Annotated in this window: 49 protein-coding genes (1 of these 49 only partly in view); 19 read left to right on the top strand and 30 right to left on the bottom strand. The window is 71.4% G+C overall.

Features of this window, described 5'->3' with window-relative positions:
- Positions 1-821, top strand: the 3' portion of a protein-coding gene (locus ACGF3C_RS24515) for an alpha/beta hydrolase (RefSeq protein ID WP_393225769.1). It extends 721 nt beyond the left edge of the window; 821 of the gene's 1,542 nt are visible here — the last part of the coding sequence; its start codon lies beyond the left edge, outside the window; its stop codon occupies positions 819-821.
- Here ACGF3C_RS24515 and ACGF3C_RS24510 read toward each other — a convergent pair.
- From ACGF3C_RS24510 to ACGF3C_RS24485, 6 genes are all read right to left on the bottom strand, one after another.
- Positions 748-1,260 carry a potassium channel family protein gene (locus ACGF3C_RS24510; RefSeq protein WP_393225477.1) on the bottom strand — a complete coding sequence of 171 codons (513 nt, stop codon included), beginning with the start codon at positions 1,258-1,260 and terminating at the stop codon, positions 748-750. The two genes, ACGF3C_RS24515 and ACGF3C_RS24510, sit on opposite strands and share 74 nt — an antisense overlap.
- A gap of 85 nt (positions 1,261-1,345) precedes the next feature.
- Positions 1,346-1,645 carry a hypothetical protein gene (locus ACGF3C_RS24505; RefSeq protein ID WP_357226781.1) on the bottom strand — a complete coding sequence of 100 codons (300 nt, stop codon included), beginning with the start codon at positions 1,643-1,645 and terminating at the stop codon, positions 1,346-1,348.
- A gap of 24 nt (positions 1,646-1,669) precedes the next feature.
- Positions 1,670-1,942, bottom strand: coding sequence for a hypothetical protein (locus ACGF3C_RS24500; RefSeq protein ID WP_357226784.1), 273 nt, complete (start codon positions 1,940-1,942; stop codon positions 1,670-1,672).
- Entirely contained in the window at positions 1,935-8,615 is a 6,681-nt protein-coding gene (locus ACGF3C_RS24495; protein WP_393225472.1) for a polymorphic toxin-type HINT domain-containing protein, read from the bottom strand. Before ACGF3C_RS24495 ends, ACGF3C_RS24500 begins: the two co-directional genes overlap by 8 nt.
- 89 nt (positions 8,616-8,704) lie before the next feature.
- Positions 8,705-10,522, bottom strand: a complete 1,818-nt coding sequence (locus ACGF3C_RS24490) for a LamG domain-containing protein (protein ID WP_393225469.1) — start codon at positions 10,520-10,522, stop codon at positions 8,705-8,707.
- Positions 10,519-12,813 carry a hypothetical protein gene (locus tag ACGF3C_RS24485; protein ID WP_393225466.1) on the bottom strand — a complete coding sequence of 765 codons (2,295 nt, stop codon included), beginning with the start codon at positions 12,811-12,813 and terminating at the stop codon, positions 10,519-10,521. Before ACGF3C_RS24485 ends, ACGF3C_RS24490 begins: the two co-directional genes overlap by 4 nt.
- Positions 12,814-12,983: 170 nt before the next feature.
- On the opposite strand from ACGF3C_RS24485, the gene ACGF3C_RS24480 reads away from it, so the two are divergent.
- Entirely contained in the window at positions 12,984-13,436 is a 453-nt protein-coding gene (locus ACGF3C_RS24480) for a GNAT family N-acetyltransferase (protein ID WP_393225463.1), read from the top strand.
- 192 nt (positions 13,437-13,628) lie between these two features.
- Here the strand turns inward: ACGF3C_RS24480 and ACGF3C_RS24475 are convergent, their stop codons facing one another.
- The 11 genes from ACGF3C_RS24475 to ligD all read right to left on the bottom strand — a co-directional run bounded on the left by ACGF3C_RS24475 (position 13,629) and on the right by ligD (position 25,999).
- Positions 13,629-14,354 carry an ABC transporter ATP-binding protein gene (locus ACGF3C_RS24475; protein ID WP_357221034.1) on the bottom strand — a complete coding sequence of 242 codons (726 nt, stop codon included), beginning with the start codon at positions 14,352-14,354 and terminating at the stop codon, positions 13,629-13,631.
- Between the two features lie 11 nt (positions 14,355-14,365).
- Positions 14,366-15,361, bottom strand: coding sequence for an ABC transporter ATP-binding protein (locus ACGF3C_RS24470; RefSeq protein ID WP_357221019.1), 996 nt, complete (start codon positions 15,359-15,361; stop codon positions 14,366-14,368).
- Position 15,362: 1 nt separating this feature from the next.
- Positions 15,363-18,071: an FtsX-like permease family protein gene (locus ACGF3C_RS24465; RefSeq protein WP_393225459.1), complete on the bottom strand. Its 2,709-nt coding sequence runs from the start codon at positions 18,069-18,071 to the stop codon at positions 15,363-15,365.
- The gene (locus tag ACGF3C_RS24460; protein WP_357221013.1) at positions 18,068-21,256 is read right to left on the bottom strand and encodes an ABC transporter permease; all 3,189 of its coding nucleotides are present in this window, start codon (positions 21,254-21,256) and stop codon (positions 18,068-18,070) included. Before ACGF3C_RS24460 ends, ACGF3C_RS24465 begins: the two co-directional genes overlap by 4 nt.
- Before the next feature lie 115 nt (positions 21,257-21,371).
- The gene (locus tag ACGF3C_RS24455) at positions 21,372-21,536 is read right to left on the bottom strand and encodes a hypothetical protein (protein ID WP_357221010.1); all 165 of its coding nucleotides are present in this window, start codon (positions 21,534-21,536) and stop codon (positions 21,372-21,374) included.
- The gene (locus ACGF3C_RS24450; protein ID WP_030336216.1) at positions 21,533-21,748 is read right to left on the bottom strand and encodes a helix-turn-helix transcriptional regulator; all 216 of its coding nucleotides are present in this window, start codon (positions 21,746-21,748) and stop codon (positions 21,533-21,535) included. Before ACGF3C_RS24450 ends, ACGF3C_RS24455 begins: the two co-directional genes overlap by 4 nt.
- On the bottom strand, positions 21,748-22,227 hold the full coding sequence (locus ACGF3C_RS24445) for a DUF2975 domain-containing protein (protein ID WP_355009378.1): 480 nt from the start codon (positions 22,225-22,227) through the stop codon (positions 21,748-21,750). The genes ACGF3C_RS24450 and ACGF3C_RS24445 overlap by 1 nt, the downstream gene beginning before the upstream one ends.
- 31 nt (positions 22,228-22,258) lie before the next feature.
- Positions 22,259-22,903 carry a YdeI/OmpD-associated family protein gene (locus tag ACGF3C_RS24440; RefSeq protein ID WP_357221006.1) on the bottom strand — a complete coding sequence of 215 codons (645 nt, stop codon included), beginning with the start codon at positions 22,901-22,903 and terminating at the stop codon, positions 22,259-22,261.
- Between the two features lie 163 nt (positions 22,904-23,066).
- Positions 23,067-24,320, bottom strand: coding sequence for a DUF222 domain-containing protein (locus tag ACGF3C_RS24435; protein ID WP_393225454.1), 1,254 nt, complete (start codon positions 24,318-24,320; stop codon positions 23,067-23,069).
- Positions 24,321-24,393: 73 nt separating this feature from the next.
- Positions 24,394-24,582 (bottom strand): hypothetical protein, encoded by a 189-nt coding sequence (locus tag ACGF3C_RS24430; protein ID WP_357221000.1) that lies wholly within the window; start codon positions 24,580-24,582, stop codon positions 24,394-24,396.
- A 385-nt stretch (positions 24,583-24,967) separates the two neighbouring features.
- On the bottom strand, positions 24,968-25,999 hold the full coding sequence (gene ligD / locus ACGF3C_RS24425; RefSeq protein ID WP_357220995.1) for a non-homologous end-joining DNA ligase: 1,032 nt from the start codon (positions 25,997-25,999) through the stop codon (positions 24,968-24,970).
- Positions 26,000-26,046: 47 nt separating this feature from the next.
- Between ligD and msrB the strand changes: the two genes are divergently transcribed.
- Positions 26,047-26,451, top strand: coding sequence for a peptide-methionine (R)-S-oxide reductase MsrB (gene msrB, locus ACGF3C_RS24420; RefSeq protein ID WP_030336225.1), 405 nt, complete (start codon positions 26,047-26,049; stop codon positions 26,449-26,451).
- Positions 26,452-26,463: 12 nt separating this feature from the next.
- On the opposite strand, the gene ACGF3C_RS24415 is transcribed toward msrB, so the two are convergent.
- The 3 genes from ACGF3C_RS24415 to ACGF3C_RS24405 form a co-directional block, all read right to left on the bottom strand.
- A complete protein-coding gene (locus ACGF3C_RS24415; RefSeq protein WP_393225449.1) occupies positions 26,464-27,072 on the bottom strand; it encodes a DUF305 domain-containing protein in 609 nt (202 codons plus the stop codon).
- Positions 27,073-27,136: 64 nt separating this feature from the next.
- Positions 27,137-27,877, bottom strand: coding sequence for a lytic polysaccharide monooxygenase (locus ACGF3C_RS24410; protein ID WP_393225447.1), 741 nt, complete (start codon positions 27,875-27,877; stop codon positions 27,137-27,139).
- Positions 27,878-27,986: 109 nt separating this feature from the next.
- Positions 27,987-28,262, bottom strand: coding sequence for an isoamylase early set domain-containing protein (locus tag ACGF3C_RS24405; RefSeq protein ID WP_357220986.1), 276 nt, complete (start codon positions 28,260-28,262; stop codon positions 27,987-27,989).
- Between the two features lie 156 nt (positions 28,263-28,418).
- Between ACGF3C_RS24405 and ACGF3C_RS24400 the strand changes: the two genes are divergently transcribed.
- The 5 genes from ACGF3C_RS24400 (at position 28,419) to ACGF3C_RS24380 (ending at position 32,137) form a co-directional block, all read left to right on the top strand.
- A complete protein-coding gene (locus ACGF3C_RS24400; protein WP_355009369.1) occupies positions 28,419-28,679 on the top strand; it encodes a Prokaryotic metallothionein in 261 nt (86 codons plus the stop codon).
- 210 nt (positions 28,680-28,889) lie between these two features.
- Positions 28,890-29,831 carry a DMT family transporter gene (locus tag ACGF3C_RS24395; protein WP_357220983.1) on the top strand — a complete coding sequence of 314 codons (942 nt, stop codon included), beginning with the start codon at positions 28,890-28,892 and terminating at the stop codon, positions 29,829-29,831.
- Between the two features lie 24 nt (positions 29,832-29,855).
- Positions 29,856-30,311: a GNAT family N-acetyltransferase gene (locus ACGF3C_RS24390; RefSeq protein WP_357220980.1), complete on the top strand. Its 456-nt coding sequence runs from the start codon at positions 29,856-29,858 to the stop codon at positions 30,309-30,311.
- 117 nt (positions 30,312-30,428) lie between these two features.
- Complete coding sequence (locus tag ACGF3C_RS24385) at positions 30,429-31,529, top strand: lytic polysaccharide monooxygenase (protein ID WP_393225442.1); 1,101 nt, start codon at positions 30,429-30,431, stop codon at positions 31,527-31,529.
- Positions 31,530-31,621: 92 nt separating this feature from the next.
- Entirely contained in the window at positions 31,622-32,137 is a 516-nt protein-coding gene (locus tag ACGF3C_RS24380; RefSeq protein WP_393225439.1) for a GNAT family N-acetyltransferase, read from the top strand.
- Positions 32,138-32,366: 229 nt separating this feature from the next.
- On the opposite strand, the gene hemQ is transcribed toward ACGF3C_RS24380, so the two are convergent.
- Genes hemQ through hemE form a run of 3 tightly spaced genes read right to left on the bottom strand, consistent with a single transcriptional unit; the run spans position 32,367 to position 35,631 of the window.
- Positions 32,367-33,068 (bottom strand): hydrogen peroxide-dependent heme synthase, encoded by a 702-nt coding sequence (gene hemQ, locus ACGF3C_RS24375; RefSeq protein ID WP_196921722.1) that lies wholly within the window; start codon positions 33,066-33,068, stop codon positions 32,367-32,369.
- Positions 33,065-34,474, bottom strand: a complete 1,410-nt coding sequence (gene hemG / locus ACGF3C_RS24370) for a protoporphyrinogen oxidase (RefSeq protein ID WP_393225435.1) — start codon at positions 34,472-34,474, stop codon at positions 33,065-33,067. The genes hemQ and hemG overlap by 4 nt, the downstream gene beginning before the upstream one ends.
- Positions 34,475-34,479: 5 nt before the next feature.
- Complete coding sequence (gene hemE / locus ACGF3C_RS24365) at positions 34,480-35,631, bottom strand: uroporphyrinogen decarboxylase (RefSeq protein WP_393225432.1); 1,152 nt, start codon at positions 35,629-35,631, stop codon at positions 34,480-34,482.
- 137 nt (positions 35,632-35,768) lie between these two features.
- Between hemE and ACGF3C_RS24360 the strand changes: the two genes are divergently transcribed.
- The 8 genes from ACGF3C_RS24360 to ACGF3C_RS24325 all read left to right on the top strand — a co-directional run bounded on the left by ACGF3C_RS24360 (position 35,769) and on the right by ACGF3C_RS24325 (position 43,835).
- Positions 35,769-36,341, top strand: a complete 573-nt coding sequence (locus ACGF3C_RS24360; protein ID WP_357207090.1) for a DUF3000 domain-containing protein — start codon at positions 35,769-35,771, stop codon at positions 36,339-36,341.
- Between the two features lie 95 nt (positions 36,342-36,436).
- Positions 36,437-37,765: a ribonuclease D gene (locus ACGF3C_RS24355; RefSeq protein WP_357220963.1), complete on the top strand. Its 1,329-nt coding sequence runs from the start codon at positions 36,437-36,439 to the stop codon at positions 37,763-37,765.
- Positions 37,766-37,954: 189 nt separating this feature from the next.
- Entirely contained in the window at positions 37,955-39,151 is a 1,197-nt protein-coding gene (locus ACGF3C_RS24350; RefSeq protein WP_091400648.1) for a thiolase family protein, read from the top strand.
- Entirely contained in the window at positions 39,148-41,208 is a 2,061-nt protein-coding gene (locus ACGF3C_RS24345; protein ID WP_393225428.1) for a 3-hydroxyacyl-CoA dehydrogenase NAD-binding domain-containing protein, read from the top strand. The genes ACGF3C_RS24350 and ACGF3C_RS24345 overlap by 4 nt, the downstream gene beginning before the upstream one ends.
- 170 nt (positions 41,209-41,378) lie before the next feature.
- A complete protein-coding gene (locus tag ACGF3C_RS24340) occupies positions 41,379-42,239 on the top strand; it encodes a hypothetical protein (RefSeq protein WP_357220957.1) in 861 nt (286 codons plus the stop codon).
- Between the two features lie 161 nt (positions 42,240-42,400).
- Positions 42,401-42,739, top strand: a complete 339-nt coding sequence (locus ACGF3C_RS24335; RefSeq protein ID WP_357220954.1) for a metalloregulator ArsR/SmtB family transcription factor — start codon at positions 42,401-42,403, stop codon at positions 42,737-42,739.
- Positions 42,736-43,212 (top strand): SRPBCC domain-containing protein, encoded by a 477-nt coding sequence (locus tag ACGF3C_RS24330; RefSeq protein WP_357220951.1) that lies wholly within the window; start codon positions 42,736-42,738, stop codon positions 43,210-43,212. Before ACGF3C_RS24335 ends, ACGF3C_RS24330 begins: the two co-directional genes overlap by 4 nt.
- Complete coding sequence (locus ACGF3C_RS24325; protein ID WP_393225423.1) at positions 43,209-43,835, top strand: dihydrofolate reductase family protein; 627 nt, start codon at positions 43,209-43,211, stop codon at positions 43,833-43,835. Before ACGF3C_RS24330 ends, ACGF3C_RS24325 begins: the two co-directional genes overlap by 4 nt.
- 119 nt (positions 43,836-43,954) lie before the next feature.
- Here the strand turns inward: ACGF3C_RS24325 and ACGF3C_RS24320 are convergent, their stop codons facing one another.
- The 3 genes from ACGF3C_RS24320 to ACGF3C_RS24310 form a co-directional block, all read right to left on the bottom strand.
- Complete coding sequence (locus ACGF3C_RS24320; RefSeq protein ID WP_357220945.1) at positions 43,955-44,392, bottom strand: VOC family protein; 438 nt, start codon at positions 44,390-44,392, stop codon at positions 43,955-43,957.
- Positions 44,393-44,631: 239 nt separating this feature from the next.
- Positions 44,632-45,807 carry a sensor histidine kinase gene (locus tag ACGF3C_RS24315; RefSeq protein ID WP_393225420.1) on the bottom strand — a complete coding sequence of 392 codons (1,176 nt, stop codon included), beginning with the start codon at positions 45,805-45,807 and terminating at the stop codon, positions 44,632-44,634.
- Positions 45,804-46,472: a response regulator transcription factor gene (locus tag ACGF3C_RS24310; RefSeq protein ID WP_357220939.1), complete on the bottom strand. Its 669-nt coding sequence runs from the start codon at positions 46,470-46,472 to the stop codon at positions 45,804-45,806. The genes ACGF3C_RS24315 and ACGF3C_RS24310 overlap by 4 nt, the downstream gene beginning before the upstream one ends.
- Before the next feature lie 141 nt (positions 46,473-46,613).
- Here ACGF3C_RS24310 and ACGF3C_RS24305 point away from each other — a divergent pair, with 141 nt between their 5' ends.
- Complete coding sequence (locus tag ACGF3C_RS24305; protein ID WP_393225416.1) at positions 46,614-47,765, top strand: peptidase C39 family protein; 1,152 nt, start codon at positions 46,614-46,616, stop codon at positions 47,763-47,765.
- Here ACGF3C_RS24305 and ACGF3C_RS24300 read toward each other — a convergent pair whose 3' ends face one another.
- Together ACGF3C_RS24300 and ACGF3C_RS24295 are read right to left on the bottom strand one after the other, a co-directional pair.
- On the bottom strand, positions 47,766-49,043 hold the full coding sequence (locus tag ACGF3C_RS24300; protein ID WP_393225413.1) for a PQQ-binding-like beta-propeller repeat protein: 1,278 nt from the start codon (positions 49,041-49,043) through the stop codon (positions 47,766-47,768). It lies immediately after the preceding gene.
- A complete protein-coding gene (locus ACGF3C_RS24295) occupies positions 49,040-50,338 on the bottom strand; it encodes a PQQ-binding-like beta-propeller repeat protein (protein ID WP_393225410.1) in 1,299 nt (432 codons plus the stop codon). The genes ACGF3C_RS24300 and ACGF3C_RS24295 overlap by 4 nt, the downstream gene beginning before the upstream one ends.
- 133 nt (positions 50,339-50,471) lie before the next feature.
- Here ACGF3C_RS24295 and ACGF3C_RS24290 point away from each other — a divergent pair, with 133 nt between their 5' ends.
- Complete coding sequence (locus ACGF3C_RS24290) at positions 50,472-52,343, top strand: hypothetical protein (protein WP_393225407.1); 1,872 nt, start codon at positions 50,472-50,474, stop codon at positions 52,341-52,343.
- On the opposite strand, the gene ACGF3C_RS24285 is transcribed toward ACGF3C_RS24290, so the two are convergent.
- On the bottom strand, positions 52,344-54,140 hold the full coding sequence (locus tag ACGF3C_RS24285) for a hypothetical protein (RefSeq protein ID WP_393225404.1): 1,797 nt from the start codon (positions 54,138-54,140) through the stop codon (positions 52,344-52,346).
- Positions 54,140-56,095 (bottom strand): hypothetical protein, encoded by a 1,956-nt coding sequence (locus tag ACGF3C_RS24280; RefSeq protein ID WP_393225766.1) that lies wholly within the window; start codon positions 56,093-56,095, stop codon positions 54,140-54,142. Before ACGF3C_RS24280 ends, ACGF3C_RS24285 begins: the two co-directional genes overlap by 1 nt.
- A gap of 224 nt (positions 56,096-56,319) precedes the next feature.
- On the opposite strand from ACGF3C_RS24280, the gene ACGF3C_RS24275 reads away from it, so the two are divergent.
- Entirely contained in the window at positions 56,320-57,513 is a 1,194-nt protein-coding gene (locus ACGF3C_RS24275) for a hypothetical protein (protein ID WP_393225401.1), read from the top strand.
- The last annotated feature ends 158 nt before the right edge of the window (positions 57,514-57,671 follow it).

Genomic DNA, 57,671 nt, shown 5'->3' with positions numbered 1-57,671 from the left:
CCCAGCTCTACCCCCAGCGGGTGCGGGCGCTGGTGCTCGACGGCGCTGTCGACCCGCAGCAGCGGCTGGTCGAGGGCTCGGAGAGCCAGGCCCGTGGCTTCGAACGGGCCTTCACCAACTTCACCCGCTGGTGCGCGGCGAACGCCGGCCGCTGCCCGATCGCCCCGGACGCCCGCGCCGCTGTCACCTCGGCCATCGACAAGGCCAAGGTCTCCCCGGTACGCGGCGACGACGGGCGGGAGGCCACCGCCGGCTGGGTGTTCTACGCCGTCATCTCCTCGCTCTACACCGAATCCGGCTGGCAGGAGCTGGCCCAGGCGATCGACAAGCTCGCCGAGGGCGACCCGAAGGACGTGTTCCGACTCGCCGACGCGTACGCCGGCCGGGAGGACAACGGGCACTACTCGAACCTGTTCGACGCCAACCTGGCCATCAACTGCGCCGACGAGACGGAAAAACCGAGCCGGCAGCAGATCCGGCAGTTGCAGTCCGAGTGGCGCGGAAAATACCCGCTGTTCGGGCCGGCGTTGGCGGTCGGCATGCTGAGCTGCGTCGAATGGCCGGGCGGGCGTGACCCCTACCCGACCGGGAAGGCGAACGGCGCACCGCCGATCGTGGTGGTCGGCACCACCGGCGACCCGGCGACGCCGTACGAGCAGACCCCACGGCTCGCGTCGATGCTGGGTGTCGGTCGGGTGCTGACCTGGGAGGGCGAGGGGCACACCGCCTACCCGCAGACCTCCTGCATCACCAACGCTGTCGACGCGTACCTGATCGACCTGACGGTCCCCCGCGAGGGGCTTCGCTGCCCGCCCCGTTGACCGGCTGGGTCGGCGGTAGCGGGGGCAGATTTATGCCCTGCCGGGCGGCCAGTTCCTCCAGCAGCGCCCGCATCCGGCGCACGTCGGCCTTGAGCTGTTCCTGCTCCTCATGCTCGAAGGCGTTGTCGTCGACGATGAGCCGGCTCGCGAAGTGCGCGGTGATCAGCGGGATGACCAGCAGCACCATGGTCGAGATGAGCAGCGCGGCCAGCGTCCGGCCCGCCCAGGTGGTCGGCGAGATGTCGCCGTACCCGACGGTGGAGGCGGTCACCACAGCCCACCAGACGGCGTCGGCCGGGCTGCGCTCCTCGACCTCGCCGTAGATGACACCGGCCACCACGATCATCAGCAGGTACGAGGTGATCAGCGTGCGGGGCGAGTTGGCGAACCACACCAAGGCCCGGTATATCCACCGGAACGGCAGCAGCAGGAGCTCCATGCCGCCCCATGCTGCCCGCCGCCCGCAACTTGCTCCGGCCCATCTGCCGCAAACTACCGGTACCTGACTTTTTCCAACCGCTTCATCATTTACTTTTTGCGATGCCGGCATAGAACGCCGCCGCCATTGCCGAAAATTCGTTCGAATAAGCCGCCATGCGTCGTCGGCCCTCCGTTGACCGCAACCAGGAAAGGATCCTGTCCAGGTATTCCTCGATCGACCCCTCCCAGTCCGTAAAGTAATCATCTCGCAGAAATGCCTCCATGAATGCGAGGAAATCAGCGTCGGACGTCACCGTCTCGCTTAGCCGATCGAACTCGTCAGCAGCTTGACCGGTCGACCCGAGGAAGTGGTCTATATCCGACTTTCGTGAATCAGCGCTCAAGGCCCTGATCATCTCCGTTCGGCTCTACTCGTAGTGCCGTCCGACCCACAGCCAGCCAGCCGTGTCGGCCCAACGATCGGGATCTTCATATTCATCTCCTACCATGTCTTGGAAGGCTCTCGCGATGGATCCGAGATAGTCCCCTACATTGCCGCTCTCCCACTCCTCCCGCCGTTCCACCAGATCGCTGCGCAACGCCACCACGAACTCAATAAGATCGTCGTGCGAGCGCACAGTCTCATCCAAGCCTACGTTCTCGCCCGATGCGTCCAAGAAAAAGCGGTCTACGTCATGCATCCCATCCCAATCTTTTGTGCCATGTTCGCTGCCACTGCGGATTTCTGCTCGAGGATTTGAGCGTGATCCGGTTACCACCATCGATCTCTGTGTTCTTCCTCTTCTTCTTGCTCGGATCGAATCGATCTTTGAAGACCTCACGCCCGGTCGCTTTTTTAGTCCTGATCGGCTTGTTGGCGATCTGATACGCCAGCAGGCGCCGGTTGTCGAGCGTGTACATCTTGCCATTCTCCTCGAACACGCGAATGGCCGGGATGTTGAGTTTTTTGCCGCGCTTGAGATCTTCGGCCATCTCGAGCAGTGTTCCTGGATGATCACTGAACTGGTTTGAGGCCGAGTCCTGGGTGAAATGGATATCCCTCGCGTCCAGCTCACAGATCTCATCCAGACCGCCCTGATTGTGAACGAGGACGTCGGTGTCGCCGACCAGGACGTGATAGGTGTGGATGTCGTCGACAGTGAGGTTGTGCACCGTCGCGACCGCGCCATAGGCGACGACCGCGATGACGCTGACCCGAGCACCGTCCGGGCTCAGTAGCAGGTCACCCTGCTTGAGGTGCTCGGCGCGCAGCCACTCGTGCTGGTTGCTAACCCAGAACGGGTGGCCGTCGGTGGCGGTCACCGTGCCGTCGGCCACGCCGTCACTGTCGGAGTCGATGCTGATGTCGACCAGCGTCTTCTGCCCGCTGCCGGTGATCAGCGCGGTGACCGGTCGGGCACCGTCCTTGCCTGACTCCGGGTCGGCCGCCCACACGACATCGTCGAGCTGGATCTCCTCGATTGCCTTGTAGCTGCCATCGGCCATCAGGACCGGCGTGCCGGGCAGGAAGCTGTTACAACCGCTCGGCCGTTTCCCCTTCACAGCCTTCTTGACCGCGCCGGCGCCACGAGCCGCCGTCTTCGCCTGCCGGACTCCCGGGACCATCGACGCGATACCCATGGCGCAGCCCGCAGTGTCGCCACCCTTGCAGGTCTTCGCGGTGTCAATGGCGCCTGCCACCGCCGACACGGCGGCGGCAGCCGCCGCCACCACCTGGGCTGGTGGTGGCAATACAGCCGCCACCATGGCTATCCCGCCCGCGACCGCGGAGATGGTGCCCGCGTTGTCGACCACGGCCTTGACCGCCGACTTGGCGGTGTTGGCCACCGCGTTGGCGGCCCGGCTGGCCGCATTCTTGATCTTTCCGAAGAAGAGGCCGTCCGGGTCGGCGAAGGTGACCGGGTTGTTGTTCGCGTAGGCGAACGGGTGCATCCGCTGCGGGTCGTACTCGTCAGTCTCCGGGTCGACGGAGATGAACGCGCCGAGCGCCGCGTCGTAGAAGCGGGCACCCAGCAGCGACAGGCCGGTCGGATCGCTGATGCCGCCGACGAAGCCGCGCTGGCCGGAGGGCCAGGTGCCGCCGGTGCCGCCCGAGCGTGCGTTTCCGAACGGGTCGGAGTATCGGACCGTGTCCACCCGGGTGACCGAGTTGACCGCCCAGTGCGCCGAGTCGTGCTGGTCGGCGGCGAGCCAGGTCAGGTCCTTGGGACCCGTCGCGGTGGACGCGGCCCGAGAGGCGACCGTGTCGCCGGCGTGCTGGTAGTACCGGGTCGCCGTGGTGTCCTGACCCTGAACGACCAGTTCCTGCCCGGCGACGAAGACGGTGGCCTGACCGTTCGGGTCGATCCGGGCGATCCGGTTGCCATCGGCGTCGTAGACCATCCGGGTCGCGCCACCCGGTCCGGTGATCTTCTGGAGTTTGCCCTGGGGGTTCCACTCCAGGTTCTCGGTGACCCCGTCGACCTTGCGGTAGGTGAGGTTGCCCGTGGCATCCCAGTCGTAGTGGTCCACCCGGCTGCCGGTGGTCACGGTCCGGACCGCGTGTGGCTGGGCGGCGTTGGCTGCGGCGTACCCGTAGTCGGAGGCGACACCGGTACGACGGTCGGTGACCGACTTGCGGGAACCGTCCGCGTGGTAGGCGTACGCCTTCCAGTACGGCGACTTACCGCTGATGGCGCCCGCGGTCGGCTCCGCGGCACAGGTCGTGGTCGCCTGTGTCCACGCCTGGGTGAGACGCCTCAGCTGGTCGTACTGGAAGCACTGGACGTCACTGTCGCCAGGTCGAGGTTTGTCGTCGTTGTCGAGCGGCGTGTTCGCCATCGACAGGACGTTGCCCTCGTGGTCGTAGTCGTAGGAGAGGGCGGCGACGTTGTTGACCGTCGCGTCCCGGTCGAAATAGAACTCCTTGAGCCGGCGGGTCGGGTCGTCGTAGACGTAGGTCTGGTACGCCTGCGGCTTGTTGTTGACGCCGAGGGTGCGCTTCAGGACCTCGCCGTATGGCGAGTAGGTTGCGGCGTCGACGTAGACGGTGTTCGTTCCCGACGGGTACGACGTGCCCACCAGGCGCGTGACGTTGCCCAGGTCGTCGTAGGTGTGGCCGATCGTCTCCCGCTCCAGGGCACCGGTCTTGGGAACGTTCATCCGGTCCGGCGACCCGTCGGCCTTGAAGGTGTACGTCGAGACGTACGTCCCGGCCGCCGTCCCCAGGCCCGGCATCGCCGGGATGCGCGCCTCCTCGTCGGCGACCTGGTAGGCGTCGCTGTACGCGAAGATCTCCCGGACGAACTGGTGTCCGTCGACGGTCGACACCTGCTTGGACAGGTGCCCCTTCGCCACAGTGTCGTACGCCCACTCGGCGGCGAGCTGACCGTTGACCAGGCGCTTCTTCTGCCGTCCCAGCGCGTCGTACTCGGTGGAGACCACGTCGTCGAGCGCGTTCTTCGACGACGTCACGTCGTCGTCGTTGTCGTAGGTGAGGTTCGTCTCGCCCTTGTCCGGGTCGACCGTGCGCACCTCCCGGCCGCGCAGGTCGTACCCGTACTCCCAGACCTTCCCGGTCGGGCCGGTCACGGTCGCCAGGTCACCGCGCGGGGTGTACGTGTACTTCGTGGCGTCGTACCCGCCGCTCGGGGTGATCCCATGGAACTGCCGGAGTTCGGTGGTCTGAGCCTGAGCGTCGCTGATGGTCGCGGTCGCCGTGCCGCCCCGCGGCGGGGTGACCGATACCTGCCAGCCGTCCGGGTTGCCACCGTAGCTGGTGACCGTCGCCCACAACTGGCTGTGGCCCGACCAGGTGCCCTCGTTGACGACCCGTCCGACGGCGTCATGACTCAGGACCGTGCGGACGCGGTCCTCGCCCGGGTTGAGTTGCAGCAGCTCGATGGCGGGGACGCCGGTGACGTACGCCGGACCTGCCCGGTACGCCTCCAGGCCCCGGTCGTTGTAGCCGGTCGACTCGACCAGGCGCTTCCCACCGAGCGAGTCCTCCTGCGTCTGGACAGGCCGGTACAGCGAATCGAAGAGCCCGATCTCGGATATGTAGGTCTCGTTGGGTCCGAGTCGCTTGGTGGTGACGGCGAGCGGCCCGTCGGCACGTACCCGGTAGCCGAACTCCAGGTTCGGTGTCTTGGTCGCCTTGGCCCGGCCCGGCAGCCACACCTTGGTGAGCCGCCCCAACGGGTCGTGTGCCAGGTCGGTGCGCTTGTCGTTGGCGTCCACCACCGCCGTCGGCTCGGCCCAGGCCGGCTGTTGGGTGGTGGTCGTCTTGTGTTGGAGCGGGTTGAGGGTGACCGTCTGGGTGACCGGCCCCGGGCCTGCGGGTGTGTACGTGGTGGTGGTGACCCCGCCCCGGGCGTCCGTCGCGCTGCCGATCCGCCCGAGCGCGTCGTAGCTGCTCCGGGAGGTGGTGGCGTAGACGGGTCCGCCGTTCCAGGTGTCGAGGGTGTCCTCGCGGGTCACCAGGCCCTTGGTGGGAGCGGAGCCGTGCGTGTCCGATCCGTCGTGGTAGGTCTTCACGTCGGAGATGACGTCCGCCGGGCGGTTCACCGTCGCCCCGCACGACTTGGCGACCGTCTCCACCCGGGACACCGCCGCGCGGATCCACGCGGTGCCGTTCTTGACGTACGTGGTGGTGCTGCAGGTCTCGTCGCCGGTACGGGCGGTGTCCCCCAGCTCGGACACCGTCTCCGGTTGGCCGTCCTCCAGGTCATAGGTCGTGCGGGTCTCGGTCCGCGCCCACTTGTTCGGCGCCAGCAACTTGCGGGTCTTCACCACCGACGGGCCGGTGAAGTAAGCCCGGTCGGTGCCCCCGGTGTGGGTCCGCGCGGCGGTCTGGCGGGTCCAGTACTGCGTGGTGGACGCCTCGACGACGTCTGACCCGTCGAGGGTCGCCTCTTCGAGTGGGGAACCGGCCAGCGCCGGATGGTCCGAGAACGTGGTGGACTCCGAGTCGGACACCAGCACGTTGCGCCGGCCACCGCCCGGCAACGGCTGGTCGTCCAGGCCCCGGTAGAACCGCTTGCGAGTCGTCAGCGGTACGCCCCGACCCGGCTCGCCGACCTTGGTGACCACCTGGGAGTAGCCGCGCCACTGCCCGTACGTGCGGTGCTTCTTCTTGGTGAACTCACCATCGTCGTAGCCCCACAGGACGCTCGTGCCACCCCCGTCGGTGCTGTACTCGTACCGGGTCGTGATCGCCGGCTGATCAGCCGTGCGGTCGATCTCGGAGATCTCGGTGACGACGTACTTGTGGAACCAGTCCCGCTTCGGGTCGGTGTACCCGTCCGGAGTCCAGTACACGGGGTAACACAGCCGCGAGTTGGTCTCCGGTGAGCCCGGCAGGTCGTTCAGGTCACAGTCAGCATCGGAGTAGGTGACGTGAATGTCGGCGCCCGACTCGGTACGGATGTTCTGGATCCGCCACCGAGAGAACAGCGGCGCACCCGCCAGGACATTGGCCCGGTTCACCAACTCCACGCCGGTGAACTGCACCGGCGGGTCCGTGACGAGGCCACCGACGTGCCCGGCGTGCACGATCTCCTTGAGCCACAGCGACGCCGAGCCGGCCACCTTCGGCGCCTTGAACTCGTGGCTCAGGCTCCACGACTCGACGTCGGGGAACGCGCTGCCGTCACGTACCTGGGTGGTGATCTTCGTGAGTCGCTTGGTGCTGAAGAAGACCGGTGCCAGCTTGTCGGTGCAGGGCACCGCGTCGCATTCCTTGTCCCATGGCACGTCCGGCCAGTTCGCCTTGACCGGCTTGCCATCCTTGTGGCACTCGGTCGCCAGGCACCGGTCGGCGACGCTGAACACCACCCGCCCGGTGGCAGCGACGCTCGAATAATTGGCGTGCAGCCCGTAGTCGATCCGCGTCAGGTAACCGCCCCGGGTGAACGACTGCCGGTTGTCCTTGTCGTCAGCCGCGCCGTAGTGACCGGTCTCGCCCTGGTAGTAGTAGCGGACCGTGTTGCCGTGGACGTCCACGGTCTTGTCGAGCATCCAGCGCCAGGCCTGCTTGCAGGACGAGTCCTTGAAGGCGGTCGCGTGGCAGTCCTCGCCGGAGTGGTTGCCGAAGACCGGGATCGTCCAGCGTGAGTCGGTCGCGGCGGCCTCGCCCGCGAAGAAGTAGCGGGTGCCGTCGGGCGTGGTGACCGTCCACCGTTCGGTAGTGGCGCTCCCCGACGTCGCCGGACTGCCGTCCAACTGGATCCGCCAGTTGCTGTCGCTCTGCGCGCGCCAGACACCCGAGACGTCATCCTTGATCAGGGACGCGTTGGTGCCGTTGAGCGAGACCGTGACGTTCGGCGAGTCACCCTTCCAGCACTGGTCGTAGGTCTTCTTGTCCTTGTTGTTCGGATCCTTGCCGGCGACAGCGTCGCGGTCGTCCGTGCAGGTGGCGTACGTACGCTCGATGAAGCCCGGCGCGTAATCCCACCCGTCGCCGACCCACGACGCCTGATTGTTGGCGCCGGCCATCCGCCCGTCGACCACCTGTGACGAGTAGTCCAACGACATCTCCGGCAGCGGACCCTCTGCCGGCGGCAGGCGCAGCGGGTTCGAGTAGGAGAACCCTCCTGAGCTGTCTCCCGCAGTCCAGGATCCCGACGCCTTCAGGTCGGTGGCCTTGTAGTCGCCCTCCTCCGAGGACTCCTCGGCGGTGATGGCGAAGACCATCGGCGCCGCACCGGAGAGGTCGACCCTGGTCGACAACGTGCTGGTGGCCGGGTCGTTGGTCGCGTCAACCCGACCTGTCTCCTGGCACTCCGACCGCTGCGGGGTCGTCGCCGCGCAGGCCGGCAGCCGTTTGAGGGTCAACCGCTCACCCCAGCCCGCGCCGTAGAGCTGCCGGATCTCTGCGTAGTCGAAGGCCGCGTCGACCGTCCCGGCGTCGCCGTTCACCACGACCACCGGGCCGCTGACCCCGAGTCGGCGGGAGTGCTGCTCGTCCAGGAGTTCCACGCGCGCCTGGGTGGGGACACGCTTGCCGGTGACGGCCGAGGCCTTCACCGGCAAGCCACCGGCGAGGCCCCGCACCGCCGACGCCGACTGCCGATCGCCATCGAGTTGCCGCTCGCGCCGCGTCTCGGCGACCGCCAGCGTGGCCGCACCCGCCTTCGGCCAGGTCGCGTGCTTCGGCCCCGCCCACCTGCCGCCGTCGTCCGGAAGCGGGGTCCGATCCACCGGCACCCGGCGGACGGTCTCCGCCTTGGTCGCCTTGACGGGGCGGTCCCCGGAAGGCACCTGGGATGCCTGCGCGGCTTGAGGAACCGTGAGAGTCGACGCCACCAGCACCGCGATGCTGCTCAGGGCGATCAACCGTCGGGGACGGGAAAGGAGGGCGGGAGAATTCGGCATGGCCTCTTCCTGACGGGCGAGGGGTGCAAGGGAGGTCGGCAGGTACGGCGAGGCCCGCGGCGTCCAGCCGCACCCTCACCCCGAGATGGTCAGCCAGCTGCGAGATCAGCGATCCGGTCCGGATCGACTGTGGAGGTCCAGAGCCGGACATCGTCGACGACGCCGCCCAGCCGGGAGAATCGCGTACCGCTCACGTGTCCGTTACATCCGACGAGGGTGGGGCCGCTCGCCATCCAGGGCGAGGAGGGGCCGTCCTGTTCGTCCTGCAGGACGCCGTCGACGTACAGACGGACCTTGCCCTTACCCAGGTCGTAGACGCCGGCCAGGTGGGTCCACTTACCGAGCTCCGGGGCCTGCTGCGATTCGGCGATGTGCCAGGTGGGAGTCCCATCGGACGCGGAGGGCATCCCGAAGTGCCAGCGGTCGGGCCCCGGGTTGTATCCGAAGAAGAAGCCGGGAGCGGCGGTAGCGATCTGCGTGACGACCGAGTGATGGCCGGTCGTCTGGTCCAGCACAACCCATGCCGAAACCGTGAACGAGGCGTCGGTGCGAACCGTCGGTCCGGACGTTTCCGCGCAGGAGCCCTCGGCCAGTTCGAGCCCGAGCGCTCCGTCCCGACCGAAACCGCGATCGCGGGTCCACGCGTACGGGCCGGTGATGCTGAGGTCCCGGCCGTTGCCGGACCAGTCGGTCAGGTAGGTGGGCGTGTCGCTGGCCGGGCCGTCCAGGGGCCACATCCCCTCCAGCTTCACCGCCGGGTTACCACCGTGCACGGCGGCCACGTCGGCAGCGGTCAGGGCTCCACGCCATGCCCGCACATCCGAGACCGCGCCGTTGATCCGGTCGACCACCTTGCTGTCGTAGCGCCCGCAGCCGATCGTCAACGGCCCGTTGGCCTGCCAGCCCGCGGCGTTGCGCGTCACGGATTCGGCCAGCGTCCCGTTGACGTACAGGCTCAGCCGCTTGCTGGTGGCGTCATACGTGCCTGCCAGATGCGTCCACTTACCGGAACTGCCGGCGGCGCTGCCCTTGGCCGTCACCGAACCTGAGGACACACTGCTCGTGTCCTTCATGACCATCGACCAGACCCGCGCGCCGTCGTTGGCCTGTCTGGTACCCAGCAGGAAGCCACTGACCTGTTCGTTGTCCTGACCGAGCGCGGTCTGCGTACCTGCCGATACATCGGTCAGTCTGACCCACGTCGCGACGGTGAAGGACTCGTCGGTTCGTACCACCGGTCCGGCCGTGCCGAGGCACTGGTTGCCGTTCATCTGCGCCGCCGACTCCACCCGGCCGAATGGGTCGTCCACCCAGCTCAGGTCCGCTGGGACGGTCGCGTCCCGGGCGAAGCTGGTCGAGTCGACTCCGTCACCACGCAGCTGCCACCTACCGACCTGACCGGCGGGCAGTTCGGTGGCCGCCCGCGCGATCTGCGCCTCGGAGAGCAGGCCCTGCCAGACTCCGACGTGATCGACCGAGCCGGTCATGTGGTGCCACGACGTGGACGCGCCGCCGGCACAACCGAGCAGGAGCCGCGACTTGGCGTTCCACGGCGTGAAGGGGATGGCGTTCTCCGCCGCGAGCGAGCCGCCGACGTAGAGGCGGACGACCTTCGCCACGGGGTCGACGGTGGCGGCGACGTGCTGCCACACGCCAACGGCGGCAGCCGCCCCATCGGCCGTCGCGTACGTGACGGTGGAGCTGTCGGCGTTGGTCAGCGAGACCCGCCAGCGATCGACGTCAGCGTTGTAGCTGAGGACGAAGGCGGACGCGATGGAACCGGTCTGAGCGACGATGGCCTTGTTGCCATTCTTCGAGGCCAGGTTCACCCAACCGGCGACGGTGTACTCGGCGTCGGTGCGGACCGCCGGCGACGCCTGCGCGCAGCCCGTGCTGTTGAAGGTCAACGCGGCGTTCGCGCTCCCCTTCCGGTCTGGTCCGTAAGCGACCCCGCTGCCGAGCACCAGGTCACGGCCCTCACCAGAGTCGTCGAGGCCGTCCCGTCGAGCCGCCAGGCGCCCTGGTTCTGCGCCTCGGTGATGCGGCCGGTGAAGAAGTTGAAGGCGGCCCTCGCGGAGTAGTTGCCGGCGTTGTCCTGCGCCCACACGTACACGACGGTGCGGCCGGCCTCCGGGGTGAACGTGATGGACGTCGTGCCCGTCGAAGCCGCGAACGTCTGCTTTGCGTCGACGCCGATGCCGTAGGCGAACTGCTTCATCCCGGACCGCGCGTCGGACGAGGTGAAGCTGAGGGTCACCGGTTGCCCGACGGTCGGGGTCCCCGATGTGCGCGTGACGATCGGGGTGGTGGGGCCGGTGCGGTCCACTCGGAAGTAGCACAGGCCGGTCCAGCCGGTGGGGTCGGTTTCGTCCGTCCCGCGTACCCGCCAGTTGTAGTCACCCTCGGCAAGTGTGGGGGTGGCCCAGCCGCGCTCCTCGCCCGACGTGGTCCACGCGGAGAAGTGCTCCGCCGGGCTCGTCGGCCCGTTCAGGTCGAAGACGACCTTCACCGAGCCGTCGCCGTCGCTGGCCTTCCCGTACAGCGTCGGGGTGGCGACGTTGACCCAGGGACCCGGCGAGGTCTTGCTGCAGCTGCCGCCCGGAGCCGTTCGAATCGCAACCGGAGATGTCGGCTTGTGCTGATAGCTCGCGACCATCTTCACGTTGCTCGGGTCGAACTTCGCCCAGCGGCCGCCGCTCTCGGTGCCCATCCGCAGACCGAACGTCATAGCCGACAGTCCGTCGTCGGCGTTGTCCTGGATCTTCTCCCTGATCGCCGCCGCGTTGAACGCCACCCAGTTGGCCGACTGGCCGCTGCATCCGCCGTTGGCCTTGACCGACTTCGTCTGCAGGGCGCCGCCGTGCATCCAACGGCCCGCCATCCCGTCCCAACTGTTGGTGTAGCTGGACAGGTTCCCCGTCTGCCAGAGGCCGACCGACTCGCCGGCGCAGTCACCTGAGTGCACGGCGTACGCGTCGACGCTCGGCGTCCCGGTGATTCGCTTGCCGGCGAGAGCCGTGGTGTCGAACTGGAAGTGCGACCGCCAGATGTCGCCGTAGTCGTCCCAGTTGGACCCGACCCGCACGATCTCCCGGGGCCAGGCCGATCCGGAGGTCCACGCCGTGCCGGGGTTCGAGTCGTTCACCGGTGCCCACCGAGACGGCTTCTTGTCGTAGGCAGGGTCGATGAAGATCGGAAAGTGGTCACTGGCCAGCAGTTCCGGAGCTGCGGCCACCGTCATCGTCGTGTCTTCGACTCGTACCGACACCGGAGTGACAGCAGCGGTCTCGGCCGGGCCGCGGACGCTGGAGCGCGCACCCGGCGCACGCGCATCGCTCGACGAACCGAGCCCCGACCGCCGAGCCCCTGACGCCACGGGCGACGGAGCCGAATCCCAGGCCAGCGCTGGCGGCGCTGCGGCGAGCACTCCGTCGGGACCGGAGATGACGACTCCCCCGCTCCCGGTTGCCACGTCAGCGGAGCCGCCCACGACGTACCGCGTCTCACGAACCGCCGGGTTCTTGGCCGCGGCTGCGGTCTTCACCACGAGCAGGTGGGCGAATCCCGACTTCTCGGCGCGGACGACCAGATCGACGTCGGGCAGGACGTTGGGGTAGGTGATCGTGTCCCGGTCGATGACACCCGCTGGAAGCGGGCTCGGCCAGCCGAGCGAGAAGGTGGTGCCGGCGCCGGTCATGGTGGCGAACGGGCCCACCCCGCCGGTCGAGAACACCACGTCGGCCGTCGACGCGACGGGGCGCACGAGGCCGTCGGCGCCCACCGCCAGCATCGTGTCGATCTGCCGCCAGGACCCGTTTCGCTTGGTCCAACGCGGCTCGGCCCACGCCTCGAAGGTGAAGTCACCGGACGGCTGGGCGAAGACCTTGGTCGTCTCCGTTGCCGCCGCGAGCACCTCGACGGACGTGTCACACGACCCTGCCAAGGCTTGGGCGGCGCGCTCCGACTCGGCTGTCGGCGACACCCTGACCGCACAGGAATCCGGCTGCTCGGCGGCGGCGCGATCAGGCTGCCAGACCACATGAAGCAGGGACGCCAACAGTGCGCCGACCACAGTGGACGTACGCCAAACAGAAAGAGTCGACGGCACTGCCAAACCCCCGTGAGGCAAAGTGATCAACGAATGTTCGGCACACGCTACAGAGGGTTCGACCCCAACACCATGGGTAAGAACGATCAATATGGTCCATCAATTGGCCTCACCGTATGGCCGTCGGCATGCATCGAAAGTCATCCAAGAACGGTGAAAATATGTGCGATGCGATGGATCGAAGGATGGCGAATCCACAGAAATTGAGCGACGCCCCCACAGGCCGGTTCGCATTCCCGGCGCTGTGAGATTCTCGCCGGATGAGTGACGTGATCTTCCGAGTTGCGGTCCGGGCCGACCTGCCCGCCGTCATCGCCCTGCTCGCCGACGACGTGCTGGGCAAGGCCCGAGACTTCACCGAGGTGGACGAGGCGTACGAGCGAGCGTTCGCGGACATCACCGGCGACCCGCGCAACGCGCTGATCGTCGCCGAGCAGGGCGGCGACCTCGTCGGCTGCCTCCAGATCACCTACATCCCCGGCCTCGGTCGACACGGCGCAGAGCGGTCGCTGATCGAGTCGGTCCGGGTCCGTTCCGACCGGCGTGGTCAGGGCCTGGGCCGACAGTTGATGACCTGGGCCGTCGACCAGGCTCGCGAGCGTGGCTGCGCGCTGGTGCAGCTCACCACCGACAAGACCCGCGAGGACGCGCACCGCTTCTACCTGGGCTTCGGCTTCGTCGCCAGCCACGAGGGCATGAAGCTCGCGCTCTGACCCGGCGTCGCGTTCACACAGGGGGCAGTGGGAATCACCCAGGACGGCCGGCCCGGCCACGGCCAGACGCGGTAGGGGCACTTGCTCGTCAGTACAGACGCTGTGGAGCTGATGTCGTAGACGAGTCACCATCGGCGATTCGTTTACGACATCAGCTCCACAGCGAGCCGCGCCGGCCACTGCCCGGCAGGGTCAGCCCTCGACCAGGCGGCCGTCGCGCAGGACCAGCACCCGGTCGGCGAGGTCGATCAGGGCCGGGTCGTGCGTGGCCACCAGGGCCGTCATGCCGCGGGCGTGCACCACCGCACGCAGCAGGTCCATGATGGACCTTCCGGTCTCCGAGTCGAGCTGACCGGTGGGCTCGTCGGCGATGAGCAGGTCCGGCTCGTTGGCCAACGCGCGGGCCACCGCGACCCGCTGCTGCTGCCCACCGGAGAGTTCGTACGGGCGCTGCGCGGCGTGCCCGCCCAGGCCGACCAGCTCCAGCAGCACCGCGACGCGCTCCTCCCGCTCCGCGGCCGGCACCTGGGCCAGCCGCAACGGCACTCCCACGTTCTCGGCGGCGGAGAGGATCGGCACCAGTCCGAAGGTCTGGAACACGAACCCGACGGTGCCCCGGCGCAGCCGCAGCAGCTCCGCCTCCCCGGCGGAGGTCACCTCGTGCCCGGCCACCACGACCTGGCCGCTGTCCGGTCGGTCCAGCCCGCCGATCAGGTTCAGCAACGTGGTCTTGCCGGCCCCGGATCGACCTCGGATGGCGACCAACTCGCCCCGGTTGGCGCTGAACGACACGTCCCGCACGGCGTGCACGGCGTGCTCGCCCCGACCGAAGGTCCGGCTCACCCCACTGACCCGGACCACCTCGTCGGGGTGCGCCCCGGGCGCCCCGCCGAACCCGGCCGCGCCGGTCACCACCATGTTCTGCCGGCTCATGCCCGTGCCCCCCGCTCGTCCGAGGCCCGGTCGCCGGGCCGTACCTGCACATGGTCCGGCTCCAGGTCGAGCCGGACCCGCTCCTTCAGCGAGAGCGCGTCGACGAACGCCGCCGGCAACTGCATCCGACCGTTGCGGTCCAGCACCGCGTACTCCTCGCTGACCAGCTCGGTGTTGCCGTCCGCGTCGATCCGCGCGGTCCGGCGTACCTCGGAGGCGGTCCGGCCGTCGCGGATCGCGACGGTCCGACGGACCTGCGTAGCCACGGCGTGGTCGTGGGTGACGACCACGATGGTCACGCCCAGTTCCGCGTTGATGGTGCGCAGCGCCGCGAAGACCTCCGCGCCGGTCGCCTCGTCCAGCTCACCGGTCGGCTCGTCGGCGAAGAGCACCTCCGGGTCGTTGGCCACCGCCACCGCCACCGCGACCCGCTGCTGCTCGCCACCGCTGAGCTGCCCGGGGCGCCGGTCGGCGCAGTAGCCCACGCCGACCAGGTCGAGCAGTTCCCGGGCCCGCGCCCGGCGGGCCTTGCTGCTGCGCTTGCCGGCCAACTGCATCGGCAGCTCGACGTTCTCCAGCGCGTTGAGGTACGGCAGCAGGTTGCGGCCGGTCTGCTGCCAGACGAACCCGACCAGCTGCCGGCGGTAGCTCAGCCGTCGCTTCGCCGAGAGCGAGAGCAGGTCGTAGTCGGCCACCCGGGCGATGCCGGCGGTCGGGGTGTCCAGGCCGGAGAGGATGTTGAGCAGGGTCGACTTGCCCGAACCGGAGGCACCGACGATCGCCACCAGCTCGCCCCGGTCGATGACCAGGTCGAGCCCCTGCAGGGCGACCACCTCCACCCCCTCGGTCTTGAAGATGCGCACCAGGCCGTCGCAGACGATGTGCCCGCGAAGGCGGTCCTGCCCACCGGCCCGCTCGGCGGCGCGAAGCGCGGCCCGCTGTTGCAGGGCGGCCAGGTCAGGCACCAGTGGAGTCTGGGCGGTAGCGGTCATCTCAGCTCTCCTCTCCGAGCCGAAGCACCTCTCCGAGGCGCAACCGGCGGTTGTTCAGGGCCTCGACGGCGACCGCGAAGCCGAGGGCGACCGCCCCGAGCGCGAGCACCGCGGCGACCAGGCTGGGCTCGAAAGCCACCCGGACCGGCACACCACTGGTGAACGCGGACAGGCCGAGCACCGGGTTGAGCAGCAGGGGCAGTACCGCACCGACCAGCGCGCCGGTCAGCACCGACACCGCGACCAGCGGGGTCAACTCGACAAGCAGCAGCCCTCGCCACTGCCGGCGGGACAGGCCGAGGGTACGAAGTCGGGACAGCACCTGACCCCGGGCGCGCGCTCCGGCCAGCACTGTGAACGCGATGGCCAACAGCCCGAGCACGGTGCCGCCGACGGCCCCGGCCACGAAGCCGAAGGCCAGCACCCCGTTCGCGCCGCCCTCGCCAAGGTCCCGGCGTACGTCAGCCCGGGTGTCGACGGTGACCCCGATCAGCCGTTCCCGGCCGGTGACCGTGCCGTCCCGCTGGTAGCGCTCCTGCCCCTGGTCGCCGGCGACGCGTAGCGCCTCGGCGTCCAGCGAGTTCCCGGCGATCAGCAGGGTGGTCGGCACGGGTGTGGTGGTACGCGTCGGCAGGGCCTGCCAGGGCAGGATCACGAACCGGCCGGTGTTCGCCGCGAGCATCGGGAAACCGTCGGCGGTGCCGGCCACCCGGAACCCGTACCGCTGGCCCTGCACCGAGATGAAGGCCGAGTCGGCCAGCCCGGCCTTGGCCAGGTCGGCGGCGACCGCCGGTGAGACGATCGCCGGCAGCGGTCCCGGGCCGGGCGCGGCGGTGCGCAGCGCGGCCGGAACCGACACGTCCACCTGCGATTCGCGGGCCACCTTGTCCAACCCCGAGCCGTCGACCAGCAGCACGTCCGTCTGCTCGATGAAGGCGTCGGTGCCGGCCTCGTCGGACGCGAACCGCTCATCGTCCTCGTACAGCACCGGGGTGACGGCCCGAACCCCCGGCAGGCGGCCCAGCTCGTCGACGGTGTCGGGTGCGAAGCGCTCCCCGCGGATCACCGCGTCGGCGGGCACGATCTGCGCGGCGGCCCGTTCCCGGCTGGCGTCGACGCCGGCGGCCACCACCGCGCAGAACGCCGCGGTGCCGATCGCCAACACCACCACGACCAGCGGGGCGGCGACCGCCGAGCGTCCGGCGCGGGCCGTGCCGAGGAAGGCCACGCTGCCCCGGGTCCGCGCGGCAAGCCGGCTGACCAGCAACAACGGCCAGGGGTACGCGCGCAGCGCCAGCACCGCCGCCGCGACCGCGAGGAGCACCGGCACCGACACCAGGAGCGGGTCCACCTCTCCGAGGGTCAGGCCACGCCGACGCAGCAGCACCGCCGCGAGCCCGGCCAGGAGCAGCAGGGAGACCTCGGCGGTGAGTCGACGGGCCGACGGGCGCACCCGGATCAGGTCCCGACGCGCCGCTCCGCCGGCCGGTACGGCCAGCGTCGCCACGGGCAGCGCGAGTGTCACCAGCACGGTCGCCGCGACAAGGTACGGCGTGGTCGGGTCGGGGGCACCGGGGAACAGCGTGCCCAGCCACCAGCCCAGCACGGCGGCGATCGGGACCACCAGCACCGATTCGGCGAGGCTGCGCCGGGCGCCGGCGGTGGCCCCGCCGCCACGGGCACGCAGCAACGCGAACTCCGAGCGACGCCGTCTGGTGGCGAGACTGGCCGCGAGGACGATGAGCCCCGCCAGGGTGGCCAGGACGCCGGCCGCGATCACCGCGAGCAGTGTCCGGACGGCGTCGATCTGGGCGGCGAACGCGCGCAACGGGACGTCGACGCCCTGGGTCAGGCTGAGCCCCGGCGGCTTGTTGCGCTGCATCACCTGCAGGCCGTCGATCATCTGGTCCAGCTCGCGTGCGTCGATCCGGTCGACGCCCAGTCGGTAGCGCCAGGTGGACTGGATCGCCCAGCCCTCCGCGGCCCGCTTGTTGAAGGGCGACTGCGCGACGACGCCGACGATGACGAACGGCTGGCCATCACCCTGCGGTTCGATGATCCGCAGTAGCTGTGGGAGCCCGTCCCAGATGCCGTTCGCGCGGTCGACGGGGCGGAACAGCCCGGACACCATCAACGGGACACCGTCGACGAGTCTGCCCTTCTCGTCGGTTCTGCCGATGCGCAGTTGGCTGCCGGCGCGCAGGTTGAGCTTGCCGGCCACGTCGACGTCGAGCGCCACCTCGATCGGCCGGTCGGGAACGTACGTCTCGCTCGGCCAGGTCCCCTCGACGAGGGTGCTCGCTCCCTGAATGTCGGGCATGGCCCGCAAGCCCATGTCGACCAGCAGGTTGCGGGCCGCCAGGTCCGGCCCGACCACGCGGGCCCCTGCGGTCTCGACGCTGTACCACTGTTCGGTCACCGCCGAGCGCACCGGCGGCGGCATCTCCGCGGCCAGGGAGTCGAACCGCTCGGCGGCGTCGCCCATCGCCGTCCGCCGCGACGTCGCGGGCTCCAGGCTGGTGGTGTACGAGATGTCCCGGCGCGCGGCCGGCTCGCTGTTGAGCTGCGCTCGCAGCCCCTGTTCGGCGAGCCGGTTGACCAGCCGGGGCACTCCACTGATCAGCAGCGTGACCACCAGGGTCAGCACCGCCAGCAGCAGGAACTGCCCCCCGTACGCCCGGACCCGCCGGACGGCCGCCCCGACGCTCATCGTTCTCCCCCGATTCGCAGCTGAACCGCCGCCACCCGCTGACGGATGCCTGCGGCGATGAACGCGCTGAAGGCGAGCGCCGCCAGCAGCAGACCGACCGCGGTCAGGCCGATCGGCACCCAGGGCAGCACGAACGCCGCCGGGGGTGTCGGCCGACCGGCGGCCGGGGTGAGGATGACCAGTGGGGCCATCGTCGCGCCGACCGCGGTGCCGAGTAACAGCCCGACGCCCACACCGATGCCGGCGAGGAACGTCTGTTCGGCGAGCAGCGCCCGGGCCATCAGTCGGGGCGTGGCGCCGAGGGTGTGCAGGACCGCGAACTCGCCGAGCCGACGCCGGGCGGTGGCCCACACGTCCACCACCAGGCCGACGAGGGCGAGTAGCACCGCGCCGAGCGCGGCGGCGAGCATGCCGGTACGCGAGCCACGCCAGTACGGGTCGTCGGCGGCCGCCTCGATGGCCGCCTCCCGGTTGAGCACTGTGACGCCCGGGAGCGCGCTGACCGCCTGGGCGGCGGCGTTCGCGTCGGCGGCGCCGACCCACCATTCCGGTACGGGTCGCACCGCGCCGCTGCTCCGGATCATCGCGTCGACGGCGGCCGGCAGGTCCAACAGCACGCCGGCAGCGGTGCTGGTCGTCGGCACGGCGCTCAGCTCGCCGACCAGGTGCACCGGCATCGTCACCCCGGGGAGCGTGAGGTCGACGGTGTCGCCGACGTTCAGGCTCAGGGCTTCGCGTACCTGGGGGGTCATCAGCACCGGTGCGGGCTTGCTCTCCCCGCCCGCCACGACGGAGAACCGGGTGGGCGGCTGGTACGCGAACTGCCCGCCGGGAATCACCTCCACGGGGTGGACCGCGGCGAAGCCGGCAGCGGTGGTCCGGACCCGCGTGGACTCCACGCCGGGGGCCGTCAGCATCCAGTCGCCGCTCAGCTCGGCGGGTCGGGTCGTGCCGTCGGCGTTGACCACCGCCAACCCGTCCACCTGGAGTCGGTAGGCGTTGCCGGCCGCCAGCCCGCCGTCGGCTTCGAACCCGGCCAGCCGCAGCCGCGCCCCGCCCACGTCGGGCAGTTGCACGGAGAACCGGGTGGCCCGGCCGTCACCGTCGGCGTTGGCCGCCGGCAGCCGCAGGGCGAGCCCGTCGGAGCTGGTGACCAGCAGCGTCACCGCGACCTTCACCGACCGGGCGGCGCTGCTCACCGGGGTACGGACCGTGCCGGTGATCGCCCGCGCCCCGGCGGGCAGTTCGACACCGGCGGGCGTCCCGCGCTCATCGATCATGCGCTGGTACTGCTCCGACACCGATCCGTCGCCGAGGCGGTCGGCGAGCCGGACGACGCCCGGGGCGCTGGCCGGGTCGACACCGATCACTGTCGCCGGCAGGTTCTCCCGTCCGACCCGGATCTCGTCCCGCCACGCCGGCAGCACCCGGTCCACGCTCGGTAGCGCGGCGAGTTCACCGGCCCGGGTCGGTGGGGCGCCACCGGTCCGTTCGGTCACCCGGAGGTCGGCGCCGACCGTGTGGCCGGCCTGCTCGACCTGGGACCGCTCGCCGGTGCTGATCAGCGACCAGGCCAGGGTGCTGCCGCCGACGGCGAGCGCGAGCAGCAGCACCGGGCCGGCGTGCGGACGCCGGCCGGCCTGCCACATGCCGAACATGGTGGCGGTCCAGGGGCGTCGGTCGACGAAGCGCTCCGCGAACCGGGTGAGCGGCGGGAGCACCCGCAACGCCAGCACGGCACCGGCCAGCACGCCGAGCGTCGGGGCGGCGACCAGCAGCGGGTCGAGCCCGAGCTGTCCACCCGAGCCGGCCAGCGGGGAGGCGTATCGGCGTAGCTGCACCCAGGCGAGCACAGCGAGCGCCACGAGCACCAGGTCGACGCTGGCGCGTTGGACGCTCGCGGCCCGGTTCGGCCGGGATCGGGCCGCCATGTCGGCGACGTACGTCCCGGCGCCGCGCAGCGTCGGAAGGACCATGGCGACGAGGCAGCCGGCCGCGGTGGCCGCTGCCGCCGCCCACACCAGGGTGGTGTTGCCGCCGGCGGTGTAGAGGTCACCCGACCCGCCGGGTCGGATGTACCGCAACGCCTCACCGGCGATCAGCGGACCGAGCACGGCGGCCGGGGCGACCACCAGGGTCGCCTCGCGGGCGGCCAGGCCGGCCAACTGCTTACGGGCGGCGCCGCGGGCGCGCAGCAGCGCGGTCTGTGGGCGGCGGTCCTCGTGCAGCAGCGCGGCGACCAGCACCAGCGCGTAGCCGGCGAGCACCAGGATGAGCAGCAGCGGGGTGGCCAGCGACGAGCGACCCACCAGGTCGGCGCGGCCGATCCGGTCCAGCAGCTGCGGCATCTTGGTCACCGTCTGCCCGGAGCTGCCCAGTTGGGCGGCCTCGGGCACTGCGGTGGCCGCCTCGGTGAGGGCTTTCCGAACGGCGGGCAGGTCGGCGGTGTCGACGGCGCCGAGGTCCGGTTGGGCCAGCCAGGACGCCGACACCGAGCCCGGGAAGGTGGCCGCGAAGTCGGCCGGGTCGAGCGTGAACGGCCCGTACGAGGTGCCGGAACCGGCGCTGCCCGCCCCCACGCCGGGGGCCAGCAGCCAGTACGCGTCCGCCGGGTCGCGGGGCCGCCAGGTGCCGGCGAGCACCAACTCCCCGCGTCGTTCGGTGGCCCGATCGCGCACCGGGACGCGTTCGCCGACGGTCAGGCCGAGGGCACCGGCGACCCGCTCGGGCAGGCTCACCTGGACGGGGTTCGCTCCGGGGCTGGGCCAGGCTCCGCTGGTCAGCTCCGCGTGGCTGGCGAGGTCGGCGAACGTGGCCAGGTTCGCGAAGACCGGTTCGTCGGCCGTACGCGGGATCTGCCCGAGGTCGCCGGTCAGTTCCCGGCCGGTGCCGTAACGGGCGGCCGTGACACTGACCGGGACGCCGCCGAGCCCGGTGGCGAACTCGGCTCGGACCGCCTTGTCCCGGGTGGCGAACTCGGCCGCGTCCCGCCCACCCGAGCCGCTGACCAGAAGGCCGCGCTCCTCGGCGGGTGAGGCGGCGACCAGTGCCCGCTGCCCGGCGTCCACCGCCCGACGGTTGTAGTCGGACAGCCCAGTGACCAACGCGACGGCGACGAGGGCAGCGATCACCGCCGCGACCAGCAACCCTCGCGCCTCGCGGGCCCGCCTCCACACCAGCTTCATCCGACGCCTCCCCTGGCCCTGGCGGGCCGACGACCATCAAGACAGGCCACCTACCGGGAAAGGTTCGCGCCCGTTACATGATCGTTATTACGGAGAGAGTTGTCGGGCGGGACGGCTAGTTGCGGCCTCGACGGTTGCGGATGCCGAAGACCACCGCGCAGAGCACCAGCATGACGCCGATGAGCTGCAGTCCCGGGGAGTCGTCGGCCCCGCCCAGCACCACGACGGTGATGCCGAGCGCCACCGAGAGGACGACTCCGATGATCAGGACGTACCTCATGGGGTTTCTTCCTCGACCCACTCCAGCAGGTCACCGGGCTGGCAGTCGAGGACGCGGCACATCGCTTCGAGGGTGCTGAACCGGACCGCCTTGGCGCGGCCGTTCTTCAGCACCGCCACGTTGGCGGGGGTGAGCCCGACGCGCTCGGCGAACTCACCGACGCTCATCTTGCGCTTGGCCAACTCCACGTCGATGCGGACGACGATGGGCATCAGATCACCGCTTCCATGTCGGTCCGCAGGGTGGTGGCCTGCCGCAACAGCGCCCGCATGACCACCATGAGGAGCCCCAGCACGGTGACGCCCACCGTCAGCAGGAACAGCAGCAGTGGCACCCCGGGGTCGTCCGCGTTGAACCCGACCCAGAGGAAGACCGCCACCAGCACCACCCAGGCGGCGGCGATGGCCCAGACGATCGCGTCCACCCACTTGAGGGACGCCTCGGTGAAGATGCGGTCGTTCTTGACCAGGCTGAGCAGCTGCCAGGTCGCGACGATGACCACCTGGACGCAGAGCACCCAGAAGACCGTCACGGCGGTGGCCGGCCACCTGAGGTGGGCGTCCTGCGGCGACTGCTCGGCCATGTACCTGAACTGCCCGGGCAGCGAGAGGGTCTGGAACACCACCAGGACCCCGAACAGCACCACGAGGAAGACTCGGAGAGCGGCAACCGCTCGATGCTCAGTAACCATGCATCGATTTTCGCTTGCTAGCTATCGAAAGTCAATCGGTTTCCTCGAGGCCCGCGCCGACTGACGGCAGCGTCGGCCCGGCGGCCGGCCTGGCCTTCTGGGGGTAGAAGGTCTCGTGCCGGGCCAGCATGGCGACGAACTCGCCGATCTTGCGTTCGCGGGTCTCGATGCGCTTGACGGCGTTGAGCCGATGGATGAGAGCGAACCGGTTGGCCTTGGTGAGGACGTCGAGCATCGCCTGGGCGGCGGGCTCGGCGGCGATGGCAGCGAGAAGATCGGCCGGCACCTCGGCCTCCGACGGCGGGGCGTAGGCGGCGGCCCACCGCCCATCCGCCTTCGCGGCGTCCACCGCCGCGCGGCCCGCCGGCAACATCAGCCCCTGCTCCTCCAGCCGGGCCACGTTCGCCACGTTGCGTTGGGACCAGGAACTGCGCGCCCGGCGCGGGGTGAACCGGATCCAGGAGGACTCCTCGTCGCGTTTCCTGGCCTGCCCGTCGATCCAGCCGACACACAGGGCCTCGTCGACCGCCTGCTGCCAGGTCAGCGTCGTGACCGTGCCACCCTTCCTGGTCAGCGCGAGCCAGACGCCGGGCGACGTGGCGTGGTGGGCCGACAACCACACGCGCAGGGCGTCGGCGTCCGCGACGATCAGCTCATCCAGCTCGGCGCTCGTCATGCCGGCAGGCTAAACCCCGGGTCCGACAGCCGGCCCGGCGTTCAACAGCGGTTGACCGCGCGTCAAGGTCAACCACCTCTCAGGCTGCGCCTATGGCGCACAGCGGTTGCAGAGATATTGGACCCGTCCCTCCGCTACAACCCAGGCTGCCAGGCGGATCGGCCTACGTCCGTCGGTGGTAGTGGTTGCGGCGCGGGAGTTGGTCGGGGTCGAGCCAGGCCGGCGGGATGAACTCCGGGTGGCCGTCGTCACCCAGCCGAACCACCCAGTCGGCCTGGTGGACGTGCCGGTGATGGTGGCCGCAGAGCAGCACCGCGTTGTCGAGGCTGGTGAGGCCGCCGTCGGCCCAGTGCCGGATGTGGTGGGCGGCGCACCAGCGCGGTGGGCGGTCGCAGCCGGGGAAGGCGCAGCCGCCGTCGCGCAGCACCAGTGCCCGCCGCAGTGGCCCCGTGATCAGGCGGCGTTGCCGGCCCACGTCGAGGACCTGGCCCGCGCCGCCGAGCACGGCGGGCAGCACGGCCGCGTCGCAGGCGAGCCGGCGCACGGTGTCGGGGGTGAGCTGAAGGCCGATGTCGAGCGTCCCGGCGCCCACCTGAGCAGCCAACGCGTCATAACTGGCGGTAATAACGACCTGGGCGGGGTCGCCGCCGCTGTCAGGTAGCTCGCCGGTGCGCAGCGCGAGGCGGCACACGTCGGCGAAGGCGTCGTGGCGGCGCTGACCGGCTCCGCGAGCGTCGTCGGGGCCGGCGGGTGCGCTCAGCGGGTCGATGGCGGCGCGCAGCAGGCCGGCGGTCTCGGCGTCGAGGATGCCACTGAGTCGCAGGCACCCGCCGGCCTGCTCGGAAATCGTGACGTGCCGGTCGCGGGCCGCGCGGGCGGCCTCGGCGGCCAGGGCCGCCGCGGCGGCGGCGGCCTCGGCGAGGTCGGGCGCCACATGGTCGAGAATCCGGGCACCCAACCGGCGCAGCACTGCCGGGTCGAACTGCCCGGCCCACTCCACCAGCACACCGACGGCCTTGTCGGTCACCTCGGCGTCGGCCGCCGCAGACACCGTGGCGGCCGTGTCGGCGATGACCCGGGCCTGCTCCGCGCTGACCGCCGCGCTCGCCAGGGCGTCGCGCACGGCGGGCGGGGCCACGTCGAGCGCGGCGGCGAGACCGACCAGCCGACGCGCTGCGGCGTCGTCCAGGCGCAGGCGGTGGCGCAACCACACAGCCGTCGAGGAGGCACCCTGCGCGACTGCTGCGCCTCGACCGTCCAACTCGCGGACAGCCGCCAACTGCACCGCCGCCAGCCGCTGCTGCAACCGGTGCGTGGCATCGAGCACCGCGATCAAGTCGTGCTCGGAGAGGGCCCAGGCCGGGGCGTCGGCGCAGGCCGCCACCGCACCCTCCGCCCGCGCCAACTCATCGATCACAGGCAAACTCTAGAACAGGTGTACGACCAAAACGGCCGCGCGAAGCGCCCTGGGCGACCCAATCAGGCCCGGGTCAGCCCTCGGCCAACTCCGGCCGGTGCTCCCGGATCCAGGCCACCACGTCCGACCTCCGCCAGACCTTGCCCTGGACCAGGTCGGCCACGGGTTCCGGGAAGTTCCGATGGCTGGTGATCACATAAACGCGCTGCTTGCTGATGCCACCGAGCATCGCGCGAATCTCCGCAGCGCCCACCAGATCCATATGCCGGACGGTAAGCAGATGACCCGACTCCTTGACCCGGGGCAACTTACCGGTCACCGTAAAGGGCATGTCTACGTCGAGTGGGGAGCCGCCTGGAGACGGGCCGCTGCGCAACCTGCATCCGGTGCACCAGCACCTGCCGCGCCGGCCCACGTGGCTCTGTCGGGTGTGCGCCGCCGCCTGGCCGTGCCCACTCGCTCGGATGTTGCTGCGGGTGCAGTACGGGACGGATCGGGTGGGGTTGTCGATCTACCTGGCGAGCCAGTTGTTCGACGCGACAGCCGACCTCTACCAGCTCAACCCCGAGCCGGGACCCGACCCACGGGAACTGTTAGAGAGGTTCCTGGCGTGGACGGCCCCGCTACCGCTGGAGGCAGCAGGGCGGTCACGGACCGTCGGGGGTGCGCTTGGCGCGGCTGGGCTGGACCCGCTTGGGTTCGCCGGGCATCTTCGGGTGATCCGGCGGGTACGGCAGGTCGCCCTGGCCGGCGGCGGCGTCGCGCTCGGCCCACTCGAGCAGCGGGGTGATGTCCCACGGTGCGTCGTCGATCCCGGCGTGCGGGTCACCTCGCTCAGCGAGCCGGGCCGGCACGGTGCGCAGGTCGAAGTCGTCCGGGTCGACGTCGGGTAGCTCGTCCCAGGTGACCGGGGTGGAGACGGTGGCCCGCGCGTTGGCCCGCAGCGAGTACGCGCAGGCGATCGTGCGGTCGCGCGCCATCTGGTTGAAGTCGACGAAGACCCGGGTGCCGCGCTCCTCCTTCCACCAGGCGGTGGTGACCAGGTCGGGGTTGCGGCGTTCCACCTCCCGGGCCAGCGCGATGGTGGCCCGGCGCACCTCGGTGAAGGTCCAGCGGGGTTGGATGCGCAGGTAGACGTGCACGCCCCGACCGCCGGAGGTCTTCGGCCAGCCGGTCGCGCCCAGCTCGTCGAGGAGCGCGCGGACCTCGCCGGCGGCCCGCGCGGCGTCGGCGAAGTCGGTGCCGGGCTGCGGGTCCAGGTCGATGCGCAGCTCGTCGGGGCGGTCGACGTCGGCGGCCCGCACGGGCCAGGGGTGGAAGACGATGGTGCCCATCTGCGCCGCCCAGGCCACGTGCGCCAGGTCGGCCGGGCAGAGCTCCGCGGCGCTCCGACCGCTCGGGAAGGTGATCTGGGCGGTCGTCACCCAGGGCGGCACCCCCCGGGTGGGCACCCGCTTCTGAAAGAAGGCCTCGCCCTCGACGCCCTCGGGGAAGCGTTGCAGGGTGGTCGGCCGGTCCCGCAGGGCGCGCATGATCCCGTCGCCGACCGCGAGGTAGTAGTGGAAGACGTCCGCCTTGGTGAACCCCCGCTGCGGGAAGATCACCCGATCCGGACTGCTCAACCGGACGGTGTGCCCGGCTACTTCGACCTCGGCGGCCGCAGCCTTGGTGCCACCCATCCCGCGACCTTATGCCACGCCCCCGACGTTCGACGTACCGTTGACGGGTGAGTCTTGACGACAACGAGCTGCCCCGTACCGACGAAGAGTGGCGGGTCCGACTGACCCCCGAGGAGTTCCACGTTCTCCGGGAGGCCGGCACCGAACGCCCGTGGACGGGCGAGTACGTGGACACGAAGACCCAGGGGGTCTACCACTGCCGCGCCTGCGGGCTGGAGCTGTTCTCCAGCGACACGAAGTTCGACTCGCACTGCGGCTGGCCGAGCTTCGACGACGCCATCCCGGGCCGGGTCAAGGAGATCGAGGACCGCAGCCTCGGCATGGCCCGTACGGAGATCCGCTGCGCCCGCTGCGACAGTCACCTCGGGCACGTCTTCCACGGCGAGGGCTTCACCCCGAAGGACACCCGGCACTGCGTCAACTCGGTCTCCATCAAGCTGGAACCCCGCTGAGCGAGGAGCCGCTCAGGGCGTACCCCTGAGCATTTCGACCTCGGCGGTCCGGGACTGCTCGATCCGGCGGGCCAGGTCGCGGACCTGCTCGTTGCGGCCGACACCGACCTGGGATCTGGCCAGGTCGGCGGCCCATCGCTGGTGGTCGGCGAGTACCTCGCGCAGCACGCGGTCGACGTCCGCGTCCGGCGCGGTCCGCAGCCGGTCGAGCGCGGCGTCGTCGCCGTGCCCGTCGTGGTGGTGTGCGGCCGCGCTGGCGCCCGGCCCGGCCGTGGGCAGCCAGCCGCGCATGGCGGCCAGCTCGTCGGCCTCGGTCGCCTCGACGGCGGCGGCCAGGGTGCGCAGCGCGTCGTCGCGTACCCGGTCCCGGGCCAGCCGGACGATCTGCAGGGTGCGTTCGCTGTGGCCGACCATGGTGCTCAGGAACACCACGTCGATCCCGCTCATCGAGTCCGCCCCGATCGGGGACCCGGCACCCACGGACCCGGCCGCCGCCGAGCCGGCCGGGGACGTGGGTGTCGGCTGAGGCAGGGTCGACGGCCTCGACGTGGGCGGTCCGGCGCAGGCTCCGGTGAGCAGCAGGGCCACGGCGAGGAAGGCCAGCGGGGTACGGCGGGGCATGCCGGTTGCCTCCGTTCACGCGAGAGCGGCGACACGGGTGCGACCAGGGGCCGCACCCGTGCGGTCAGACCTGGAGCCAGAGCGCCGGTACGTTCGGCGGCTCCCAGCCCGGGATCGCGGTGTGCGCCTGCCGGCAGCGGTACGTCGCTCCGCCGTAGGTGACCTGGTCGCCGACCTGGTACGCCCGGCCTGTCGCCCACGTGCCGCCCTGGGCGGGCGGATTGGTCGGGGTGGGGGTCGGGGTGGGCCGTGGGGTGGCGGTCGGCGTCGGCGTCGGGGTCGGATTCGACCCGCCGCCACCGATCTGCACGTCGATGCAGGAGTAGAAGGCGTTCGCCGTGTCGGAGATGTTCCACACCGCGAGGATCTTCTGCCGGCCCGAGAAGCCGCCGAGGTTGACGTTGTGCGACACCGTGGCGCCCGGCTGCTGGTTGTTGCCGTTGACCACGCCGACGCGGGTGTTGCCGATCCAGTACTCCCAGTTGCTGGTGGCGTGCCGTGCGGTGTTCACCCAGGTGAAGGTCAGCGAGGTGCCCACCGAGGTGGCCGGCCAGCCCCGGCTGTCGTCGTTGAGGACGGCGAACTGGGAGATTCCGGCGTTGCAGCTGCGCAGGCCCTTGGGTCCTTCGACGCTCTGCGGCTCGTACCTGATCTGCCCGCAGTCGGGCACCCGGCCCTGCGCGCAGAGCGCCTGCCGGCTCGGTGGGGCGGAGACGTAGCCGTGCGCCTGCGCGGGGGCGGCGACGGTGAGGGTGGCGGCGACAGCGCCCGCCGCCACCAGCGGGACGGTGATTCTTCGACGCATCGGGGCAGCTCCTTTTCCAGGTCCGGTGAGGTGCCCCTCAAAGTAATTTAAACATTGTTAACAGTAAAGACTCTCATCGATAAATCCATCGATGATGGCAGTTTTCTTCTCAGAGGCGGAGCAGGCTGCCCCCGCCGTCGACCTCGTCGGCCGACTCATCGTCCAACCAGACGCCGCCGGTGCCGAGGTAGCGGAACCGGTACTCCCCCGGCGGCAGCTTCACCGTCACCGTCCGGGTGCCGTCGCGGCGGGTCACCAACTCGTGTCGACCGGGCTGCCAGCCGTTGAACGAGCCGACGACGCTCACCGGGCCGGGCGGGACATCGCGGGGCAGGCAGAAGGTGACCCGGGTCTGGTTGCCGAAGAGCCTGTTGCGCTTGATCACGGTGATCCTCCGGGGGTTGCGGCGGTTCACCAGGCACAACGGGCAACACGCCGACGCCGACACGCCGTCGTGGCGGTCGGGCGTCGACGTTCCGCCCCTACGTCGGCGCCACTTGGAGGATTCTGTAGGCACTTGTCCATTTAACGGAGGTTTTCGGTGGCAACCTGCGAGGTCTGCGGCAACGACTACTGGATGGCGTTCGAGGTGCACACCGTCAGCGGCGACGTGCACACCTTCGACTCGTTCGAGTGCGCGATCCACCGCATGGCACCGATCTGCGAGCACTGCCAGGTCAAGATCTCCGGGCACGGCGTCGAGGTCAACGGCCGCTTCTTCTGCTGCGCACACTGCGCCCGCGCCGTCGAGGGAGCGGTGGGCGCGGAGATCCGCGACGCCGTGGGCGCCCGCCCGGCCTGACCGCGCCGCCCGGCCGCGGGCCAACCGGACCACCACACTGGGGTACGGTCGTCGCCATGCGGCCGTTCCTGGGCGTCCTGCCCCCGCCGCGCTCCTGAGCGGAGCGCCGCGCCTCACGCCGACCGGGTGACCTGACCCCGCTCGGCCACCATGCCGTACGCGCTCCGTCGACGTCGTCCCCGTCAACGGCTCACCCTTCGGAGCGCTCCCGTGTCCACGACCCGCACCCCGCTGCCGGCCGCCTCGGCCGCCAGCCACGCCGCCCGCAGCGGCCTGATCCAGATCACCGTCACCGGGGTGCTGTGGGGCACCACCGGTGTGGCGGTGCAACTCCTGCGCGAGAGCACCGGGCTCAGCCCGGTGAGCATCGGCTTCCACCGCCTCGCCATCGCCGCGCTCGTGCTGTTGGCGTGTACCGCCGGCCGGCTCCGCACGATCGTGACCACAGTGCGCGCCGCACCCGTACCGCTGCTGCTCACCGGCGTCGGCCTCGGCCTCTACCAGGCGCTCTACTTCGCCGCCGTGGCCTGGGCCGGAGTCAGCGTGGCCACCATCGTCAGCCTGGGCCTGGCACCGGTGCTCGCCGCGGCCTGGGAGTCGGCGCACGCCCGCCGGCTCCCCGGCCCGCTGCGACTCGGCACGCTGGTCGCGGCGGTGGCCGGCCTCGTCCTGATCACCGCCGCCACCGAGCACCCCGGCGCGGCGGCGCCCGCCCCGCTGCTCGGCCTGCTCGCGGCAGCCGGCTCCGGCCTCGGGTACGCGGTGACCACCCTGGTCAGCCGTCAGGTGTCGCAGCGCACCGCGCCCATGACGCTGACCACCATCTCCACCACTGTCGGCGCGCTGACCCTGGCACCGTTCACCCTGGTAGCCGGGGTCAGCGTGCCGGTACGCCTCGACACCCTGGCGCTGCTGCTGCACCTCGGCGTGGTCACCACGGCGGTCGCGTACGCGTTGTTCTACGCCGGGCTGCGCACCACCCCGGGCAGCGTCGCGGCCGTGCTGACCCTGCTCGAACCGCTCACCGCCGCGGCGCTGGCGGTGGCGCTGCTGCGCGAACCGCTCCCCCTGCCGGTGATCGTCGGCGGTGCCCTGCTGCTCACCGCCGTGGCCGCCACCTACCTCGCACCCGACCGCGCGGATCTCAGGTGAACCCACCCGACCTACCATCGGTGGATGCCCCAGCAGACCACCGAACTCCGGACGGCCTCCTTCGCCGACCTGAACGCCCGCACCCTCCACGACCTGCTCAAACTGCGCATCGACGTGTTCGTGGTGGAGCAGAACTGCCCGTACCCCGAGCTGGACGGGCGGGACGTCGAGCCGGGCACCCGGCACGTCTGGCTCACCGACGGCGGCGCGCCGCTGGCGTACCTGCGGATTTTGGCCGACCCGGACGGTGTCGCCCGGATCGGTCGGGTGGTGGTGGCCCCGGCGGCGCGCGGCGGCGGACACGCCGGCCGGCTGATGACGGCGGCGCTGGAGGTGGTGGGCAACCGGACCTGCGTGCTGGAAGCCCAGTCGCACCTTGTCGCGTTCTACGCCCGGCACGGCTTCGCGGTGAGCGGCCCCGACTACGTCGAGGACGGCATCCCGCACACCCCGATGCGGCGCGATGCCATTGACGGCTGACTATCGAGCTGGCATGGTGCCGGGTAAAGCCGTCGCGGGAGCCAGCGACAGGCACGGGAGTGGGCAACTCCCGGCGATCCGGGTGTCGACGTCCCACCTCATCCCCCCGGGGGCTCCATGTCCACACTCACCCGATCACGACGCGTGCTCTGGCTGTTCGCCATCGTGGCGGCCACCGCGCTCCTGTTGACGACCGCACTGACCACCATCCTGACCAAGCCCGCCTCGGCGCACGGTTCGGTGGTCGACCCGGCGTCGCGCAACTACAGCTGTTGGCAACGTTGGGGCGGCGACTTCCAGAACCCTCGGATGGCCACCGAGGACCCGATGTGCTGGCAGGCCTGGCAGTCCGACCCGGCCGCCATGTGGAACTGGAACGGCCTGTTCCGCGAGGGCGTGGGCGGTAACCACCAGGCCGCCGTACCCGACGGCCAACTGTGCAGCGGCGGACGCACCCAGAGCCCTCGCTACAACGCGCTGGACACCGTCGGCGCCTGGAAGACCACAGCGGTGTCGAACAACTTCCGGCTCCGCTTCTTCGACCAGGCCAGCCACGGCGCCGACTACATCCGGGTGTACGTGACGAAGCAGGGCTTCAACTCCGCCACCCAACCGCTCGGCTGGGGCAACCTGGAGTTGGCCGGCCAGATCGGCAACACCCCGGCCTCCCAGTGGAACCCGGACACCGGTGGTGTCTCGATCCAGATCCCGGTGAGCGCGCCGGGACGCACCGGACGGCACATCGTCTACACCGTCTGGCAGGCCAGCCACCTGGACCAGTCGTACTACCTGTGCAGCGACGTCGACTTCGGCGGCGGGTCGACCACACCGCCGCCCACCACGCCCCCGCCGACGACCCCGCCGCCCACCACGCCCCCGCCAACCACGCCGCCGCCGAGCACCCCGCCGCCGGCCGGTGCCTGCACGGCGACGTACCAGGTGACCGGTCAGTGGGCCGGTGGCTTCCAGGCCGACGTGAAGGTGACCGCCGGCGGTTCACCCACCCGGGGCTGGTCGGTGAGCTGGAACTACGGCAACGGTCAGCAGGTCACCTCGTCGTGGAACGCGACGGTCAGCACCAGCGGCACGCTCGTCACCGCACGTAACGCCAACCACAACGGCACACTTGCCGCCGGAGCGAGCACCACGTTCGGATTCCTCGGCTCGTGGAACGGCAGCAACCCGGTTCCGCTGGTCTCCTGTACGACGACCAGTTGATCCCCGTCCGGCGCCGCACCCGGGCGGGGGTGCGGCGCCGGACGGCGGAAAATGCGGTGGTGCCCGGCGATCCGTCCGGGCACCATCGCCGCATGATCGACATCTTGGTGCTCACCTCCGACGACTGGCCCACCTGGCGGGAGCTGCGGCTTGCCGCCCTCGCCGAGGCGCCGGAAGCGTTCGGCTCACGGCTCGCCGACTGGCAGGGCGACGGCGACCGCGAACAGCGCTGGCGCGACCGGCTGAGCATCCCCGGCTCACTCAACCTGGTGGCCGTCCTGGCCGGGCGTCCGGTTGGGATGTCGAGCGGCGTACCCACGATTGACCCGCTCATGGTGGACCTGATCTCGATGTGGGTGCACCCCGACGCTCGCGGCAGCGGTGTCGGCGACCGCCTGGTGGACGAGGTGGCGCGCTGGGCCCAGAAGCGCGGTGCCGAGCGGCTACGGCTCTCCGTCAGGACGGACAACGCGCGCGCGAAGGCCCTCTACCACCGCGCCGGCTTCCGCCTGACCGACGAGCCAGGCGACCTGATGCCCGACGGCGTACGCCCAGAACAGATCATGCTCCGCCCCCTCCAACCACCACACCTCACCCAGTCACGCTGAGCGAGGCGCCCCCGTGCCGCCTCGCCAACCCCCGTGCCGCCCCGTCAACCCCGTGCCGCCTCGCCAACCCCAGCGCCCCTCGTCCAGGCAGCCGGCGCGGCGATCTTGCACTTTCGGTTGCCAGATCGCGGCCTATGCCCCTTTCGTCGGGGCAGAAAGTGCAAGATCGCGGGGGCGGGCGGGCGGGGGCGGGGCGGGGCGGGGCGGGCGCGCGGAAGGCTGGGGGCCGTCAGACCAGGCAGTTGACGATTTCGGCTACTGAGCGGCGGCGGCCGGTGTAGAAAGGGACCTCTTCGCGGACGTGCCGGCGGGCGCCGGAGGCGCGCAGGTCCCGCATGAGGTCGACGATCCGGTGGAGTTCGTCGGCCTCGAAGGCGAGCATCCACTCGTAGTCGCCGAGCGCGAACGAGGCGACGGTGTTGGCCCGCACGTCCGGGTAGCCGCGGGCCATCTTGCCGTGCTCGGCCAGCATCTCGCGCCGCTCGGCGTCGGGCAGCAGGTACCACTCGTAGGAGCGGACGAATGGGTACACGCAGATGTAGGGGCGAGCCTCCTCACCGGCCAGGAACGCCGGAATGTGACTCTTGTTGAACTCCGCCGGCCGGTGCAGCGCCATCTGCGACCACACCGGGGTGAGCGCCCGGCCCAGCGTGGTGCGGCGGAACCGCAGGTAGGCGTCCTGGAGCGCGTCGGGGGACGCGGAGTGCCACCAGATCATCACGTCCGCGTCGGCGCGCAGCCCGGAGACGTCGTACACGCCCCGGACCACCACGTCCTTACCGGCCAGCTCGTCGAAGAGGGACACCACCTCGCCGGTGACGTTGTCCCGCAGCGACGGCAGCGGGGAGCTGGCCCGGAACACCGACCACATGGTGTAGCGGATGCTGTCGTTCAGCTCCCGCAACCGGGCCGCGTTGGTCTGCTCGGTCATCTCGCCGATCCTCCCAGTGCTGTGATGATCTCTTCGGCCGCCGTCTCGCCGGAGCGGACGCAGACCGGGATGCCGACGCCGTCGTAGCCGGCGCCGGCGAGGACCAGTGTGGGGTGCGCGGCCCGCAGCGCCGTCCGCGCGGCGCCGAGCCGGTCGGCGTGCCCCGGCGCGTACTGCGGCAGCGCGCCGCCCCACCGCTGCACGTGCCCGTCGACCGGGGCGGGCAGCGAGGTGCCGAGCACCGCAGACAACTCCCGGTGCACGGTGGCCGCCAGGTCCGCGTCGGGGCGCTGGAGATGCGCCTCCTCGCCGTACCGGCCCACCGAGGCGCGTACCACTGCCAGCCCGTCCGGCTGGCGCAGGTGCCCCCACTTGGTGGTGAAGAAGGTCGCCGCCTTGATCAGCAGGCCCTCGGTGCTCGGCACCAGGAAGCCGGACAGCTCGGGTAGTCGCGGCTGCGGCAACGCCATGGTGACCAGCGCGACGCTCGCGTAGTCCAGCGCGCCGACACCCGCCGCCACCGTCGGCGCGGGGCCGGCGAGCAGCCGCGCCGCCGGACGCGCCGGCACGGCCAGCACCACAGCGTCCACGTCGACCAGTTCACTGTCGCGGGTCGGGCCGACGGTGAGCCGCCAACCCGTGTCGGTCGCTGTCAGCTCGCGCACTGCGGCGTCCCGCCGTACCGTCGCGCCGCTGGCCGTCACGGCGGCCTCGACCAGGGTGCTGAGCCCACCGGCGAGGGTGCCGAAGACCGGGGCGCCGGGCACGCGCGGCGCGGCGGCCTGCGCGGCCCGGACCGCACCGACCAGGGTGTGCTCCACCCGGGCCGTGCGGGCCAGCGCCGGCATCGTCGTGACCAGGGAAAGATCGTCGGCGCGGCCCGCGTACACGCCGCCCAGCATCGGGTCGACCAGCCGCTCGACCACCTCGTCGCCGAAACGGGACCGGACCAGCGCGCCCACCGAGACGTCAGCGTCCGGCCCGACCAGCGGCCGACCGCCGTCGGTGTCGGCGTCCGCGGCCGGGCGGGCGACAGTGGCCACCCGATCCAGATCCCCGGGTACGCCCACCAGGGTGCCGCCCGGGATGGGGCGCAGCCCTCCGTCGATGACCAGCGCGGCCTGCCCCACAGTGGGGTGCACGATCTTCTCGGCCAGCCCGAGCCGGCGGGCGAGGGCCACCGCCGCGCTCTCGGCGCCGGTCGGGTCGCGCATCAGGAAAGACTCCGCGCCGAACTCCACCGGCTGACCGGCCAGCTCCCCGGTGCGCAGCTTGCCGCCCAGCGCGCCGGACTGCTCGTACACAGTGATCTCGGTGCCGGCGGGTGCGCGGTCGCGCAGGCGGACCGCGGCGGCCAGCCCGGCGATCCCGCCGCCGACCACCGCCACCCGCCAGGGCCGCCGCATTCCGGTCAGCCCTGGTCGGCTCGGCGGCTGGACAGCTCGTGCACCAGCGCGACCACCCGGGTCAGCACCTCCGGGTCGGTCTCCGGCATGACCCCGTGGCCGAGGTTGAACACGTGCCCGGGGGCCGCCCGGCCCTGCTCCAGGATGCGGCGCACCTCGGCCTCCACCACCGGCCACGGCGCGAGCAGCACGCACGGGTCCAGGTTGCCCTGCACCGCCTTGTCCGCGCCGATCCGGCCGGTGGCCACGTCCAGCGGCGTACGCCAGTCGACGCCGACCACGTCGGCCCCGGCCTCGCCCATCGCGCCGAGCAGCTCGGCGGTGCCCACCCCGAAGTGGATCCGGGGCACCCCGGCGGGCGACCGCTCCGGCTCGGCGCGTCTGTCGCCGCGCTCCGACCCGGAGCAGTCGTCAGCCAGCCCGCTCAGCACGGTGGTCGAGTGCGGCAGCACGAAACGGCGGTAGTCGGCCTCGGAGAGCGCGCCGGCCCACGAGTCGAACAGCTGCACGGCGGAGACGCCGGCCTCGATCTGCACCCGCAGGAAGGCAAGCGTCACGTCGGCCAGCCGGGCGCACAGCGCGTGCCACAACTCCGGGTCGCCGTACATCAGGGCCTTGGTCTTCGCGTGGGTGCGCGACGGCCCGCCCTCGACCAGGTAGCTGGCCAGCGTGAACGGCGCACCGGCGAAACCGATCAGCGGGGTGTCGCCGAGCTCGACCACCAACTGCCGGACGGCCTCGTCGACGTACGAGACGTCGTCGCGGGTGATCCGGCGGATGCGCTCCACGTCGGCGGCGGTGCGGATCGGCTCGGCGACCACCGGGCCGGTGCCTGGCACGATGTCCAGGTCGATCCCGGCGGCGGCGACGGGCACCACGATGTCGCTGAACAGGATCGCCGCGTCCACGCCGTGGCGGCGCACCGGCTGGAGGGTGATCTCGGTGACCACCTCCGGGCGCCGGCAGGACTCCAGCATCGGCACGCTCGCCCGGATCTCCCGGTACTCCGGGAGGGAGCGGCCGGCCTGGCGCATGAACCAGACCGGGGTGTGCGGGACGGGCCGACGTCGGCAGGCCCGAATGAAGGCCGAGTCGGCCGGTCCGCCGGGGCGGGATTCTCCGTCTCGGGCGACAGTGCCCGTGGTGTCCGTGGTCATCGCCGCAATCGTGCCACGCCCACCACCGGAAACCGGGTGGGGGTGAGAGGAAGGGCACCGTTCCTTACGCCCGGTGCCCTTCACGAGCGTCGGCGCGCCGTCGAAGCGGGCGACGAACGGCGGCATAGGCTGCCGACATGGCCCCCCCGATCGCGCTCCCGGAGACGTTCGCCCGCGCGGTCGCCGGGCTGCGGTCGGCCGCCCCCCGGCCGGAGATCACCCTGGAGGAGGTCGGCGCCCCCCAGCGGTTGGCCCCGTACGCGTTCGCGCTCGCCGCGACAGTGCTGCGCGACGACGACGAGGTGGCGACCGGTCGGCTGATCCTGCTGCACAACCCGGTCGGGCACGAGGCGTGGCAGGGCACCCTGCGGCTGGTCACCTACGTGACAGCCGAGTTGGAGGTCGATCTGGCCGCCGACCCGCTGCTGCCCGGGGTCGGCTGGACGTGGCTGACCGACGCGTTGGACGCCCAGGACGCCGGCCACCGGGCGATCGGCGGAACGGTGACACAGACCATGTCGACCCGGTTCGGCGATCTCGCCGGGCCACCGACCATCGGTGACATCGAGATTCGCGCGTCCTGGACGCCGGTCGACGACGACCTGACCCCGCACCTGCTCGGCTGGTGCGCCCTGCTCGCCTCCACCGCCGGGCTCCCCCCACCGGGCGTCACAGCCCTCGCCGACCGCCGCCCGGCCGGCGCAGCCTGACGTTCGGCCCTCGGGAGGACATCTTGCGGACACCTGATCGACACACGCCGGACCGGCTGCACCCGCCGGATCTCCGCGCGCACTAGGGTTGGCAGGTGACCGACGAACCACCCCTGCGCCGTCGGCCCACCGAAGAACTTCCGGGAAACGCACCCCAGCACCCGCCGTCGGCCCAGCCGCAGCCGGCGGGCGAGGGGGCTGACCCGGCCGACGGTGGGCCCGTTCCGCTGATCGCCCCGCGTGACGGCACCCCCGATCCGGTGGCCGCCCCGGCCGAGCTTGCCGAGGTCGTGGCCCGCTTCGCGGCGGGCACCGGCCCGGTCGCGCTGGACGCCGAACGGGCTTCCGGCTACCGCTACAGCCAACGGGCCTACCTCGTTCAACTTCGCCGGGCCGGTGCGGGCACGGCGCTGATCGACCCGCTGCCACTGCCCGACCTCAGCGCGCTGGACGCGGTGATCGGTGAGGCCGAGTGGGTCCTCCACGCGGCCAGCCAGGACCTGCCCTGCCTGGCCGAGGTGGGGTTGCGTCCACGCCGACTGTTCGACACCGAGCTGGCAGCTCGGCTGGCCGGGTTCGAACGCGTCGGGCTGGCCGCGCTCACCGAGCAGCTGCTCGGGTTCACCCTGGAGAAGCACCACTCGGCGGCCGACTGGTCGAGCCGACCGCTGCCCGAGTCGTGGTTGACGTACGCCGCCCTCGACGTGGAGCTGCTCACCGACCTGCGCGACGCGCTGGACGCCGAGTTGACCCGGCAGGGCAAGTCGGCCTGGGCCGCGGAGGAGTTCGCCGCGCTGGTCCGCACCGGGGCACGCCCACCCCGGGTTCGGGCGGAGCCGTGGCGGCGCACCTCGGGCATCCACCGGCTGCGGGGGGCGCGGGCGCAGGCCCGGGTCCGCTCGATGTGGTACGCCCGGGACCAGATCGCGTCCCGGCGCGACGCCGCTCCCGGTCGGGTGCTGCCCGACTCGGCGATCATCGCCGCGGCCGAGCTGGACCCGAAGGACGAGAAGACCCTGCTGACCCTGCCCGGCTTCGGCGGTCGGTCGGTCCGTCGGCTGGCCCGCACCTGGCTCGCCGCGCTCGACGACGCCCGGCAGCTACCGGAGGATTCCCTGCCGGTCTCGCCGGCCGTGGAGGGCCCGCCCCCACCACACCGATGGGCCGAGCGGGACCCGGTGGCGGCCGGTCGGCTGGCCCGCTGCCGGGAGGTCGTGATCCGCATCGCCGGCGAGCACAACCTGCCGCCGGAAAACCTGATCACTCCGGATTCGGTCCGCCGGCTGGCCTGGACCCCGCCGGAGGAGATCACCGAGGAGTCGGTGGCGGAGACCCTGCGCGGCCTCAACGCCCGCGAGTGGCAGATCGGCCTCCTCATCTCCGACCTGACCGAAGCCCTGACCCCAAAAACCCCAACCCCCTAACCCCGCCCCGCCCCGCCCGTTGATCATGAAGTTATTGCCAGGACACGCCGATGCCGATGGCAACAACTTCATGATCAACAGGGCGTTGGCGCGCGCCGATGTGGGGTGGGCCACAGCGGGGGGTCGGGACGGGGTTGGTTACTGACGAGTAGCATTCGGGGCAACGTGCCCCTCGGCTAGGAGGCTCAAGTGCCCCGTGAAGTTCGCGACGTCGTCTTCGTCGACGGCGTCCGTACCCCGTTCGGCAAGGCGGGTGGCATGTACGCCAACACCCGCGCCGACGACCTGGTGATCCGCTGCATCCGGGAACTGCTGCGTCGTAACCCGCAGCTGCCCCCGGAGCGCGTCGAGGAGGTCGCCATCGCGGCCACCACCCAGATCGGCGACCAGGGCCTCACCATCGGCCGCACCGCCGCCCTGCTGGCCGGGCTGCCCAAGACCGTTCCCGGCTTCGCCATCGACCGGATGTGCGCGGGGGCGATGACAGCGGTCACCACCGTGGCCAGCGGCATCGCCATGGGCGCGTACGACATCGCCATCGCCGGTGGCGTCGAGCACATGGGCCGCCACCCGATGGGTGAGGGCGTCGACCCCAACCCGCGCATCATCGCGGAGAAGCTGGTCGACCCGTCCGCGCTGGTGATGGGCTCCACCGCGGAGAACCTGCACGACCTGGTCCCGCACATCACCAAGGCACGCACCGACGCGTTCGCGCTCGCCTCGCAGCAGAAGACCGCCAAGGCGTACGCCAACGGCAAGCTCCAGGACGACCTGGTGCCGATGTCGATCCGCGACGCCGAGGGCGGCTGGGGCCTGGCCACCGTGGACGAGGCCCCGCGGGACACCTCGCTGGAGAAGCTCGCCACCCTGAAGACCCCGTTCCGCCCGCACGGCAAGGTCACCGCGGGCAACGCGGCCGGCCTGAACGACGGCGCCACCGCGAGCCTGCTGGCCGACGAGGCCACCGCCCGCGAGCTGGGTCTGCCGGTCGCCATGCGGCTGGTGTCGTTCGGCTTCGTCGGAGTCGAGCCGGAGGTGATGGGCGTCGGCCCGATCCCGTCGACGGAGAAGGCGCTGCGCCTCGCCGGGCTCAGCATCGACGACATCGGCCTGTTCGAGCTGAACGAGGCCTTCGCCGTGCAGGTGCTCGCCTTCCTCGACCACTTCGGCATCGCCGACGACGACGCGCGGGTCAACCCGTGGGGCGGTGCGATCGCCATCGGTCACCCTCTCGCGTCCTCCGGCGTACGGCTGATGACGCAGCTGGCCCGCCAGTTCGCCGAGCACCCCGAGGTCCGCTACGGCCTCACGGCGATGTGCATCGGCATCGGCATGGGCGGCACTGTCATCTGGGAGAACCCGCACTGGGAGGGTGGCAACAAGTGAAGGCACCGAACGAGGTCGTCACCCGGGCGCTGCTGCGCCAGGTGAACGTGCCGGGGCTGGACCGGCCCGCCGCCCTGATCACGCTGGACAACGGCTTTGACCACACCAAGCCGAACACCTTCGGCCCGGGTGGGTTGGCCAGCCTGGACGAGGCGATCAGCGCCGCGCTCGCCGCCGACCCGGCGTTCATCGCGGTCACCGGCAAGCCGTACATCTTCTGCGTGGGCGCGGACATCGTCGGCCTGCCGCAGCTCGCCGACCGCGCGCAGGTGCTGGAGATCGGCCGGCTCGGCCACCGGGTCTTCGCCCGGCTCAAGGACAGCACCGTTCCCACCTTCGCGTTCGTCAACGGCGCGGCGATGGGCGGTGGCCTGGAGCTGGCGCTGCACTGCCACTACCGGACGCTCTCCGGGGGCGCGGCGGCCCTCGCGCTGCCCGAGGTGTCCCTCGGTCTGGTGCCGGGCTGGGGCGGCACCCAGCTGCTGCCGAACCTGATCGGCATCCCCGCCGCGACCCAGGTGATCATCCAGAACCCGCTGATGCAGAACAAGATGCTCAAGCCCAAGCAGGCCGCCGAGCTGGGCATCGCGGACGTCCTGTTGGAGCCGGCGGACTTCCTGGAGCGGTCCCTGGAGTGGGCTGCCGGCGTGGTCCGCGGTCAGGTCACAGTGACCCGACCCGAGGTCGACAAGGACATGTGGGCGGGCGTGCTCTACTTCGCCCGGGAGACGCTGAACCAGCGGCTGCACGGCGCGGTCCCGGCCGCGTACAAGGCGCTCGACCTGCTGGAGACGGCGAAGGACGGCGACTTCGCCGCCGGCACCGCCGCCGAGGACGAGGCCCTCGCGGACCTGGTCTTCTCCGAGGAGTTGCGCAGCGGCCTGTACGCGTTCGACCTGGTGCAGCGGCGGGCCAAGCGCCCGGCCGGCGCACCGGACAAGGGCCTGGCTCGCACGATCACCAAGGTCGGCATCGTCGGCGCGGGTCTGATGGCCAGCCAGCTGGCGCTGCTGTTCGCCCGCCGCCTCCAGGTGCCGGTGGTGATGACCGACCTCGACCAGTCCCGGGTGGACAAGGGCGTCGGTTACGTGCACACCCAGATCGAGAAGGCCGTCACCAAGGGCCGGATGGACAAGGGCACCGCCGCCAAGCTGTACGGCCTGGTCAGCGGCACTGTCGACAAGAGCGCGTTCGCCGACGCCGACTTCGTCATCGAGGCCGTCTTCGAGGACCTGGGCGTCAAGAAGCAGGTCTGGGCCGAGTTGGAGAAGGTCGTCTCTCCGGAGGCGGTGCTCGCCACCAACACCAGCTCGCTGTCGATCACCGAGATGGCCGCCGAGTTGGAGCACCCGGAGCGGGTGGTCGGCTTCCACTTCTTCAACCCGGTGGCGGTGCTGCCGCTGTTGGAGATCGTCCGGGGCGAGCGCACCGACGACGTCACCCTGGCCACCGCGTTCGCTGTGGGTAAGCAGCTCAAGAAGTCGAGCGTGCTGGTCAAGGACGCTCCGGCGTTCGTGGTGAACCGGCTGCTCACCCGCTTCCTGGGCACCGTCTTCGCCGCCGTCGACGCCGGCACCCCGCTGGACGTGGCGAACAGCGCACTGGACCCGCTGGGCCTGCCGATGCGTCCGCTCGCTCTGCTCCAGTTGGTCGGGCCGGCCGTCGCGTACCACGTGGGCGGCACCCTGCACGCCGCGTACCCGGACCGGTTCGGGGTCAGCGAGAACCTCAAGCGGATCGCCGACTCCGGTCAGCCGATCGTGGTCGATGACGAGGTCAACGAGGAGGTCGCCAAGCTGCTCGTGGTGGGTGACCAGCCGTTGACCGCCGAGCAGGTGCGCCAGAACGCCCTCGACGCGCTCGCGCAGGAGATCCGGCTGATGCTGGACGAGGGCGTGGTCGCCGAGGCGCAGGACATCGACCTGTGCATGATCCTGGGCGCCGGCTGGCCGTTCCACCTGGGCGGTGTCACGCCGTACCTGGACCGGACCGGCACCTCCGAGCGGGTCACCGGCCAGCGGTTCCTGCCGCCCGGCGCGGCGAGCCTGCCCGCCTGACAGATCGCAGCACCACGGTCGCGGTGGTCGGATCGTCCCTATCGGACGGACCGGCCACCGCGACCGTTTGTGGTCAGACGATCGCGGGATGCGGGTTTCCGCGGGGACGGCGGCGGGCATCGCGGCGGGTTAGGATCACGCGTTTTGCAACCCCATCTTGGAGCTGACTGATGTCTCAGCCGCCGGCCAATCCCTACGGCCCGCCGCACGATTCCCCCGACCCGTCGCAGCAGCCGGGCCAGCAGCCTGGCGGGTGGCCGCCGCCGCAGCAGCAGGGACAGCCGCAGCAGCCCGGTGGTTACCCGCCCGCGCAGCCGGGTCAGCCGTACGCGCAGCAGGGCTTCCCGCCCGCGCAGCCCGGTTTCCCGCCGGCCCAGCCTGGCTTCCCACACGCGCAGCCGGGTCAGCCGTACGGTGACCCGAACCTGGCCGGCGGTCCTCCCCCGGCGAAGAAGTCGAACGTCGGCAAGATCGTGCTGATCGTGTTGGCAGTGGTGCTGGTGCTCTGCGTCGGCGGCGCGGCGATCATCTGGGCCGTCGCCAAGGGGCCGGTGAACGAAGCGCTGGACGCCAGCAAGACCCGGGTGGTCGCGCCGACCACCCTCGCCGGCCGGCCGAAGCTCACCAACCCGGAGCTCCTGACGGCCGCTGAGCAGGCGGTCGCCGGGATGAAGACGGCGGCGGGAAACGAGACGAGCACTGTCGCCGCCTTCTACGGCGACCCGACCAAGCAGGACCTCGTCATGATCGCGGGCGTGTCCGGGCTGCTGTCGGACCCGAAGAAGGAGCTGGACGCCTATGTGGACGGCCTGTCCAAGCAGCTGACGGTGGACACGATGACGGCCGTCGACGCCGGCCCGCTCGGCGGTGAGGCGCGTTGCGGCGACGGCAAGGCCGAGACCGTGCCGCTGGGCATCTGCGTCTGGGCCGACCGGGGCAGCCTGGGCATGGTGGTGATGTACTTCAAGTCCGCCGACCAGGCGAAGGCCGAGTTCACCGCGATCCGGGGCCAGGTCGAGCAGCAGTCCTGATCCGTACGCGACCGGGGCCCCGGCCACCTGAAGGTGGCCGGGGCCCCGATTGCTTCTCCTGAGGCACGCCAACCGACCGGCGGTGGCACGTCAGCGCACTCCCCGCGGCCGCCAATACTTTGCCCTTGCGCTAAGTATCATCTCCCGAAATACTTAGCCGCATGGCACAGTATTCGGCGCAGCTCGACGGCGTGTTCGTCGCCCTCGCCGACCCGACCCGGCGCTGGGTCATCCGACGCCTCGGCCACGGTCCGACAAGCGTCGGCGACCTCGCCCGCGAACTTCCGATGACCCTCCCCTCGTTCATGAAGCACGTGCGGACGCTCGAGTCGAACGGGCTGATCCACACGACCAAGTCCGGCCGGGTGCGCACCTGCGTGCTCAACCGCGAGCGCCTCGCTGTCGTCGACGACTGGCTCGCGGAGCAGCGCAGGGTCTGGGAAGAGCGCACGGATCGCCTGGAACGCCTCGTCACCGATCAGCAGGAGAACCAGCAATGAATCCCGACCTGGACCTGACCATGGCGCGGGTCATCCGCGCCCCCCGCGCCACCGTGTGGGCCGCCTGGACCGACCCGTCCCGCTTCGAGAAGTGGTGGATACCGGCACCGGCACTGTGCCGCGTCGACCGCTTGGACGTCCGGCCCGGTGGCGCACTCGTGACCCGACTGAGCGACGACGGGGTGGAGTTCGTCCCGCACCTCGACGCGTGCTTCCTCGTCGTCGACGACCTCGAACGGATCGTGTTCACCAACGTGATCGACAGCGCCTGGCGGCCCGCGAATCCCACCCCGGTCCCGATGACGGCGGAGATCACCATGAAGGAGCATCCGGACGGCACCGACTACCGGATCATCGTCCGCCACGGTGATCCCGCCGCTCGTGACCTTCACGAGAAGATCGGCTTCGCGGACGGCTGGGGCTCGGTCACCGAACAACTCGCCGGGCTCGCCGAGAGCCAGGAGGCGCTGTGAAGATCGTCCTTACCGAGTTCGTCACTCTCGACGGCGTCAGCCAGGGGCCCGGCTCGCCGACCGAGGACACGAGCGGCGGCTTCACCCTGGGCGGCTGGCTCGTGCCCTACCTGGACGAGGTCTTCGTCCGCCGCACCTCGCAGTGGTTGGGTCTCGCCGACGGTCTGCTGCTCGGACGGCGGACCTACGAGGCGTTCGCTCGCGACTGGCCGCAGATCACCGACCCGAACGATCCGTTCACCGAACGGATGAACTCACTACCGAAGTACGTCGTGACCAACACCCTGGCGGAGGGTGGTTGGCACCCGACGACAGTGCTCCACGGCGACCCGATCCACAGCGTCGGGGAGCTCAGGGCGCAGCCAGGACGGGAGCTCCAGATTCACGGAAGCGCACGACTTGGCAAGGCTCTGTTGTCCGCTGGCCTCGTCGACACACTCCGACTCGTCGTGGCCCCCACCGTGGCCGGCTCCGGGCGGCGGCTGCTCGACCACCCGAACGCGCCCGTCGGCCTCCGACTGGTTCACCACGAAGCGACGGCGAAGGGCCTGCTCCTGCTCGAGTACGAGCATGTCGGCGCCGCCCCGACGGCGCAGTACGAAGGCGCGACAGCCTTCGTCTAGTCACCGCGACACGGCCCGGCCACCGCCTGGATCTCGCGATCAGGCCCCGCCCCGACAGCGGGAAGCCGGGGCACCGGCCACGCGAAGGTGGCTGGTGCCCCGGTGCCGTACGTCGACCATCAGGCCGGTTCGGCAACCTCCGACGTGGCGAGCGCCGCTGCCGCTGCCCGCGCCGCCGCCGCTGCCGCCCGTTCGTCGGCGTTGCCGAGCACGCAGAACTCGTTGCCCTCGGGGTCGGCGAGCACCACCCAACCTCCACCGGTCGGGCTGACATGGTCGGCGACGAGCGTCGCGCCGATGCCGAGTAGTCGCTCGACCTCCTCGGCCCGGGTCCGGTCGGCGGGTTGCAGGTCCAGGTGCAGCCGGTTCTTCACTGTCTTGCCCTCGGGCACCTCGATGAACAGCACCTCCGGGCCACCCGGGGGCAGAAGCATCGCCTCCGGGTCGCCCGGGAAGTCGTCGGGCTGCCGGGGGCAGTCGAAGACCTGCGACCAGAAGCCGGCGAGGGCGTACGTGTCGTGACAGTCGATGCTGATGTTGTGGATCGTCGAACTCACAGTGGTCCTCCACGGTGGTGACGTGGTGCGGCCCGTGTACCCGGCGCACCACGCAGGAACTGGTTCCCCTTCGAGTGGGCGATCAGCGCCCGACCCGTGCGGGGGCGCTCCGCCTCCGGGACGTCAGCCGACGCTGACCCGGGGCGCGGAGCCGAGACTGGTGGACATCGACGCACCCCCTTCCCTGTCGAGCTGACGACGTGATCGTGCCATCGGCCGAGCGAGGTGCGCAACCCCGGTCAGCTGGCGGCGGACACCGTCGCGGACGCCGTCGGGGCGTCCGACGACGGCAGGGTGACAGTGACCTCCAGGCCACCGCCAGGCTGCGCGACCACCCGTACGGTGCCGCCGTGCGCGGTGCAGACCGCCCGGACGATGGACAGCCCCAGGCCGGAGCCACGGGCACCGGTGCGTTCCCGGCCACCACGGCGGAACGGCTCGAACAGCCCCGGCACGTCGGCCTGGTCCACCTCGAAACCGGTGTTCCCCACCACCAGCCAGGACCGGTCACCGTCGGTGCCGGTACGCACCCAGAGCCGACCGTGCAGGTGGTTGTAGCGGACCGCGTTCTCGATCAGGTTTCCGGCCAACCGGTCGAGCAGCCCCGGATCGCCGACGACCGGCGCGGACTCCAGCGACGTCTGCACCCGCAGGCCGATCCGTTCCACCTCGCGGCGCATCGCCGACAGTGCGTTGGCGGTGCCCGCGGCGAGGTCACACTCGGTACGCCGGCCGAGCTGCCGTCCGGCCTGCGCCTCGCTGCGGGCCAGCACCAGCAGCGCGTCCACCAGGCCGTTGGCCCGCTCGGAGGCGTCGCGGACCACTGTCGCCATCCGTCGGTACTCGGCGGTGTCCGCGTCGTCGTCGCTGAGCGTCACGTCGATCTCCGTACGCATCACCGCCAGCGGGGTACGTAGCTCGTGCGAGGCGTTCGCCACGAAACGCTTCTGGGCCTCGAAGGCGGACGCGATCCGATCCAGCATCGCGTCGAACGTCTTGGCCAGCTCGGCCACCTCGTCGTCGGCGCCCGAGTAGCCGATCCGCTGGTCCAGGGTCGCCTCACCCAGCCGCTGGGCGGTCGCCGTGACCTGGTGCAGTGGGCGCAGCGCCCGACCGGCCACCGCGTACGCGCCGGCCACCCCGACCACGCTGATCGCCAGCAGCGCGACCAGGCCCTTGGCCAGCAGTTCCCCGGAGGCGGCATCGACCAACTGCCGCTGCCACTCGGCGGCGTCCATCCGCCGGCCGTCGGAGAGCAGCACGATCGTGCCGGGCACCAACTCGTCGGTGGGTCGCAACGCGTCGCGGACCAGCAGCCAGGCCAGCAACACCAGGATCGCTCCGGCCCCGACCAGCAGCACCCCGTTGAGCAGGGTCAGCCGCAACCGCAGAGTGGGTCGCAGCCGGCGGCTCACGCGCTCACCTCGGCGGTGCGGTAGCCCGCACCGACCACCGTCTCGATCAACGGCGGGTCGCCGAGCTTCTTGCGTAGCGTCATCACGGTGACCCGGACGATGGTGGTGAACGGATCGGTGTTTGCGTCCCAGACCCGTTCCAGCAGCTCCTCGCTGGAGACCACCGCGCCACGCGCCCTGAGAAGTTCGCTGAGCACCCCGAACTCCTTGTTGGTGAGGTCCACCGGCACCCCGCCGCGGGTGGCCACCCGGCGGGCCGGGTCGAGCACCAGGTCGGCCAGTTCGAGCACCGGAGGCGCGGCCGGGGTCGCCCGCCGGCCCAGCGCCTGCACCCGGGCGACCAGCTCGTCGAAGGCGAACGGTTTGGGCAGGTAGTCGTCAGCGCCGAGCTGCAAGCCCTCCACCCGGTCGGCCACCGTGCCGCTGGCGGTGAGCATCAGCACCCGGGTCAACGCGCCGGAGGACGCCAGGTCGGCGCAGATCTGGTCGCCGTGCACACCCGGCAGGTCGCGGTCGAGCACCACCACGTCGTACCGGGTGACGAACGCCGCCTCGTGGCCGGCGTCGCCGTCGTACGCCACGTCGACAGCCATGCCCCGCTTGCGCAACCCCCGCGCGATCGCGTCGGCGAGGTTGCGCTCGTCCTCGACCACCAGTACCCGCATCCCGGCCTCCTCGCTGCTGACCACCGACAACCTAGTGCCGGCGGGCAACCATCGTCCCTCGCCGTCCGCGCCGGCCGGCGTTGCGGGCCACCTCGGCGTACGCGATGCTGGCCGGCGGTATCGAGCGACGAACGGACTGGCATGACCACTGCGGCACCACCCACCCGGCGGGACATCGCCTACCGGGCCTTCCACCTGCCGGCCGACCTGACCAGCGGCAGCGGCGACGGCCTGCTCGCCGGCGGTCGAGGGCTCATCCTCGACGGCGTCGCCGAACGGGGCACCTGGACGTCGCCGCCGGTACCTGTCGGCTTCGCCGTCGCCGAGGTGGTGCCGTCCTGGACGGCGGACACCCCCGACGGCTGCTGGATCGAGGTCGACCTGCGCGGCTGGCACGACGACGCGCCCAGCACCGACTGGTACCGGCTGGCCCGCTGGGCCGCCGGCGACGACACCGTACGGCGCACCTCGCTGCCCGGACAGCGCGACAGTGCCGCCCGGGTCGACACCGACACCCTGATCGTGACCGGAGCGACGGTCACCGGTTGGCAGACGCGGGTGACCTTGTGCCGGCCCGCCGGCAACCCGACCGGGCCGGTGCTGCGCAGCATCGGCGCTGTCGCCACCGGCCCCGCGACGGTCGACCAGGGCTACGCGGGGGAACCCGTCTCGTCCGCCGCCTGGGGCCGGGTGCTGGAGGTGCCCCGCTACTCGCAGCGGCTGCACGCCGGCCAGTACCCGCAGTGGGGTGGTGGCGGTGACTCCTGGTGCAGCCCCACCTGCACCTCGATGGTGCTCGCCTACTGGGGCGCCGAGCCGACGCCGGACCGCTACGCCTGGGTGGAGCCGTCCGGCCCGCGTCCGGTGGTGGTACACGCCGCCCGGCACTGCTACGACCACGCGTACGCCGGGGCCGGCAACTGGCCGTTCAACACCGCGTACGCCGGTCTGCACGGGGTGGACGCGTTCGTCACCCGGCTGCGGTCGCTGGTCGAGGCGGAGGAGTTCGTCGCCGCCGGCATCCCCCTGATCGTCTCCGCCGCGTTCCGGGCCGACGAGGTGCCGGGGCTCGGGTACGACACCGGTGGGCACCTGATGGTCCTGGTCGGCTTCACCGCCGACGGCGACCCGGTGCTCAACGACCCGTACGCCCCGGACGACGACGCGGTCCGTCGCACAGTGCCCCGGCAGGCGTTCGAGGCGGTCTGGCAACGCGGCAGCGGTGGGGTGGCGTACGTGCTGCGACCCGCGTCGGTGCCGCTGCCCCCGCCACCCGCCCAGGCCAACTGGTGATCAGTCGGTCAGTTTCCAGAGCTGGTACCCGCCGGCCGCACTGCACACCAGGTAGCCGGTGATCGCCTGACACTCCCCGGTGGCGTCGGGCAGCACGTCCACGATGCGCACCTCTCCGGCGCCGACGTCCAACTCACCGACGAGCACTCCTGCGTCGGGGTGCCGCCGTATGCCGACCAACCGGCCGCCGGGACCGAGTTGGTACAGCTCCCACCGGCCCAGGTCCGCCACCTGCTGGCCGGTCAGCGCATCGAGCACGATGTACTGCTCCAGCGGACCGATTCCGCTGATGTTGGCCATCAGCCGGCCGCCGGTCGGCCAGGCCCACCCCCACTGGGTGCTGCTCCAGCGCACCTCGCCGGTTGCCGGGTCGAGCGCCTGCAGCTCGTTGTTGCCGGTGCGCACACACAGGACGGGGCCGCAGTCCAGCGCGAAGTCGACATGGAGCCTGGCGCGGGTCCAGCGGGCGTCAAGCTGGTCCAGCCCGTACGCGGTGACGGTGCCCGAGCCTCTGTCGATGGCCAGCAGCAGGTCCTTCGTCAGGTCCAGGCCGATCCGACCACCGTCGGGCGGGCGCAGGTCGGCGCGGGCCAGCACCGCGCCGGTGATCGCGTCGCGTACCTCGACCGGCCCGTCCGCCTCGCTGAGCACCACCCGGTCCACCCCGCGCTCGGTGCCCCGCACAGTCGTCTCGGCGCTGGCGCCGGAGAGCTGCCATCGCACGGTGCCGCAGCACGGATCGACCGCGCGCAGAGTGGACGGTAAGGTCTCGCCGCCGCTACGCAGCAGCACGTTGCCGTCGGTCAGCTTGGAGACGGTGCCCGGCTGCTGCCACCGGTACGCCCCGGTCGCCCGGTCCAGCGCGACGGTGATTGTGTCCCGACCGTCCGGGCCGATCTCGTAGCCGGTGGCCAGCAGCATCCCGGCCAGTGGGGTCATCCCCCAGTACCTGGCCTCCGCCGACAGCGGCGCCTGCCAGACCGGCTCGCCGCCGGGTAACCGATAGGCGGACACCCGCGTCCGTCGGGTCGTGGTGGTGGTCGGCTCCAGGACCAGGAGGAGGTCACCGTCGACCATGACGTCGGACCCGGACCGGACCGGCAGCGTCACCGGGGCCGGCCGGGATGGTGTGACGACAGAGCCGGCGAGCGTGACAAGCGCGAGCACCACGACCAGCGCCAAGCGCAGCGGACGACCATGAGCGCGGGGCGGGCGGGGCACCGGGTCCGGGTCCGGGTCGTGCCGCAGCTCACCGAGGTCGATCACCGGCCCGGTCATCGCGTCAACCGCCACAGCGCGGTGGTGCCGTCGAGGCGCTGGCAGAGCAGGACCGGCAGGGACGCCTGGCAGCTGCCGGCGATACCCGGCAGCACGTCGACGATCCGCGTCCGACCGGCCACCAGGTCCAGTTCGGCGACGACCATCCGACCGTCGTCACTTCGCCGCACACCGACCAGCGGATCGTCCGGCCCCAGCACCGGCATCAGACTCCACACGCCCAGTTCGGTTCGTACCTGCCCGGTGGCCGCGTCCCGCACCGCGTACCCCTGGCCGGGCCTGGCCATCAGCAGCCGACCGTACCGGACGTCGGCCAGGACGTCCTGGCCCGGTTCCGACCATTGCACCGAGCCGGTGGCCGGGTCGAGCACCTGGAGGCCGCCGGTCTGCGGCACCGCGCAGAGCAGACCGGCGCATTCGAGCACATGCGACACCAACGTCACCTCCGCCGTCCACCGTGGCTCCAACTCGGCCAGCCCGAAGCTCACCAGCCGGGTGCTGCCCGGCGGAACGAGCAGCAGCAGGTCGTCGACGATCTGCACCCGCTGGTACGCCGACCGGTCACCGGACAGCGTGTCGATGCTGCGCAGCAGCTGGCCGGTGTCGGCGTCGTGCACCTGCACCTCGCCGGTCGGTTGCAGGAGCACGAACCGGTCGACCTGCCCCTCGGACGTGAGGTGGTAGGTGGGGCTGGCGGCCGGCGGGAGCGGCACCGACCAGAGCACCAGGCCGTTGCCGGGCTCGACCCCGCTCATCGCGCCCGACCCGTCCTCCCGGCCATTGGTCACCAGCAGGCCACCGCCGGGGGTCGGCTGGGGAGCACCGGGATGCTGCCAGCGTTGCCGGCCCGTCGCGCTGTCGAAGGCGGTGGTCTGGAACCGCCGGTTCGGGGCGTTGACCGCCAGCGCCAGCACCAGACCCCGTTCGACCCGGACCTCGAGGTAGTTGGCCGTGCGGGCCAGCGGCGCCTGCCACCGCCGCCGCACCCCGACGCCGGTCGGTGCCGGCTGGGCGTACGCGGTCAGGTACCGCTCCCCGTCGGGTGCCGGCGGATCGACCACGTAGACCCCGTCCCCGGCCAGATACGCGGTGGCCATCCGCGACCCCGGCACCACGCTCACCGTGCGCTGCGTCGGCGGCGCGGCACCGGCCAGCATCACCAGGCTGAGAAGCAACACAGTCGCGCTGCGCAGCGGGCGATCGACGGCGCGCGGGCGGCGAACCGGAGGTGCCGACGTGGGCTCGTCGCTGATCTCGCCCAGCTCGATGATCGACAACGACCGTCCTTCCGTCACCAGGTAAGGCTGGCCGACGAGTCACCGCCCGGCAAACCGACCGTCAGCGCACCGGCCCGGCAAAAGTGACGGAACCCCGCCTGTACGATGGCGCGTCGTGGCTGTGCCGGTGGTAGACCCTTCGCTGATTCCCGTGACCGACGCCGACCCGGTCGAGGCCGAGTCGACACGGCGGCCTCGACGCCGTCCGGCCCGAGCCGACCTGTTGGCCCTCGGAGCCTATGTGCTGCTGGGCGTCTTCGTCTGCCTCAACTACTGGGGTGACGTCAACGGCCGGGTCTCCTCGCACCTGCCCACCGACCACAGTTGGTTCGAGTGGCTGTTCGCGCACGGCGAGTACTCGGTGCGGCACCTGGAGAACCCGCTGTTCACGGCCCGTCAGAACGCCCCGGACGGGGTGAACATGATGGCCAACACCTCGCTGCTCGGGGTGACCCTGCCGCTGGCCCCGCTGACCATGCTGCTCGGCCCCCAGGTGATGTACGCCGTCTACCTGGGCGCGGCGCTGGCCGCCACCGCCGGCACCGGGTACTGGATGCTCTCCCGCCACCTGGTGCGCTCCCGGGCGGCGGCGTTCGTCGGCGGCGCGTTCCTCGGCTTCGCGCCGGGAATCATCCACCACGCCAACGGCCAACCGAACTTCGTCTCCAACTTCCTGCTCCCGCTGATCGTGGTGCGGGTGCTGACCCTGGGTGAGCCGGGCCGGTGGCGACGCAACGGCCTCGTGCTCGGTGCGCTGGTGGCGTACCAGATCTTCATCAACGAGGAGATGCTGCTGCTCACCGCGCTGGCCTGCCTGGTCATCGTGCTGGCGTACGCCGTGCAGCGGCCGCGCGCCACCCGGGCCGCCGCCAGCACCTTCCTGGCTGGACTCGGCGTCGCCGGCGGGCTGGCGCTGGTGCTCACCGCGTACCCGATCTGGTTCCAGTTCAACGGCCCGCAGTCCTACCGGGGGCTGCAGGGTGGCGTGTTCCACAACTGGGGCGAGGACCTGGTCGCCTTCGTCACGTTCGCCAGGGACACCTGGGCCGGTGACCCGGCAGTGGAGAAGACGATCGGTCTGACCGAGCAGAACACCTGGTTCGGTTGGCCGCTGGTGCTGCTCTCGGTGGTGGCTCTGGTGCTGCTCGTACGCCGCTCGCTGGCCGCCCGGATTGCCGCGGTGCTCATCGTGGTGTTCAGCGTGGCCGCGATCGGGCCGTTCGTGCGCTTCAACGGTGTGGAGACCGGCGTGCGCGGCCCGTGGTCGTACGTGTCGGACGACCTGCCGCTGGTCGAGATGATGATGCCGACCCGGTTGACGCTGGTGGTCGCGGCCGCGGTGGGCGTACTGCTCGCGTTGACCTGGGACGCCGCGCACCGCCAGGGGCGCGCGGTGGCCGACCGGCCGCGGGTGCCGGCCCAGCGCGTCGACGACGCGACCCCGGCGACGACCGACGCCGAGCCGGCCGCGCCGGCCGCGCCGGCCGCCTCCCGCCGCCGGTGGCTGCGCCCGGTGGGGTACGCGGCGGTTGCCCTCGCCGTGCTGCCGCTCTTCCCCCGCCCGCTGCCCGCTCAGCAGATCGACCCGCCGCCGCACTTCATCACCGCGGGCGGCTGGCGACCGTACGTGCCGGCGGGTCGCACCCTGGTGCCGGTGCCGATCCCGAGCAACGTGCACGGTCTGCCGACGCTGCGGTGGAGTGCGCTGACCGGGCAGGAGTTCCCCGTTCCGGGCGGCTACTTCATCGGCCCGAACGAGCTGGGTGAGGGGGTCTTCGGCGCGCCGAACCGACCGACCAGCACCCTCGTCTACTCGACAATGGACAGTGGCACCGTTCCGGCGCTGACCGACGAGAACCGCCGGCAGGCCGTCGAGGACCTACGGTTCTGGCGGGCGTCGGTGGTGGTGCTCGGGGCGCACCCCCGCGAGGCTGTGCTCCGTGAGCTGGTCACCGCCCTGATCGGGCCACCGCAGCGGGTCGACGACGTCTGGGTCTGGGACGTGCGCGCCCTGGTGGGTTAGTCAGCCGACCCGGTCCCGGACGTCCCACAACCATCCGCCGTCGACCGGTCGGCCCGGGCCGAGCAGGTCGTCGACGGTTCGGCGGACCGGGTCACCGTGCTCCAGGTGCCCGAGTACGACCACGGCGGCACGCCAGTGCCGCAGGTCCTCGACCACCTGGCGGCGGTCGATCTCGTCGAGCACCGGCACCACGCCGGTCTCGGCCACCTGCCGCAACAGCACCGACGTGGGCCGGTCCGGCGAACCCCAGCGGGCCGCCGGGTCGTCCGGGCCGCTGGGGCCGATGAAGTAACCGCCCGGCGCGGCGAACCCCAGACCGGTACGGGCGGACCAGAGCATCACCGGGCTGCGCCCGGCACCGGTGACCGGGGGCACCGCGACCACCGTCCGACCGGGCGGCACCAGCGGACGCCAGCCACCGGCGGCGAGAAACCCCGGCACCGGCGCGACCGGCACCACGCGGATCGGCGTCGGAAACAGGGGCAGCAACGCGGCGGCGACCGCGCCGGCCCACAGCAGCCGCACCGGTAGGCCCGGTGCCACACCCGGCCCCCGCGCGGCCCGGACCCGGTCCACTGACAGCGCCACCAGCACCCCCAGCACCGGTACGCAGACCAGCGCGAACCGGGCCGGCACCGCGAGATCGAGCAACGGCAACCCGCCGACCAGCCGGTACAGCCCCGGAATGCCGGTGGCCGCACCGTCCACCCGCAACTCGTCGCCGAGCGAGAGCAGGGCGAAGACCACGCCGCAGGCGGCCAGTGCCCGGACCAGCGGTCGTCGCCACTGCCAGATCACGATCACCACGGCGAGCACCAGCAGGCCCGGGCCGAAGAACGAGTTCTCCTCGGTCGGATTCGGCGAGAGCAGCCCCGGCAGCCAGTCGTCACCCAGCACGGTCTGCCGGGCCGACGCGGTGAACGAGGCGACGTCCAGTTGGAAGCCCTGCGTGGCGAACGCCATCCCGGAGTAGTGCTGCGGGCCGTAGAACTGGAACCACAACGGGTACGCCAGCGGCACCCCCGCCACGCCGGCCGCCACCGCGAGCCGACCGAAGAGGGCCGGCGCCAGCCGTCGTGCGGCCACCCGGTCGGCGAGCGCGTAACCCAACGCGAAGACGCCGGCCGCGAGCACCAGGAAGACCAGCACCTCCTCGCCGATGAAGACCTGCCAGACGAGCAGCAGTCCCAGGGCGACGCCGGGCCGCCACACGCCGTCTCGTGTCGTCTCCGAGGCCGGCCGGAACACCAGGGCGAGGATCGCGGGCACCAGGAACTGGGCGGCGATGTGCAGGTGGGCCCCCGCCTGGGCGATCATGCCCGGGGCGAAGCCACAGATCAGCCCACCCACCGCGGCCGGGGCCCGGGTGCCGACCAGCCGGCGGCGCAGCAGCACGTACCAGGCGACGGCCGTCCCGGCGAGGCAGCAGACGACAGCCACGCAGAACGCCACCTGCGAGCCGAAGAGCACTGTGACCGGGGTGAGCGGAACACCCAGACCGAGCACCGACGTGTTCGCCATCAGGTTGACCCCGTCGGGCGCGTTCAACCCGGTGCTGAAGAGCGGGTTCTCCCCCTCGACCACCGCATGCGCCGCGTGAGCCAGCATCCACTCGAAGAGGATCTGGTCACCCGCCTGGTGGAACAGCCGCCACGGGTGACCCCACTGCCCGCTGGTCACCAGCACCGCGAGGCCCAGATAGCCGGCCACCACCAGCGCGTCCCGCAGCCAGGCCGAGCGGGACGCGCCGACCGTCGCCGGGGGCGAGATGTTCGGGGACGTCGTCCCGGTGGTCATCAGACCGAACGGTCGGTGAGCGTCCGGACGTCCCAGACCCACACGTCCAACTCCTGGCGGCCCGGACCGACCAGCTCCTCGACAGTACGACGCAGTGGCTCGACGTTCTGCTGCCGCACCGGCAGCACCAGGATCGCCGCCCGCCAGTGCCGCAACTCGTCGGCGAAGCGCCGACGCTGCCGGTCGTCAAGCTTGGGCGTACGCCCGGTGGTCGCCACCTCCTCCAGCATCTGACCCACCCCGCTGGGACGACCGCCGAACCGGCCCGCGTCACCGGTGTTGCCGTTGCGGGGCGCGAGGAAGTAACCGCCTGGGATCTTGAAGTCGAGGTTGGTGGCCGCCGCCCAGCGCATGCCGTGCGTGTTGCCCATGCTGGGCACCGGGATCGGCACCAGCGTCTGGTCCGGCCCGACGTACGCCCGCCACCGGTCCGCCGTGATGAAGTCCGGCACCGGCGGCCGGGAGACCATCCGCAGCGGCATCGGTGCGATCGGCAGCAGCGCGAAAGCCAGACCCGCGGCGGTCAGCACCCGGACGGTACGGCGGTCGGCCGGGCGTAGCGCCCAGGCCCGCTCGACGGCGAGCGCCAGCAGCAGGCCGATCACCACGCTGGTGATGAGCCCGAACCGGGTCGGCACCACCGCGTCCAGCAGCGGCAGGTGGACCAACCACTGCCACGGTCCGGTGATCAGCTCGCGGTCCCACCAGGAGACCCGCTCGCCGAGGGAGAGCACGGCGAAGAACACGCCGGTCGCCGCGAGCGCCCGAACGATCAACTCCCGGCGCAGCCAGACCACGATGCCGATGGCCAGCATCGACAGGCTCCAGCCGAAGAAGGCGTTCTCCTCGGAATAGTTCGGCGCCAGGTTGATGTTGGCTCGCTGGTTGCCGCCGAGGGTGGGCGAGCCGGGGGCGAAGAAGGCGGCGATGTCGTTGCCGTAGTCCTTCACCGCGTCGCTGAGCCCGTGGTAGGCCATCGGCCCGGCGAACTGCACGTAGAGCGGGTACGCCAGCAGCGCCCCCGCCAGCAGCGCGCAGGTCACCACGCCGACGCCCAGGGGCCGCCAGGCCGCTCGCCACCGGGCCGGCTCCTGGGCCAGCACCGCCAGCAGGAAGACGCCGCAGGCCAGCGCCGTGAAGAGCAGGATCTCCTCGTTGATGAACGCCTGCGCGGTGACCAGCAGGGCGAGCAGGGCCCCGTCCCGAACCGGTTTTCCGGAGCGGGTGAGCACCAGCACCCGCCACACGATGAACGGCAGCAGGAACTGGCTGATGATGTTCGGGTGCCAACTGGCGTGCGAGAGCATCGCGGGCGAGAACCCGCAGAACCAGCCGCCGACCGCAGCCGCGAGCGGGGTACGCACCAGGTGGCGGGAGAGCATCAGGTACCAGGCCATCGCGGTGCCGGCGAGACCGAGCGTGACCAGCACCACGAAGGAGACCGCCGGCCCGAAGAGCAGCGTCACCGGGACCATCGGGATGCCCAGCGCCAACACGGCCGTGTTGGCCATCAGGTTGACACCGTCGGGGTAGTTGAACTGCTCGGTGTAGAACGGGTACTCGCCGTGCAGCACCACGCGTACCGAGTGGGCGAGGAAGAACTGCACCTGCGCCGGGTCACCGGTGTAGAGCGAGGCCACCCGACCGGAGGGGTCCAGCCAGATCCGGCTGGTCACCCAGAGTGCGGCGAGCAGAAACAGCCCGCCCACCGCCAGATGCTGCCGACGCCGAGTCCACCGCCGCCACCGTGCTCGCGTCGGCACCGCGCTCTCGGCCGGCACCGCGCTCTCGGCGGGCGCTTCGGGCTCGGCGGGCGCTTCGGGCTCGGCCGGCGCTCCTGGGGCAGCCGGCGCTGTGGCCGGGTCGGCCGGCGCTTCGGGATCGGCCGGCGCTGTGGTGGGGGCGGCCAGCGCGGGCGGGCCGGCGAAGAGACCGGCCGGTGTGCGGTAGCTCACCAGCTCGGCGGAGTCGGCTACCGCCTCCGGGTGCGGCGCGGGCAGGGCGCGGGACTCGGCAGGCGTCACAGTCGGCGGAGTCTACCGGAGCAACCAAAACGCCCTAAACCCCCGGTGGTGTCCATTGTGGTGCTTCGGATGCCGGCCAACTGAGGCGCCGCATCGGACATCTCGTACTATGGCGCTTTCCGACAGCGACGGTGAGGCGATCGGGGGCGGGCCAGGTGACTCCAGGCCGTCGGTACGGCAGGGCGCTTCCCGTCCTGCTGAGCGCGCTGCTGGCCGGCACGGCGTGCGGTCCGGTAGCCGAGCGGAAGCCGCAGGACCTCCGGGTCGGGTACGACAGCCTGGACGGCACCCTCGCCGTATGGCCGCCCCGGGGCGACCTCTCCAGCGACGCCACGGCGACATCGGCGATCACCGCGGCGGTCCGGAGCTGGCGGTCTCCGGCCGACGACCGCGCACACCTGCCCTCGTCGGGCATCCTCTTCTCCGGTCGGGTCGACGGCGCCCCGGTGGCGCTGGTGGCCGCCGACGTGCCCGGCGAAAGCGCGTCCTGGCTTCTGCAACTGACTCGCGAGGGCGACCGGTACACGGTGACCCGCGCCACCGAGTACACCGATCCGGGTTACCTCGTCTACTCCGACGTGCTGCCGGTGCAGACGGCCGGCGGCCGGCGTTACCTGGTCTCGGCCCGGGTGCAGAGCCTCCTCGGGCCCAAGGACCGGACGTTGACCATCGCGGACGGTCTCAGCGCACCGGTCGACGTGCCGTCCTGCACCGCCGTCGGCGTGACCGCGACCCTGCGAACCACGGAGTCGCTCCCCCGCGGTCGGGCCGCCGACCGGCTGCTCGACCTGGGCACCGGCACCGTCGACCCGCGCTACCCGTTGGTCCGCGACGAGTCCGGCACGGGCCGGCGTGCGCTCAGCGGTCTGGACACCTGCGTGCTGTCCGGCGACCGGGGCCCCTTCGGCAGCATCCCGCGCCGGATCGGGGACCGGGACGCCCCACGCTCGGTGCCGACGTCCTGGCCGATGGCGAAACTCACCGTACGCTCGCTCGGTGAAGTGGCCCTCGGCGGCGGCGAGCCGGCCGAGTTGCAGCAGCTCAGCTGGGACACCGACGCCGGCGCCATGACGGCGGTGATCTATCGACCTGCCGACGGGAGCGCGCCCGTCGTCTCACCCGCCGACCGGGCCACCCCGTTGCAGGCGTACCAACTGCCGGTGCCCGGTCAGCCGCTGGTGGTGCTGAGCTGGCGGGCCACCCGGGACAGCTCCCTGTCCGTTCCCCCGGGCACTCCCCTGCTGGTCGAGCGCCCCGGCCTGGTGGTCGTCCCGACCCCGTCCCGCTCCCAGACCTACAGCCTCGCCAACACCGACAAAACCCACTACCGCTCAATCTCCCCCCGCTAACCCACCCGCCCCGCCTCTCACCCCGCACACCCCGCCGGGCCAGGCCGGAACAGGCCGGGCCGGGCCGGAACAGGCCGGGCCGGGCCGGAACAGGCCGGGCCGGGCCGGAACAGGCCGGGCCGGGCCGGAACAGGCCGGGCCGGGCCGGAACAGGCCGG

Origin of the sequence: Micromonospora sp. NPDC047762 (genome assembly GCF_043204655.1) — a bacterium.
GTDB lineage: Bacteria > Actinomycetota > Actinomycetes > Mycobacteriales > Micromonosporaceae > Micromonospora.
Note: the sequence above shows the minus strand (reverse complement) of the source record. Positions and strands in the feature narration are given on the sequence as shown.

Coding starts and splice junctions, on each gene's coding strand:
- hemE (WP_393225432.1), bottom strand. CDS start 35,631: ATGACCACGGACACCACGGGCACTGTCGCCCGAGACGGAGAATCCCGC.
- ACGF3C_RS24460 (WP_357221013.1), bottom strand. CDS start 21,256: ATGAAGCTGGTGTGGAGGCGGGCCCGCGAGGCGCGAGGGTTGCTGGTC.
- ACGF3C_RS24415 (WP_393225449.1), bottom strand. CDS start 27,072: ATGCCCCGCCGTACCCCGCTGGCCTTCCTCGCCGTGGCCCTGCTGCTC.
- hemQ (WP_196921722.1), bottom strand. CDS start 33,068: ATGACCGAGCAGACCAACGCGGCCCGGTTGCGGGAGCTGAACGACAGC.
- ACGF3C_RS24465 (WP_393225459.1), bottom strand. CDS start 18,071: ATGAGCGTCGGGGCGGCCGTCCGGCGGGTCCGGGCGTACGGGGGGCAG.
- ACGF3C_RS24285 (WP_393225404.1), bottom strand. CDS start 54,140: ATGACCACCGGGACGACGTCCCCGAACATCTCGCCCCCGGCGACGGTC.
- ligD (WP_357220995.1), bottom strand. CDS start 25,999: ATGGGTGGCACCAAGGCTGCGGCCGCCGAGGTCGAAGTAGCCGGGCAC.
- ACGF3C_RS24440 (WP_357221006.1), bottom strand. CDS start 22,903: ATGACGAGCGCCGAGCTGGATGAGCTGATCGTCGCGGACGCCGACGCC.
- ACGF3C_RS24380 (WP_393225439.1), top strand. CDS start 31,622: ATGATCGACATCTTGGTGCTCACCTCCGACGACTGGCCCACCTGGCGG.
- ACGF3C_RS24500 (WP_357226784.1), bottom strand. CDS start 1,942: ATGCATGACGTAGACCGCTTTTTCTTGGACGCATCGGGCGAGAACGTA.
- ACGF3C_RS24310 (WP_357220939.1), bottom strand. CDS start 46,472: ATGCGGGTACTGGTGGTCGAGGACGAGCGCAACCTCGCCGACGCGATC.
- ACGF3C_RS24450 (WP_030336216.1), bottom strand. CDS start 21,748: ATGCCCATCGTCGTCCGCATCGACGTGGAGTTGGCCAAGCGCAAGATG.
- ACGF3C_RS24300 (WP_393225413.1), bottom strand. CDS start 49,043: ATGACCGGGCCGGTGATCGACCTCGGTGAGCTGCGGCACGACCCGGAC.
- ACGF3C_RS24480 (WP_393225463.1), top strand. CDS start 12,984: ATGAGTGACGTGATCTTCCGAGTTGCGGTCCGGGCCGACCTGCCCGCC.
- ACGF3C_RS24495 (WP_393225472.1), bottom strand. CDS start 8,615: ATGCCGAATTCTCCCGCCCTCCTTTCCCGTCCCCGACGGTTGATCGCC.
- ACGF3C_RS24470 (WP_357221019.1), bottom strand. CDS start 15,361: ATGACCGCTACCGCCCAGACTCCACTGGTGCCTGACCTGGCCGCCCTG.
- ACGF3C_RS24430 (WP_357221000.1), bottom strand. CDS start 24,582: ATGGATCTGGTGGGCGCTGCGGAGATTCGCGCGATGCTCGGTGGCATC.
- ACGF3C_RS24330 (WP_357220951.1), top strand. CDS start 42,736: ATGAATCCCGACCTGGACCTGACCATGGCGCGGGTCATCCGCGCCCCC.
- ACGF3C_RS24455 (WP_357221010.1), bottom strand. CDS start 21,536: ATGAGGTACGTCCTGATCATCGGAGTCGTCCTCTCGGTGGCGCTCGGC.
- ACGF3C_RS24475 (WP_357221034.1), bottom strand. CDS start 14,354: ATGGTGGTGACCGGCGCGGCCGGGTTCGGCGGGGCGCCCGGGGCGCAC.
- ACGF3C_RS24340 (WP_357220957.1), top strand. CDS start 41,379: ATGTCTCAGCCGCCGGCCAATCCCTACGGCCCGCCGCACGATTCCCCC.
- hemG (WP_393225435.1), bottom strand. CDS start 34,474: ATGCGGCGGCCCTGGCGGGTGGCGGTGGTCGGCGGCGGGATCGCCGGG.
- ACGF3C_RS24410 (WP_393225447.1), bottom strand. CDS start 27,877: ATGCGTCGAAGAATCACCGTCCCGCTGGTGGCGGCGGGCGCTGTCGCC.
- ACGF3C_RS24510 (WP_393225477.1), bottom strand. CDS start 1,260: ATGGAGCTCCTGCTGCTGCCGTTCCGGTGGATATACCGGGCCTTGGTG.
- ACGF3C_RS24385 (WP_393225442.1), top strand. CDS start 30,429: ATGTCCACACTCACCCGATCACGACGCGTGCTCTGGCTGTTCGCCATC.
- ACGF3C_RS24305 (WP_393225416.1), top strand. CDS start 46,614: ATGACCACTGCGGCACCACCCACCCGGCGGGACATCGCCTACCGGGCC.
- ACGF3C_RS24390 (WP_357220980.1), top strand. CDS start 29,856: ATGCCCCAGCAGACCACCGAACTCCGGACGGCCTCCTTCGCCGACCTG.
- ACGF3C_RS24445 (WP_355009378.1), bottom strand. CDS start 22,227: ATGGTTACTGAGCATCGAGCGGTTGCCGCTCTCCGAGTCTTCCTCGTG.
- ACGF3C_RS24335 (WP_357220954.1), top strand. CDS start 42,401: ATGGCACAGTATTCGGCGCAGCTCGACGGCGTGTTCGTCGCCCTCGCC.
- ACGF3C_RS24360 (WP_357207090.1), top strand. CDS start 35,769: ATGGCCCCCCCGATCGCGCTCCCGGAGACGTTCGCCCGCGCGGTCGCC.